General features: G+C 66.9%; 54 protein-coding genes and 1 tRNA gene (2 of these 55 only partly in view). 20 read left to right on the top strand and 35 right to left on the bottom strand.

Features of this window, described 5'->3' with window-relative positions:
- The 6 genes from flgK to ACTIF2_RS08960 form a co-directional block, all read right to left on the bottom strand.
- Positions 1-1,080, bottom strand: the 5' portion of a protein-coding gene (gene flgK / locus ACTIF2_RS08985) for a flagellar hook-associated protein FlgK (protein ID WP_439496713.1). The gene continues 780 nt to the left of window position 1, outside the view; the window shows 1,080 of its 1,860 coding nt (coding positions 1-1,080); its start codon is at positions 1,078-1,080; its stop codon lies off the left edge, out of view.
- A gap of 64 nt (positions 1,081-1,144) precedes the next feature.
- Positions 1,145-2,530 (bottom strand): flagellar hook protein FlgE, encoded by a 1,386-nt coding sequence (locus tag ACTIF2_RS08980; protein WP_439496712.1) that lies wholly within the window; start codon positions 2,528-2,530, stop codon positions 1,145-1,147.
- Positions 2,531-2,713: 183 nt separating this feature from the next.
- Complete coding sequence (locus ACTIF2_RS08975; RefSeq protein ID WP_439496711.1) at positions 2,714-3,718, bottom strand: YcjF family protein; 1,005 nt, start codon at positions 3,716-3,718, stop codon at positions 2,714-2,716.
- 16 nt (positions 3,719-3,734) lie between these two features.
- On the bottom strand, positions 3,735-5,183 hold the full coding sequence (locus ACTIF2_RS08970; RefSeq protein WP_439496710.1) for a YcjX family GTP-binding protein: 1,449 nt from the start codon (positions 5,181-5,183) through the stop codon (positions 3,735-3,737).
- A 25-nt stretch (positions 5,184-5,208) separates the two neighbouring features.
- Positions 5,209-5,736 (bottom strand): SixA phosphatase family protein, encoded by a 528-nt coding sequence (locus tag ACTIF2_RS08965; RefSeq protein WP_439496709.1) that lies wholly within the window; start codon positions 5,734-5,736, stop codon positions 5,209-5,211.
- A gap of 49 nt (positions 5,737-5,785) precedes the next feature.
- Positions 5,786-6,469, bottom strand: a complete 684-nt coding sequence (locus tag ACTIF2_RS08960) for a TetR/AcrR family transcriptional regulator (RefSeq protein WP_439496708.1) — start codon at positions 6,467-6,469, stop codon at positions 5,786-5,788.
- A 91-nt stretch (positions 6,470-6,560) separates the two neighbouring features.
- On the opposite strand from ACTIF2_RS08960, the gene ACTIF2_RS08955 reads away from it, so the two are divergent.
- A complete protein-coding gene (locus tag ACTIF2_RS08955) occupies positions 6,561-7,826 on the top strand; it encodes an ABA4-like family protein (RefSeq protein ID WP_439496707.1) in 1,266 nt (421 codons plus the stop codon).
- A 139-nt stretch (positions 7,827-7,965) separates the two neighbouring features.
- Here ACTIF2_RS08955 and ACTIF2_RS08950 read toward each other — a convergent pair whose 3' ends face one another.
- Positions 7,966-8,811 carry an AAA family ATPase gene (locus ACTIF2_RS08950; protein WP_439496922.1) on the bottom strand — a complete coding sequence of 282 codons (846 nt, stop codon included), beginning with the start codon at positions 8,809-8,811 and terminating at the stop codon, positions 7,966-7,968.
- A gap of 150 nt (positions 8,812-8,961) precedes the next feature.
- On the opposite strand from ACTIF2_RS08950, the gene ACTIF2_RS08945 reads away from it, so the two are divergent.
- Entirely contained in the window at positions 8,962-10,749 is a 1,788-nt protein-coding gene (locus ACTIF2_RS08945; RefSeq protein WP_439496706.1) for a cation:proton antiporter domain-containing protein, read from the top strand.
- On the opposite strand, the gene ACTIF2_RS08940 is transcribed toward ACTIF2_RS08945, so the two are convergent.
- Both ACTIF2_RS08940 and ACTIF2_RS08935 read right to left on the bottom strand, forming a co-directional pair.
- A complete protein-coding gene (locus ACTIF2_RS08940) occupies positions 10,688-11,770 on the bottom strand; it encodes a glycosyltransferase family 4 protein (RefSeq protein WP_439496705.1) in 1,083 nt (360 codons plus the stop codon). The two genes, ACTIF2_RS08945 and ACTIF2_RS08940, sit on opposite strands and share 62 nt — an antisense overlap.
- A complete protein-coding gene (locus ACTIF2_RS08935) occupies positions 11,770-12,582 on the bottom strand; it encodes a UDP-2,3-diacylglucosamine diphosphatase (protein ID WP_439496704.1) in 813 nt (270 codons plus the stop codon). Before ACTIF2_RS08935 ends, ACTIF2_RS08940 begins: the two co-directional genes overlap by 1 nt.
- A gap of 124 nt (positions 12,583-12,706) precedes the next feature.
- Between ACTIF2_RS08935 and ACTIF2_RS08930 the strand changes: the two genes are divergently transcribed.
- From ACTIF2_RS08930 to ACTIF2_RS08900, 7 genes are all read left to right on the top strand, one after another.
- Positions 12,707-13,486 (top strand): SDR family oxidoreductase, encoded by a 780-nt coding sequence (locus tag ACTIF2_RS08930; RefSeq protein WP_439496703.1) that lies wholly within the window; start codon positions 12,707-12,709, stop codon positions 13,484-13,486.
- Positions 13,487-13,585: 99 nt separating this feature from the next.
- Positions 13,586-13,984: a nuclear transport factor 2 family protein gene (locus ACTIF2_RS08925; protein ID WP_439496702.1), complete on the top strand. Its 399-nt coding sequence runs from the start codon at positions 13,586-13,588 to the stop codon at positions 13,982-13,984.
- Positions 13,985-14,108: 124 nt separating this feature from the next.
- Positions 14,109-15,032: a DMT family transporter gene (locus ACTIF2_RS08920; RefSeq protein ID WP_439496701.1), complete on the top strand. Its 924-nt coding sequence runs from the start codon at positions 14,109-14,111 to the stop codon at positions 15,030-15,032.
- Positions 15,033-15,128: 96 nt separating this feature from the next.
- Complete coding sequence (locus tag ACTIF2_RS08915; RefSeq protein ID WP_439496921.1) at positions 15,129-15,749, top strand: helix-turn-helix domain-containing protein; 621 nt, start codon at positions 15,129-15,131, stop codon at positions 15,747-15,749.
- A 67-nt stretch (positions 15,750-15,816) separates the two neighbouring features.
- Complete coding sequence (locus ACTIF2_RS08910; RefSeq protein ID WP_439496700.1) at positions 15,817-16,749, top strand: LysR family transcriptional regulator; 933 nt, start codon at positions 15,817-15,819, stop codon at positions 16,747-16,749.
- Positions 16,750-16,855: 106 nt separating this feature from the next.
- A complete protein-coding gene (locus tag ACTIF2_RS08905; protein ID WP_439496699.1) occupies positions 16,856-17,464 on the top strand; it encodes a class II aldolase/adducin family protein in 609 nt (202 codons plus the stop codon).
- A gap of 188 nt (positions 17,465-17,652) precedes the next feature.
- Entirely contained in the window at positions 17,653-18,636 is a 984-nt protein-coding gene (locus ACTIF2_RS08900) for a Bug family tripartite tricarboxylate transporter substrate binding protein (RefSeq protein WP_439496698.1), read from the top strand.
- 190 nt (positions 18,637-18,826) lie between these two features.
- Here the strand turns inward: ACTIF2_RS08900 and ACTIF2_RS08895 are convergent, their stop codons facing one another.
- From ACTIF2_RS08895 to lysM, 10 genes are all read right to left on the bottom strand, one after another.
- Positions 18,827-19,222 (bottom strand): (R)-mandelonitrile lyase, encoded by a 396-nt coding sequence (locus tag ACTIF2_RS08895; RefSeq protein WP_439496697.1) that lies wholly within the window; start codon positions 19,220-19,222, stop codon positions 18,827-18,829.
- 66 nt (positions 19,223-19,288) lie between these two features.
- A complete protein-coding gene (locus ACTIF2_RS08890; protein WP_439496696.1) occupies positions 19,289-20,221 on the bottom strand; it encodes a c-type cytochrome in 933 nt (310 codons plus the stop codon).
- A 145-nt stretch (positions 20,222-20,366) separates the two neighbouring features.
- Positions 20,367-20,801: a c-type cytochrome gene (locus ACTIF2_RS08885; protein ID WP_439496695.1), complete on the bottom strand. Its 435-nt coding sequence runs from the start codon at positions 20,799-20,801 to the stop codon at positions 20,367-20,369.
- Positions 20,802-20,933: 132 nt separating this feature from the next.
- A complete protein-coding gene (locus ACTIF2_RS08880) occupies positions 20,934-23,243 on the bottom strand; it encodes a xanthine dehydrogenase family protein molybdopterin-binding subunit (RefSeq protein WP_439496694.1) in 2,310 nt (769 codons plus the stop codon).
- 229 nt (positions 23,244-23,472) lie between these two features.
- Positions 23,473-24,426 carry a DUF3829 domain-containing protein gene (locus tag ACTIF2_RS08875; protein WP_439496693.1) on the bottom strand — a complete coding sequence of 318 codons (954 nt, stop codon included), beginning with the start codon at positions 24,424-24,426 and terminating at the stop codon, positions 23,473-23,475.
- A 93-nt stretch (positions 24,427-24,519) separates the two neighbouring features.
- Positions 24,520-24,843, bottom strand: coding sequence for a rhodanese-like domain-containing protein (locus ACTIF2_RS08870; protein ID WP_439496692.1), 324 nt, complete (start codon positions 24,841-24,843; stop codon positions 24,520-24,522).
- 10 nt (positions 24,844-24,853) lie between these two features.
- Positions 24,854-26,173: a TRAP transporter large permease gene (locus tag ACTIF2_RS08865; protein WP_439496691.1), complete on the bottom strand. Its 1,320-nt coding sequence runs from the start codon at positions 26,171-26,173 to the stop codon at positions 24,854-24,856.
- Positions 26,170-26,673, bottom strand: coding sequence for a TRAP transporter small permease (locus ACTIF2_RS08860; protein WP_439496690.1), 504 nt, complete (start codon positions 26,671-26,673; stop codon positions 26,170-26,172). The genes ACTIF2_RS08865 and ACTIF2_RS08860 overlap by 4 nt, the downstream gene beginning before the upstream one ends.
- 8 nt (positions 26,674-26,681) lie before the next feature.
- Positions 26,682-27,734: a TRAP transporter substrate-binding protein gene (locus ACTIF2_RS08855; RefSeq protein ID WP_439496689.1), complete on the bottom strand. Its 1,053-nt coding sequence runs from the start codon at positions 27,732-27,734 to the stop codon at positions 26,682-26,684.
- Between the two features lie 280 nt (positions 27,735-28,014).
- Positions 28,015-28,473: a peptidoglycan-binding protein LysM gene (gene lysM / locus ACTIF2_RS08850; protein ID WP_439496688.1), complete on the bottom strand. Its 459-nt coding sequence runs from the start codon at positions 28,471-28,473 to the stop codon at positions 28,015-28,017.
- A gap of 197 nt (positions 28,474-28,670) precedes the next feature.
- Here lysM and ACTIF2_RS08845 point away from each other — a divergent pair, with 197 nt between their 5' ends.
- The gene (locus tag ACTIF2_RS08845) at positions 28,671-29,099 is read left to right on the top strand and encodes a GlcG/HbpS family heme-binding protein (RefSeq protein WP_439496687.1); all 429 of its coding nucleotides are present in this window, start codon (positions 28,671-28,673) and stop codon (positions 29,097-29,099) included.
- A gap of 125 nt (positions 29,100-29,224) precedes the next feature.
- On the top strand, positions 29,225-30,295 hold the full coding sequence (locus tag ACTIF2_RS08840) for an NAD(P)/FAD-dependent oxidoreductase (protein ID WP_439496686.1): 1,071 nt from the start codon (positions 29,225-29,227) through the stop codon (positions 30,293-30,295).
- A 17-nt stretch (positions 30,296-30,312) separates the two neighbouring features.
- Here ACTIF2_RS08840 and ACTIF2_RS08835 read toward each other — a convergent pair whose 3' ends face one another.
- Both ACTIF2_RS08835 and ACTIF2_RS08830 read right to left on the bottom strand, forming a co-directional pair.
- A complete protein-coding gene (locus tag ACTIF2_RS08835) occupies positions 30,313-32,766 on the bottom strand; it encodes a hypothetical protein (RefSeq protein ID WP_439496685.1) in 2,454 nt (817 codons plus the stop codon).
- Between the two features lie 146 nt (positions 32,767-32,912).
- Positions 32,913-34,148 carry a urate hydroxylase PuuD gene (locus tag ACTIF2_RS08830; protein WP_439496684.1) on the bottom strand — a complete coding sequence of 412 codons (1,236 nt, stop codon included), beginning with the start codon at positions 34,146-34,148 and terminating at the stop codon, positions 32,913-32,915.
- A gap of 148 nt (positions 34,149-34,296) precedes the next feature.
- Between ACTIF2_RS08830 and ACTIF2_RS08825 the strand changes: the two genes are divergently transcribed.
- The 3 genes from ACTIF2_RS08825 (at position 34,297) to puuE (ending at position 36,735) form a co-directional block, all read left to right on the top strand.
- On the top strand, positions 34,297-34,881 hold the full coding sequence (locus ACTIF2_RS08825; protein WP_439496683.1) for a hypothetical protein: 585 nt from the start codon (positions 34,297-34,299) through the stop codon (positions 34,879-34,881).
- A gap of 1 nt (position 34,882) precedes the next feature.
- Positions 34,883-35,239: a hydroxyisourate hydrolase gene (uraH, locus tag ACTIF2_RS08820; protein ID WP_439496682.1), complete on the top strand. Its 357-nt coding sequence runs from the start codon at positions 34,883-34,885 to the stop codon at positions 35,237-35,239.
- A 71-nt stretch (positions 35,240-35,310) separates the two neighbouring features.
- Positions 35,311-36,735 carry an allantoinase PuuE gene (gene puuE, locus ACTIF2_RS08815; RefSeq protein ID WP_439496681.1) on the top strand — a complete coding sequence of 475 codons (1,425 nt, stop codon included), beginning with the start codon at positions 35,311-35,313 and terminating at the stop codon, positions 36,733-36,735.
- 178 nt (positions 36,736-36,913) lie between these two features.
- On the opposite strand, the gene ACTIF2_RS08810 is transcribed toward puuE, so the two are convergent.
- Both ACTIF2_RS08810 and ACTIF2_RS08805 read right to left on the bottom strand, forming a co-directional pair.
- Positions 36,914-37,312 (bottom strand): VOC family protein, encoded by a 399-nt coding sequence (locus tag ACTIF2_RS08810; protein WP_439496680.1) that lies wholly within the window; start codon positions 37,310-37,312, stop codon positions 36,914-36,916.
- 59 nt (positions 37,313-37,371) lie between these two features.
- Positions 37,372-38,133 carry an SDR family NAD(P)-dependent oxidoreductase gene (locus tag ACTIF2_RS08805; RefSeq protein ID WP_439496679.1) on the bottom strand — a complete coding sequence of 254 codons (762 nt, stop codon included), beginning with the start codon at positions 38,131-38,133 and terminating at the stop codon, positions 37,372-37,374.
- Positions 38,134-38,290: 157 nt separating this feature from the next.
- Here ACTIF2_RS08805 and ACTIF2_RS08800 point away from each other — a divergent pair, with 157 nt between their 5' ends.
- Positions 38,291-38,428, top strand: a complete 138-nt coding sequence (locus ACTIF2_RS08800; protein WP_439496678.1) for a hypothetical protein — start codon at positions 38,291-38,293, stop codon at positions 38,426-38,428.
- A gap of 27 nt (positions 38,429-38,455) precedes the next feature.
- Here ACTIF2_RS08800 and ACTIF2_RS08795 read toward each other — a convergent pair whose 3' ends face one another.
- Positions 38,456-39,886, bottom strand: a complete 1,431-nt coding sequence (locus ACTIF2_RS08795; protein WP_439496677.1) for an SNF2-related protein — start codon at positions 39,884-39,886, stop codon at positions 38,456-38,458.
- Positions 39,887-40,018: 132 nt separating this feature from the next.
- Between ACTIF2_RS08795 and ACTIF2_RS08790 the strand changes: the two genes are divergently transcribed.
- Positions 40,019-41,407: a M20 family metallopeptidase gene (locus ACTIF2_RS08790; protein ID WP_439496676.1), complete on the top strand. Its 1,389-nt coding sequence runs from the start codon at positions 40,019-40,021 to the stop codon at positions 41,405-41,407.
- A 118-nt stretch (positions 41,408-41,525) separates the two neighbouring features.
- Here the strand turns inward: ACTIF2_RS08790 and ACTIF2_RS08785 are convergent, their stop codons facing one another.
- Both ACTIF2_RS08785 and ACTIF2_RS08780 read right to left on the bottom strand, forming a co-directional pair.
- The gene (locus tag ACTIF2_RS08785) at positions 41,526-41,828 is read right to left on the bottom strand and encodes a hypothetical protein (protein ID WP_439496675.1); all 303 of its coding nucleotides are present in this window, start codon (positions 41,826-41,828) and stop codon (positions 41,526-41,528) included.
- A 10-nt stretch (positions 41,829-41,838) separates the two neighbouring features.
- A complete protein-coding gene (locus tag ACTIF2_RS08780) occupies positions 41,839-42,096 on the bottom strand; it encodes a hypothetical protein (RefSeq protein ID WP_439496674.1) in 258 nt (85 codons plus the stop codon).
- Between the two features lie 132 nt (positions 42,097-42,228).
- On the opposite strand from ACTIF2_RS08780, the gene ACTIF2_RS08775 reads away from it, so the two are divergent.
- Complete coding sequence (locus tag ACTIF2_RS08775) at positions 42,229-42,522, top strand: hypothetical protein (RefSeq protein WP_439496673.1); 294 nt, start codon at positions 42,229-42,231, stop codon at positions 42,520-42,522.
- Here ACTIF2_RS08775 and ACTIF2_RS08770 read toward each other — a convergent pair.
- The gene (locus ACTIF2_RS08770) at positions 42,453-42,968 is read right to left on the bottom strand and encodes an MgtC/SapB family protein (protein WP_439496672.1); all 516 of its coding nucleotides are present in this window, start codon (positions 42,966-42,968) and stop codon (positions 42,453-42,455) included. The genes ACTIF2_RS08775 and ACTIF2_RS08770 overlap by 70 nt on opposite strands.
- A 228-nt stretch (positions 42,969-43,196) precedes the next feature.
- Here ACTIF2_RS08770 and ACTIF2_RS08765 point away from each other — a divergent pair, with 228 nt between their 5' ends.
- Positions 43,197-43,802 carry a hypothetical protein gene (locus tag ACTIF2_RS08765; protein WP_439496671.1) on the top strand — a complete coding sequence of 202 codons (606 nt, stop codon included), beginning with the start codon at positions 43,197-43,199 and terminating at the stop codon, positions 43,800-43,802.
- 211 nt (positions 43,803-44,013) lie between these two features.
- On the opposite strand, the gene ACTIF2_RS08760 is transcribed toward ACTIF2_RS08765, so the two are convergent.
- From ACTIF2_RS08760 to phhA, 4 genes are all read right to left on the bottom strand, one after another.
- On the bottom strand, positions 44,014-45,216 hold the full coding sequence (locus ACTIF2_RS08760) for an acyltransferase family protein (RefSeq protein ID WP_439496670.1): 1,203 nt from the start codon (positions 45,214-45,216) through the stop codon (positions 44,014-44,016).
- A 777-nt stretch (positions 45,217-45,993) separates the two neighbouring features.
- Positions 45,994-46,069: transfer RNA gene (locus ACTIF2_RS08755), tRNA-Lys, on the bottom strand.
- A gap of 143 nt (positions 46,070-46,212) precedes the next feature.
- Positions 46,213-47,484 carry a solute carrier family 23 protein gene (locus ACTIF2_RS08750; protein ID WP_439496669.1) on the bottom strand — a complete coding sequence of 424 codons (1,272 nt, stop codon included), beginning with the start codon at positions 47,482-47,484 and terminating at the stop codon, positions 46,213-46,215.
- Between the two features lie 135 nt (positions 47,485-47,619).
- Positions 47,620-48,492, bottom strand: coding sequence for a phenylalanine 4-monooxygenase (gene phhA, locus ACTIF2_RS08745; RefSeq protein WP_439496668.1), 873 nt, complete (start codon positions 48,490-48,492; stop codon positions 47,620-47,622).
- A 121-nt stretch (positions 48,493-48,613) separates the two neighbouring features.
- Here phhA and ACTIF2_RS08740 point away from each other — a divergent pair, with 121 nt between their 5' ends.
- Positions 48,614-49,096 carry an Lrp/AsnC family transcriptional regulator gene (locus ACTIF2_RS08740; RefSeq protein ID WP_439496667.1) on the top strand — a complete coding sequence of 161 codons (483 nt, stop codon included), beginning with the start codon at positions 48,614-48,616 and terminating at the stop codon, positions 49,094-49,096.
- A gap of 127 nt (positions 49,097-49,223) precedes the next feature.
- Here ACTIF2_RS08740 and ACTIF2_RS08735 read toward each other — a convergent pair whose 3' ends face one another.
- Positions 49,224-50,789 carry a 2-isopropylmalate synthase gene (locus tag ACTIF2_RS08735; protein WP_439496666.1) on the bottom strand — a complete coding sequence of 522 codons (1,566 nt, stop codon included), beginning with the start codon at positions 50,787-50,789 and terminating at the stop codon, positions 49,224-49,226.
- 345 nt (positions 50,790-51,134) lie between these two features.
- Between ACTIF2_RS08735 and ACTIF2_RS08730 the strand changes: the two genes are divergently transcribed.
- Positions 51,135-51,464, top strand: a complete 330-nt coding sequence (locus tag ACTIF2_RS08730; protein ID WP_439496665.1) for a hypothetical protein — start codon at positions 51,135-51,137, stop codon at positions 51,462-51,464.
- A 205-nt stretch (positions 51,465-51,669) separates the two neighbouring features.
- On the opposite strand, the gene ACTIF2_RS08725 is transcribed toward ACTIF2_RS08730, so the two are convergent.
- The 3 genes in view from ACTIF2_RS08725 to ACTIF2_RS08715 are tightly spaced (at most 28 nt apart) and all read right to left on the bottom strand, a layout consistent with a single transcriptional unit that may run on beyond the window.
- Positions 51,670-53,760, bottom strand: a complete 2,091-nt coding sequence (locus ACTIF2_RS08725; RefSeq protein ID WP_439496664.1) for a M3 family metallopeptidase — start codon at positions 53,758-53,760, stop codon at positions 51,670-51,672.
- 28 nt (positions 53,761-53,788) lie between these two features.
- Positions 53,789-54,508, bottom strand: coding sequence for an NUDIX hydrolase (locus ACTIF2_RS08720; protein ID WP_439496663.1), 720 nt, complete (start codon positions 54,506-54,508; stop codon positions 53,789-53,791).
- Positions 54,505-55,515: the 3' portion of an endonuclease/exonuclease/phosphatase family protein gene (locus ACTIF2_RS08715; RefSeq protein ID WP_439496662.1), read on the bottom strand. It continues 135 nt past the right edge of the window; the window shows 1,011 of its 1,146 coding nt (coding positions 136-1,146); its start codon lies beyond the right edge, outside the window — the gene reads right to left on this strand; it ends in the stop codon at positions 54,505-54,507. The genes ACTIF2_RS08720 and ACTIF2_RS08715 overlap by 4 nt, the downstream gene beginning before the upstream one ends.

Raw genomic sequence — 55,515 nt, 5'->3', positions numbered from 1 at the left:
CGTCGCGCCGCCGGGCGTCACGCGATAGTCGAGCGTCACGCTGTTGCCGGATTGCAGCCCGGCGAGATCGACCTCGAACCCCGTCGCGGCCCCTGCGGTGACGGCCGTGCCGGAGATTTCCCGGTCGGAGAGCGCGCTCGACATCTGCGCCGCGATCTCGTCGAGCTGGGCCTGCGCCTGCACCAGGGTCTTGTCGCGCAGCTCGATGAAGGCGGCGATCTCGCCCGAGCGGAACACGTTGTTGGCGATCGCGTCGCGCGTGTTGCCCGAGCTGTCGGTCATCGTGATGGTGCCGACGCCGCGCTCGGACGCGACCGGGCTCCACTGCGATTCCGGGCCGAGCGCCGAATGCTCGTCGAAGCCGAAGGTCACCGATGGGCGGCCGTCGAATATCTGGGCACCCGAGCCGGTGACGATGCTGAGCGAGCCGCGCGCATCCTCGCTCGTCTTGATGTCCATATATTGCGAGAGCTCGGCGACGATGCGGTCGCGCTGGTCCTTGAGCCCCGCCGTCGCCTGGTCGTTCTGGCCGTTGACGATCCGGGAATTGACCGTGGTCAGCGCGTTCAGCAGCTCGTTGACCTGGGTGACCGCGTTGCCGATCCCGGCCTCGGCCTGGGTGCGCAGGGTCTGGACGCCGTCGGACAGGCCGTTCAGCCGGCTCGCGAGCTGGGAGGCGGCGTCGATCACCGCGGTGCGGTTGGCATAGGAGGACGGGTCGTTCTGCAGCGCCTGAAGCGAGGTGGTGAAGGCGCTGTAGACGGAATCGAGCGCCGTCGAGCTGCCCGGCGCGCCATAGAGCTTGTCGAGGCTGGACATCGCCGAGGCCCGCGTCGAGGTATAGGCAGCCCCGGCGCTTTCCTGCCAGAGCTGGTGCTGGACGATCCGGTCGAGCAGCCGCTGGACCTGGCCGGTCGAAGTGCCGACCGTATTGCCGCTGACGGTGTCGAGCGTGTTGACGACGCGCCGGACATAGCCGGCCGTGCCGGCATTGGCGACGTTCTGCGAAACGACGCCGATTCCGACCTGCGTGGCGCGCAGGCCGGAAACCGCCGTGTTCAGGGATGTGCTGAGACCCATCGTCTACTCCCGTCGTCCCCGCCCCTCCTGGGGCGCGTACCGGTTACTCGCGGCGTCCTGCGCGTCAGCGGATGATGCTGAACACGTCGCGCAGCATCTCCTGCGCCGTGGTGATGACCTTGGTGTTGGCCGAATAGGCCTGCTGGGTGACGATCATCTTCGAGAACTCGTCGGCGATGTCGGTATTGGACTGCTCGACATTGCCGCCGATCAGCTGGGAGGTGCCGAGGCCGACGATCGGCGCGCCGGACTCGATCGTCTCCTCGAAGGCGCCGCCATCGAGCCGCTTCAGCGCATTGGCGGCGTTGAACTGCGCCACCGAGAGCTGCGCCAGCGCCACGACCTGGCCGTTGCTGAATGTGCCGACCACCATGCCCTCGGCCGAGACCGAGACGCGGTCGAGCGTGCCGGCGGTATAGCCGTCCTGGCGGATGCTGCGGGCATCGACCTCGCCGCTGACATCGCCGTTCTGCGTCAGGCCGTTGCCGCCCGTGGTCAGGCTGATGCCTGTCACCGTGGTTCCGCCGATCGTCATCGTCGGCAGCGCGATGGTCGCGCCCGAGGTCAGCTGGCCGGTCGGGCCGAAGGTGATGTTCGACGGCACGCGGCGATAGGCGACGGCGCCGCCGGTCGCGCCGGTATTCTCGGCGACGAACAGGCTCCAGGTATCCTCGACGGGCGGCGGGCCGGCCGAGGCCTTCGCCGTCTTGGCCCAGCGCAGCTCGACGCTGGTCGCCTGGCCGAGCGAATCATAGACGGTGACCGAACCGCCAGCGATCGACTGGTTGAGGAAGGTGGTCATGTCGCTGCCGACGACGGTGTTGGTGGTCATCGGATTGGCGCCGGTGAAATCGGTCGGGTCGAGCAGTTCCGAACCCGTCACCGTCGGATTGTCCCGGTGGTTCTTGGTCGACGGGGTGGAAGGCAGGTTGGCGCGGTATTCGATCGAGGTCGTCGCCTTGGCCGGGAACTGCTCCTTGGTGATGCGCAGCACTTCCGGCTGGGTGCCGATCAGCTGCCCTGTCACCGAGTCGAGCTTCAGGCCCTTGAGGTAGTAGCCGGCGCCGTTCACCAGGTAGCCGTCGGCGTCGAAGTCGAAATCGCCGCGGCGGGTATAGAGGTTCTGGTTGGCGAATTGCGTGTTGGCGCCGAGCCCGCTCAGGCGCTGGTCGACGACGAAGAACCCGTCGCCGTTGATCGCGACATTGGTGCTGATACTCGTCGCCGAGAGATCGCCCTGGATGGTGTTGGTCGAGCGGCTATAGGCCGCGACCGAGCCGGCGACCTGCCGGTTGAGCGCCGAATCCGGCACCAGATCCGCAAAGCTCGTGTCGACGCGCTTGAAGCCCGCCGTCCGCGAATTGGCGATGTTTCCGGAGATGTTCTCGAGCGCATAGGACTGCGCCTGCATGCCGGAAACCGCCGTCGTCAGCGCACTGAAGACACCCATGATACCCCTCGCCTCAACCCTGGCGGCCGGATGGCCGCGCGATACGTCGAGGCCGGCTTTGCACGGGCTATGCCATGCGGGGCCGTCTTAGATTTCAGTGGGTTGGATGGTTTCCAAAGCGTATCGCGGCGAATTCGACCGGGTCGTTTCGGCCACGGGCGGCAAATCTTGCCGGGTGCGCGCTCAGTCGCTCGCGGCCCCGCCGCGCCAGGACGCGAGATCGCTGGCGACGTCCGACAGCGTCGGCGGCTGCGCCTCGACGAAGGGCAAGGGCCGGCAGACCGCGAGCGCGGCCAGCCCGATCCGCGCGGTCAGCAGGCCATTCAGCACGCCCTCGCCCAGCTTCGCCGACAGGCGCGCGGCGAGCCCCTGCCCCACCACCTGCTGGACCAGCGCATCGCCCGCCGCGATGCCACCCGTGACGACGAGATGGCCGAGCACCTGCCGCGCCAGACGCAGCAGGCCGAGCGCGCCGGGGCGCCCGGCATAGATGCCGGCGATCGCGCGCAGCAGCCTGGCGCAGGCGACCAGCACGAAGACCACGTCGATCAGCGCGCGCGGGCTCACCGCGGTGACCAGGGAGACGCGCCTGGCCGCCAGCGCGATCTGGACCTGCGCAGCGGCGTCGAGCGGCGCCATCAGGCTGCGCTCGGCGACCGTCAGGACATCGCGGGCGGCGAAGAGCTGCGGCAGGCTGTCCTCGAGCTCCGCCCTGCCCTTGGCCGTCTCCGGCCGGCTCGCATAGAGGCGCCGGAGCTCGCCGGCGATGTCCTTGGCCTGGTCGAGGCTGCCGCCCGCCAGCACCTCGGTCGCGCGCAGGCGCAGCGCCTCGACGCGGCGCTCGCGCAGGATGTCGCGCAGGACCCGGCCGAGCATCACGACCAGCGCCAGCAGCGCGACCGCGGCCGCGGCGAGCGCCGCATAGCCCAGCACCGGGCTCTCGTTCATCAGCGAGGTGATCGTCCGTTCCGCCCAGACGCCGATCGACAACGTCAGGAAGGCCGAGAGCCCGGCGACGAACAGGCTGCCCCAGCTGAAGCCACGGCGCGGCTTCACCGGCACGGCGGCGGGCTCCACCGGGTCGAACGGCTCGCTTTCGGGCAGGATCGCGATCCCGGTCTCGCGTGGCATCGGCTCAGCCTCGATAGAACTCGCGTCGAGACGCACAGCGCGCGGAGCCTTGCTCATGGATGGCCTCCTTGCATCATGCCAGCCGGTCGCCGATCAGGAATTCCAGCGCGCGGTCGAGCCGGATCTGCGGCGGCGGCTGGGTCCGGCCGCCGGCATCCGGCGTCACCAGCGGCGGCCGGAAGCGCGGGGCGCGGATCTGCCAGTGCGACGCGGCCCTGTCGAAGATGGCCTCGGGGCGTTCCGGCAGCTCGCCGGGAAAGATTGCGGCCTCGGCCACGCCGTCGAAAACCTCGTCGCCGACGGTTTCGCCCGCCTCGGGCACGCCGGCGATCGCCGGCAGATCCTGGCGCCCCTCCTTGATCCTGACCTCCCGGGTCGCGCGCACGGCGGCGAACGCCATCGCCTCGACCTTCGCGCCGGCGCCCTGCGCCCGCGAGGCGGCCCGCGCGACCAGCAGCGACATCACCGCGGCCAGCCGGTCATGGCTGGTGTGGTGGATATGGTCGGCCTTGGTCGCCGCGAACAGCACGCGCTCGATGCGCGGCGAGAACAGGCTCGACAGCCAGGAATTGCGCCCGACCTGGAAGGCGGCGAGCGCCTGGCCGAGCGCAGTCTCGAGATCGGCCAGCGCCGGCGGCCCGGCATCGAGCGCCGCCAGCGCATCGACCAGCACGATCTGCCGGTCGAGCCTGGCGAAATGGTCGCGGAAGAACGGCGTCACCACGAGCCGCTTATAGGCCTCGAAGCGTTCGGCCATCAGCCCGGCCAGAGTACCGGCCATCGCCTCGGAATCGGGCGCGATGTCGAGCGGCGCGAAGGTCAGCGCCGGAGAGCCGTCGAGGTCGCCCGGCATCAGGAAGCGCCCCGGCGGCGTCACCGCCACCGCCTCCGGATCGGCCCGCAGCCGGGCGAGATAGGCCTTGAACAGGTCGCTGGCAGCCTCGGCCGCCAGCTCGTCGGGCGCGCCGGCGGGATCGCGAAGAGCGAGATCCGCGAGCCAGGGCCCGGCCGCCTCCAGCCGGTGTGCCTTGCGCGCATCGGCGATCGCCTGCCGCGACCAGGCCTTGTAGTCGAGCCCGATCAAGGCGAGGTCGAGCAGCCATTCGCCGGGATAGTCGACGATATCCAGCGTCAGGGTCGCCGGACCCTTGAACCAGCCCTGGGCGCGCTCATAATCGATCTCGACGCGCAGCTCCGAAATCCGCCGGGTGGAATCGGGCCAGCGCCGGTCCGGCCCGGACAGGGCCGCGCGATGCGCTTCGTACGGGAAGCGCGGCACGTCGGGATCGGGCTGCGGCACCAGCCTGACCCGCGTGATCCGCCCTTCGGCCGCAGCCTTGAGCACCGGCAGGCGCGCGCCCTCGATCAGGTTCTGGATCAGCGCCGTGGTGAAGACGGTCTTGCCCGAGCGCGACAGCCCGGTGACGCCGAGCCGCAGTCGCGGACGCGCCAGCCCGAGCAGGCTGTCGCCGAAGGCCAGCGCCGCGTTGCGGGCCTCGTCGAGATAGGATGGAGAGCTCATGCGGCTTCGAGCACAGGCATCCGGCTCATTCGTCCGGCCCCTCGCCCAGCGAGGCCGGCGTCACAAAACGGTCGAGCCGCCCGCTGCGCGCCACGACGTCGCGCCAGTCCTCGACCGCGAAATCGAGCACGGCGAGCCCGCAGGTCGGGTATTTCTGCGCCATCCGCGCCGCCGCATAGCGGTCGCCATGCCCGGCCAGCTTCGCGGCAAGCTCCTCGAAACCGGGATTATGGCCGATCAGCAGGAGCGTGCGGACATTCGCCTCGGTTTCCTTGACGACCTCCAGCAGCCGTTCCGGCTTGGCCTCGTAGATGCGCGGCTCGAGATGGCTTCCCGGCCGCTCCGACAGCATCGGCCCGACAAGCTCCCAGGTCTCGGTGGTGCGCCGCGCCGGCGAGACCAGTACGAGATCGGGCAGCAGCATCTCCTCCGCCAGATAGCGCCCCATCACGGGAGCAGCTTCCCGCCCCCGCGCGGCCAGGGGGCGTTCCCGATCGGTCGACCCGGTCGACCAGTTGGATTTGGCATGGCGCAGGAGGAGAAGGCGTCGCATCCGGCAAACCTAACCATCTGCCCGCGGTTTTGCGAGGCCTCTCGCCCGCTCACGGCCGCGATGCCAGCGCGCCGAGCAGCAGCCCCACCAGCCGTTGCGAATAGAGCGCGAGCATGGCGTCCCGGCCGCCTGCCGGCGTCAGGAAATCGATCTGCCCGTCGAGCAGCAGCGTCGAGAATCCGTGCGTCACCGACCAGACGAGCAGGATCTCCGGCAGATTGGGATCGTCCGCGAAGCTCGATGGCAGGCGGGAGAAGAGATCGTCGTTGCGATCGGTCCCGAGCTCGGCCCGGGTTTCGCGCACCAGGATGCCGAAGGCCCGCGCCGAGGCCTGCAGGAACGCCTGGTCATGCTTGTTCAGGCTCCTCAGGCCGAAGACGACGCGGAAGCGTCCGGGTCGACTGAGCGCGGTCGCCAGATAGGCGTCGCAGATCGCCGCCAGGCGATTGCGTCCGGCCGCCGTCGCAGCTGCGGCCGCCGCCTCCATCGCCTCCGAGAGACCGTCGAAGCCGAGCGTCGCGATCGCGGTCAGCAGCCCGGCGAGGTTGCCGAAATGATGCGCCGGCGCCGCTGGCGACACGCCGGCGCGACGCGCACATTCGCGCAAGGTGAAGCCGGCCGCGCCCTTTTCCGCGAGGACCGCCTCGGCGGCCTCGATCATCCCCTGGCGCAGATCGCCGTGATGATAGCCGGGCCGGCCAGGTTGCGTTTCGCCGTCTTCAATGATCGTCATAATCTGAACACCGTCAAAATCAATCTTGACGCCGTCAAGATAGCGATTTATCACCACGCCGCAACTAAACAGCGTTCAAATGGAGCTTCTCATGCTGCCCGCGACGCTCGACGACGCCTTCGCCCTCGGGTCCCAGCTCGCGATGCTGGGCTGGCTCAGCCTCATCCTGCTCCCGCGCTGGCGCGGCGTTTCGGCATTGCTCGCCGGCACCGTCATCCCCACCGTGCTTTCGATCGGCTATTTCGTGCTGATCGCCGTGTTCTGGAGCGAGGCGAAGGGCGGCTTCTCCTCGCTCGACGGCGTTGCCGACCTCTTCACCTCCAGGCCGCTGCTCCTGGCCGGCTGGTTGCACTACCTCGCCTTCGACCTCTTCCTCGGCAACTGGATCCTGCGCCGCGCGCAGGAAGAGGAATTGCCGCATTGGGCGATGGTGCCGGTCCTGCTCGCCACCTTCCTGTTCGGGCCGATCGGCTATCTCGCCTTCCTGCTGCTGCGGGCGAGCGTTCGCGCCACCCGCGACGACCGGATCGCCCGGCTACAGGCCAGGCTGCCGGCCTGGCTGCGCTCGCTCGAGCTCGAGCCGCGCCTGACGGCGGCCGGCTTCGCCATGGCGGCGCTGATGGTGCCGACGCTGATCGCCTACGCCATCGACATGCGCCTGATCGAGGGCACGAATGTCTGGCTGAAGCCGTTGAAGTTCGAAGCCTCGCTCATCCTCTATTTCTTCACGCTGGCGCTGTTCCTGCCGCTGGCGAGCGAGCGCTTCCGCGCCTCCTGGCTCGGGCGCTACACGATCTGGGGTGCGCTGGTGCCGGGCTTTCTCGAGGTCGCCTATATCGGCTGGCGCGCCTCGCGCGCCGAAGCCTCGCATTACAATCGCGAAACCTTGCTCAACGAGGCGCTCTACGACGCGATGGGTGTCGGCGCCGTGATGATCACGCTCGCCTCCGGCGCATTGGCCTATGGCCTCGCCCGGCGCAACGCCGCACCACTCTCTCCGGCCCTGCGCTGGTCGCTGGTGGCCGGCCTCGCGCTGACCTGCGTTCTCGGCCTCGCCAGTGGCGCGACGCTCGGCAGCAGCGCCAGCGGGCATTTCGTCGGAACCGTACCGGCCGACAACCCGACCATCCCGGTCTTCGGCTGGTCGCTGGTCATTGGCGACCTGCGCCTCGCCCATTTCCTCGGGCTGCACGCGCTGCAACTGATCCCGGCCTTCGGCCTCGCGGTCTGGCTGCTGACCCGGCAGCCCTCTGTCGGGCGGGCCGCGGTCGGCCTGTTCTCGGCCGGTTATGCCACGGTGACCCTGATGGCCCTCGCCGCAGCGCTCAACGCCCGGCCCCTGCTCGGCCTGGGCTGAACCCCTGAGGTCGCTTGAAACTTCGCCGGGGCGAGTCGACTGGCGTGGTCGTCGAGAACCGGAGCGGAGCGGACTTTTGTCCGTGAGCACCGGAAGCGCAGAGGGCCGCATCAGGCGGCCGCAGAAGTATCAAGCGGCCTCAACGGCTCTCCCGCCGCGTCATGAAGGCCAGCTTCTCGAACAGGCTGACATCCTGTTCGTTCTTGAGGAGCGCGCCGTGCAGCGGCGGGATGAGCTTGCGCGGGTCGCGCTCGCGCAGCACCTCGGGGCCGATATCCTCGGCCACCAGGAGCTTCAGCCAGTCGAGCAGCTCGGAGGTCGAGGGCTTCTTCTTGATGCCGGGCACCTCGCGCACCTCGAAGAACAGCCGCAGCGCCTCCTCCATCAGCCGCTTCTTGATGCCCGGGAAATGCACCTCGACAATGGCCTGCATCGTGTCAGTGTCGGGGAAGCGGATATAGTGGAAGAAGCAGCGGCGCAGGAAGGCGTCGGGCAGTTCCTTCTCGTTGTTCGAGGTGATGATCATCACCGGGCGCTGCACCGCGCGGACCGTTTCGCCGGTCTCGTAGACATGGAACTCCATGCGGTCGAGCTCGAGCAGGAGGTCGTTGGGGAACTCGATATCGGCCTTGTCGATCTCGTCGATCAGCAGGACCGGCCGCTCGGCCGAGGCGAAGGCGTCCCAGAGCTTGCCGCGCTTGATGTAGTTGCCGATCTCGGAGACCCGCGGATCGCCGAGCTGGCTGTCGCGCAGCCGGCTGACCGCATCATATTCGTAGAGCCCCTGCTGGGCCTTGGTCGTCGACTTGATGTGCCAAGTGATCAGCGGCGCCTTCAGGGCCGAGGCGATCTCCTCGGCCAGCACGGTCTTGCCGGTGCCGGGCTCGCCCTTGACCAGCAAAGGCCGCTCCAGCCGGATCGCGGCATTGACGGCGACGGTGAGGTCCTCGGTGGCGACGTAGTTCTCGGTGCCGGCAAAACGCATGAAGGGCCTTTCGATCATCTGCGCGCCGGAAGCTACGGGCCGGGTCGGGCAACGGCAAGTTTTTTGCTGAGCCGCTCGGAAGTGCTTGTATCGCAACGCCTTGCACCGCAAACATGAATCACCTCCTGAATCGGCAGCGCGAGGGCTGACTTGGCTTCGACGATCGACCCTTCGGCCTACAAGGACGCCATCGTCGTTCTCGCCACGGCGGGCGTGATCGTGCCCTTCGCCAAGCGCTTCCGGGTCAACTCGATCGTGGCCTTCATGGCTTGCGGCGCAGCGCTCGGCCCCTTCGGGCTCGGTGGCCTGGTCGCCTCGGTGCCGCTCCTGCGCACGATCACCGTCTCCGATCCCAACGCGCTCGCCGGGCCGGCGGAGATCGGCGTCGCCTTCCTGCTCTTCGTCATCGGGCTCGAGCTCTCCTTCGAGCGCCTGGTGACGATGCGCCGGCTCGTCTTCGGCCTCGGGCTCGGGCAGGTCGCGCTTTCCGCCGGGCTGATCGGAGGCATCGCCTATTTTCTCGGGCAGCCGGCGGCAGCCGCGCTCATCATCGGCTTCGGCATCGCGCTCTCCTCGACGGCGATGGTGGTCGAGCTGCTGTCGGCGCGCCGGCGCATGATGACCGCGGCCGGCCGCAGCAGCTTCGCGATCCTGCTGTGCCAGGACATCGCGGTCGTGCCGCTGCTCTTCCTCATCGCCGTGCTGGGCGCGCAGAACGGCGGATCGCTGGTCGCCGGCTTCGCCCAGGCGCTGGTCCATGCCTTCGCCGCGATCGCCGCGATCGTCGTGATCGGGCGGCTGGCCCTGCGCCCGCTCTTCCGCCTCGTCGCCTCGACCGACAGCTCCGAGAGCTTCCTGGCGGCGACGCTGCTGGTCGCGCTCGGCACGGGGCTGGTCGCCGCGGCGGCCGGCCTGTCCATGGGGCTGGGCGCCTTCATCGCCGGGCTGCTGCTGGCCGAGACCGAGTATCGCCGCGCCATCGAGGTCACGATCGAGCCGTTCAAGTCCCTGCTGATCGGCGTCTTCTTCCTGACCGTCGGGATGAGCGTCGATCCGGCCCAGCTCGCGAGCGAGCCCGCCGCCATCCTGGGCATCGCCGCAGGCCTCCTGCTCGTCAAGATCGCGGTGGTCATGGGCCTGGCCCAGCTCTTCACCCTTTCGGCCTCGACCGCGATCGAGACGGCGATCATGGTCGCGCCCGGCGGCGAGTTCGCCTTCGTGCTGCTCAACGCCGCCGCCGCCGCCAAACTGGTCGAGCAGAACGCGGCGAGCCTCGTCCTGGCGGCGGTCTCGCTCACCATGGTCGCGCTGCCGCTAGCGGCGCGGATGGCGCGCAGCATGGCGGCGCGGCTCACGCCGCCGGTCATCCTGCCCGAGGAGGCGCAGGTCCTGCCGCCAGACGACCATGCCGGGCGCGCCATCGTCATCGGCTGCGGGCGCGTCGGCAGGCTTGTCGGCGCCATGCTCGAAGAGCACAGGAAGCCCTATATCGCGATCGACTCCGACCCCATGCTCGTGTCCGCCCAGCGCAAGGCCGGACGTCCGGCCTTCTTCGGGAACGCGACCAAGCCGGACTTCCTGAAGCTTTGCGGCCTCGACGACGCCACCGCGCTCATCATCACCATCGACAACCCCCGCGCGGTCGACGAGACCGTGAAAGCCGCCCGTGCCCTGCGGCCCGATCTCGTGATCGTCGCCCGCGCCCGCGACGCCGCCCATGCCCGCCATCTTTACGAGATCGGCGTCAATGACGCGGTGCCGGAAACGATCGAGGCGAGCCTGCAATTGTCGGAGGCGGCGCTGGTCGGCCTCGGCGTGCCGATGGGCCTCGTCATCGCCTCGGTTCACGAGCGGCGCGACGTCTTCCGCCGGGAGCTCAAGCCCGCTGGCGCTCCCGCGCCTGCCCTTCCGCGGCATGGACGCTCGCGAAGGTTGTGACGTTCTGCGCCGTCGCCGCGTGCCGGGCGATCCGGCGGATATGGCCGTAGAACTGGTCGGCGCTGGCTTGCCAGCTGTGACGGGCGGCAAGCTCGAGGCAGGCTTCGCGGGGAATGCGCAAGGCCGCGAGCGCGGCCCCTCTCAGGTCCTCGTCCAGTACCGCAGCCCCGCTGCCGGCGAAGACGTCGCTCGGACCCTGCACCGGAAACGCCGCGACCGGCAGGCCGCTCGCGGCCGCCTCCAGCAGGACGATGCCGAACGTGTCGGTCAGGCTCGGGAAGACGAAGACGTCGGACGAGGCATAGATCGCAGCCAGGTCCTCGCCCTCGCGCGTGCCGAGGAAGGTCGCCTCCGGAAAGGCCCGCTGCAGGTCGGCGCGCGCCGGGCCGTCGCCGACGACGACCTTGCTGCCAGGCAGCCGCAGTGAGAGAAAAGCCTCGAGGTTCTTCTCGACCGCGACTCGCCCGACGCTGAGGAAGATCGGCCGCGGCAGGTCGAGGACGCTTTCCGGCCGCGGATGGAACTGCGCGAGATCGACGCCGCGCCCCCAGCGCAGGATGCGCTCGAAGCCGTTGCGCCTGAGTTCCGCCTCCACCGTCCCGGTCGAGACCATCACGCCGGCGGCCGGGCCGTGGAAGCGACGCAGGAACGTGTAGCTCCAGCTTTCCGGGATCGGCCAGCGTGCCGCGACATATTGCGGAAAGCGGGTGTGGTAGCTCGTCGTGAAGGTCCGCTTCTGCGCCAGGCAGACCGCGCGCGTCAACCAGCCGATCGGCCCTTCGGTGGCGATATGGACATGGTCGGGCCCGAAATCGGCGATGCGCCGGGCGACGGCGCCCTGCGTTGCAAGCGCGATCCGGATATCGGGATAGGATGGCAGGCCGATCTGCCGAAAGCCTTCCGGCGTCAGCATATGCGGCGTGACGCCATGCGACGGCCCGGCCTCGAACATCCGCTCCAGCGACCGGACGACCCCGTTGATCTGGGGCCGCCAGGCATCCGTCGCGATCAATACGCGCATCAGGCGGCCTCGCCGACCAGGGCGGGCAGCGGAACGGGACGCACCGGCTCGCTCTTCAGCCGGTATTGCGGCCAACGGATGACCTCGAACCGGCCGTCATGATGCTCGACCACCGCCGTGCAGCTTTCGACCCAGTCGCCGGTATTGATATAGGTCAGCCCGTCGATCTCGCGATGGGCGGCGTGGTGGATATGCCCGCAGATGACCCCGTCGGCTTCGTGCCGGCGCGCCTCGGCGGCGAGGCAGGTCTCGAACTCGCCGATATAGTTGACCGCGTTCTTGACCTTGAGCTTGGCCCAGGCCGAGAGCGACCAATGCGGCAGGCCGAACAGGTGGCGGGCCTTGTTCACCACCGTGTTCGAGGCGAGCGCGACGGTGTAGGCCCAGTCGCCGAGCAGGGCGAGCCATTTGGCGTTGCGCACCACCAGGTCGAACAGGTCGCCATGGATCACCAGCAGGCGCTTGCCGTCGGCGGTGTCGTGCAGGGCATGGTCGGCGATGCGGATGCCGCCGAACTGGCTGCCGGTGAAGTCGCGCAGGAAATCGTCGTGGTTGCCGGTGATGTAGATCAGCCGCGAGCCCTTGCGCACCTTGCGCAGCAGCTTCTGCACGACGTCGTTGTGAGCCTGCGGGAAATACCAGCCGTTCTTCAACCGCCAGCCGTCGATGATGTCGCCGACGAGATAAATCCGCGGCGCGTCATAGCTGCGCAGGAATTCCAGCACGAGATCCGCCTGGGCTCCGCGGGTGCCCAGGTGCAGATCGGAAATGAAGATGCTGCGAACCTGCTTGGCCTCGTCGTCGTCGCTCATGCCCGCCGGCCCATCCTGTTGCGATGCTTGCGGCGTGTGTCTGATTTGCATTGCGCTTTGATGACGTAGGCCCGAATCCATGGTTTGGCTCGACAGAGCCCGCAGGATCTTCAGGAGAGACGCCATGGATTTGGGAATCGCCGGCCGCACGGCCATTATTTGCGCCTCCAGCAAAGGTCTGGGCCGTGGCTGCGCCGAAGCGCTGGCCGAAGCCGGCTGCACGGTGGTGATCAACGGCCGTGACGCGGCGTCGCTCGAAGCGACGGCCAGCCAGATTCGTGCCAGCACCGGAGCGACCGTCATCGCCGTCGTCGCCGACGTCTCGACCCAGGCCGGTCAGGACGCGCTGCTCGCCGCGGCGCCCGAGCCCGACATCCTGGTCAACAACAATGGCGGCCCGCCGCCCAAGTCCTTCCGCGAAGTCTCGCGCGAAGCCCTGCTCGAAGGCGTGGTCCAGAACATGGCGACGCCGATCCAGCTCGTGCAGCGCGTGGTCGACGGCATGATCGCCCGCCGCTTCGGGCGCATCGTCAACATCACCTCGGCGAGCGTGCTGACGCCGCTGACCGGGCTCGACGTCTCCTCGGGCGCCCGCGCCGGGCTGACCGCCTTCCTCGCCGGCGTCGCCCGCGAGATCGCCCATGCCAATGTCACGATCAACAACATCCTGCCCGGCGCCTTCGACACCGACCGCCTGAAGAGCTCGACTACGAAGATGGCGGCGATCAAGGGCGTGACGATCGAGGAGATCGCCAAGATCCGCATGGCGGAGATCCCGGCCAAGCGCTTCGGCACGGCGGACGAGTTCGGCAAGGCCTGCGCCTTCCTCGCCAGCGCCCATGCCGGCTACATCACCGGCCAGAACCTGTTGATCGACGGCGGCTCGTTCAGGGGCAGCTTCTGAGCGGCAGCTGGCCAACATCCCGTTCCGGAGGGCTGTCATGCCCGCTCTCCGGGACGGCTTCCATCGATTCCGTGCTTTCCTCCTCCAGGATGCTTCCTCATGACCCAAGCCGTGCCGCTCTCCCGCCAGGCCGCGATCGCGCTGCTGGAGCGCTATTTCCGCTGCGTCGACGACAAGGACATGGCCGGGGTCCTGGATTGCCTCACCGGCGACTGCCATTTCCGCATCGAATCCGATCAGCTCGACCATCGCGGCCGGGATAGCGGTGTCCGCATGATGTTCGAGCGCCTATTCGGGCGCTATGAGCGAATCTGGCACGGCAATTTCCGCTGGGTCTTCGACGAGCCGGAACAGATTCTCGCCTGTCAGCTCGACGTGATCAACATGGAGCCGTCCGGCGCCGAGCACCGCAAGTACAACGCCTCGTTCTATCATCTGCGCGAGGGCAGGATCGCCTATGCCGGCATCTATATGAGCGGCGTCAACGTCCTTGTCTGAGCGACGGTGCAGCTGCGCTGCGGTGGTCAGGGTTGCGTGCTTTGCGCTTGGACCCGTCGTACGAACGTGATCTAGAGGGACGAAGTCTTCTGCAAGACTCTTTCTCCTTCGGCGCCCGCGCAACTTGTCCCCGCTTCTCGGTATCACCTTCAAGCTCGTCTCGGCCTTGGCCTTCACCCTGATGTCGGCCGGCATCAAGGCGGTCGCAGCCCGGTACCCGACCGGCCAGATCGTCTTCTGCCGCTCCTTCTTCGCCTTGATCCCGCTGATCATCTGGCTCGCCTGGCGCTCGGAATTCCCGTCGGCACTGAAGACCAAGAACCTGCGCGGGCACCTGAAGCGCGGCGTCATCGGCTCGACCGGCATGTTCCTCGGCTTCGCCGCGCTCGGCTTCCTGCCTTTGCCGGACGCGGTCGCACTCGGCTATGCCGGCCCGCTGATCGTCGTCGTGCTCGCCGTGGTCATCCTGAAGGAGCGCGTGCGCATCTATCGCTGGACGGCGGTGACGATCGGCTTCCTCGGCGTGCTGCTGATGCTGGCGCCCTATCTCGGCGGCGGCTCGCTCGGCTTTTCGGGCGGGCCTGCCATCGGCGCGGCTTTGGCGCTTGGCGGCGCCTTCTGCTCGGCCTTCGCCTCGATCGAGGTGCGGCTGCTGACCAGCACCGAGCGCACCGGCGCCATCGTCTTCTATTTCATGGTCATGACCGCCCTGCTCGGCCTCTCGACCAGCGTCCTCGGCTGGAACATGCCGAACTGGCAGGACGCCGCTCTGCTCTTCACCATCGGCATCCTCGGCGGGTTCGGGCAGATCCTGATCGTGCAGGCCTATCGCTATGGCGACGCCTCGCTGATCGCGCCCTTCGAATATTCGACCATGCTCTGGGCGGTGGCGATCGGCTGGTTCATGTTCGGCGACTGGCCGGCCATGTCGGTCTTCATCGGCTCCGCCATCGTCATCGCCTCGGGCATCTATGTCATCCTGCGCGAGCAGCAGCTCGGCCTGCTCAAGCGCGAGACGCGCGAGGTCGGCTCGTCGCGCCTGACCTGAGCTCGGCTTGCTCCTGCGGCCCGGAACGGGCATTGTCCGCTTGAACAAACGATTATGTTCGCTTTCACAAACGACGCGACGGGCAGGCTGAGCCGCATGGGCATCGAGACGAAGGAACGTGGCGGGCGCGAGCTCGAATCGGGCGCCCAGGTGATCTCGGGCCAGCTCGGCAAGACGATCCAGCGTCTGCGCAAGGCCTATAATCTCTCGCTCTCAGAGCTCGCCGAACAGTCGGGCGTGGCCAAGTCGATCATCAGCCAGATCGAGCGCAACGAGACCAATCCGACGCTGGCGACGATCTGGCGGCTGTCGCAGGCCCTCGACATCTCGATCGAACGCGTGCTCTCCAGCGGCGAGGAAGAGGCCTTCATCGACAAGACCACCCGCGCCGACACGCCGATCCTGGTCTCCGAGGACGGCAAGCTCAGGCTCGCGATCATCGGCTGGATCAAGACGGTCGAGTGGCTGCAATGGTACGACGTCCAGTCGGAGCCCGGCGGCGAGCTCGACTCGGAGGGTCATCAGCGCGGCTCGATCGAATCGCTTTCGGTCACCGCCGGCGAGTTCGAGGTCGAGGTCGGCGACGTGATCCAGCGCGCCAAGGCGGGCGAGACGCTGCGCTACCGCTGCGACCGCCGCCATATCGTGCGCTGCGTCGGCAACCAGCCCGGCGCCGCCCTGATGGTCTGCATCCTCAAGGCGGCGGTGATGGAGTAGATGCCGGGTCGGATAGTCGACACGCGGCTTTCGTTGTAGCAAGGACGCGCCTACATCCGAGATCGCGATGAACCTCCGGCAGCTCAAGTATTTCGCGCAGATCATCGAGGCGGGAAATATGACGCGGGCGGCGGAGCAGCTCAACGTCGCGCAGCCAGCGCTCGGCATGCAGATCAAGCAGCTTGAAGAAGAGCTGGGTGTCACGCTGCTCGTGCGGCACTCGCGCGGCACCGGGCCGACCCAGATGGGAGCCGTGCTCTATGAGCGGGCGCTGGCGATATTGAATCTCGTCGAGGAAACCCGCCGCGAGATCATGAGCGCGAGGGCGGCATCGACCGAGCCGCTGCGCTTCGGCATCACGCCGAGCCTGATGCAGATGATCGGGTCGGAGCTGGCCTTGCAGATGTCCGACCATGCTCCAGGCATATCGCTCAGTCTCTCGGAAGAGATGAGCCATCTGCTGATCGAAACGCTCCGCCGAGGCGAGCTCGACATGATCCTTGCCTATGACGTTCCCGATGACGCGGGCTGGTGGAAGCGGGCTCTCTATCAGGAAGACCTCGTGCTGGTCAGCACCTCACCCGACCACCGCCGCATCCCGATCCCCTTCGCCGAGGCGCTCAGTGAGCCGCTGGTGTTGCCGGAGCCGCGCGACAGCGTCCGCGCGCTCGTCGATCGCACGGCGAAGGAACTGGGTCTCCAGCTCAAGGTCGCTCACGAGATCCGCTCCATCCCCGGCATCAAGACCATGATCCTTCGCGGTGTCGCAGCCGGCATATTGCCGTTCGGCACCGTGCTTGCCGAAGTGCAGGCAAAGACATTGTCGATCCGTCCGATCATGGATCCGACCTTGCGACGCACGCTGTACCTCGCCGGATCGCAGACCGCAGGCCGGCTCCGCAGCATCTCGGCCGTGCGCCAGGTCGTGCGGGCTGCAGTCGCGACGCTGACGAGCTACATGGGCCCTCTCGGGCACCCGCTGGAATCCACGGACAACTGAGCTCTCAGTTTTTCTTAGCGCTGACCCAACGGCTCCGTATTGGATTTCAGCAACGCTTCGCGCTTTCCTTTCGGGCAGGAAGACGACGCCCGCAAAGGAGCCCGACATGCCGACCGATGCGACACAGGGCATGATCGCGGAACTTGTGCTCGCCGGCCGGATACTGGCCGCGGAGGGCGTGATCGACAGCTTCGGCCATGTCTCGTTTCGGCATCCGGGGCGCCCGGAGCGCTATCTCATGCCGCGGGTCCGGGCCGCCGAGCTGGTGACCCGGGACGACATTCTCGAATTCGATTTCGATGACCGGCCCCAGCCCGCAAGCGACGCACGCGTCTTTGCCGAGCGCTGCATCCACAGCGCAATCTACCGCGCCAGGCCCGATGTCATGGCCGTCTGCCATCATCATGCGCCCGAGATCATGCCCTTCTGCGCCAGCGGGATCGCTCTCGTGCCGGTCTTCCACCTTGGCGCGACCATGGGCGCAACCGTTCCCCTCTGGGATAGCCAGGACGACTTCGGCGACACGAACCTGATCGTTTCGACCAGGGACCAGGGCGATTCGCTTGCGCGAACACTTGGTGCGAACTGGACTGTTCTGATGCGCGGCCATGGCGCGACCGTAGCGGCGCGTTCGGTCAAGGAGGCGGTGTTCCGCTCGATCTATGGCGCGCGCAATGCCGATGTCCAGTGCGGGCGACGCAGCTCGGCGGCGTGAAGCCGCTGACCGCTGCCGAGGCGGGCGCCGCCGGGGACTTCAACCTGACGTCGTTCGCCATGGATCGAGCCTGGGAACAATGGAGCAGGCGCGTCGACCAGAAGACGTGACGGCACTGACCACCGCGCGCAGCCAGCCGCACGGCATGGCCGCGCCGTCCAGGGAACACAGAACGGGAGGATCTCGCCATGCCTGCATTCTGCTCACGCCGTGAATTCATCGCCGGTTTGGCGCTCGTCGCCTCGGTGCCGCGAGCCATGGCACAGGCCGCACCAGCCTATCCGACCAGGCCGATCCAGCTGATCGTGCCTTATCCGGCCGGCGGCGCGGTGGACCTGACGGCGCGGCTCGTCGCCGAAAGCCTGCGCCAGCAGTTTGGCCAAACGGTCGTGGTGGAGAACCGGCCCGGCGCCAACGGCATGGTCGGCGCCGCCGGGGTCGCTCGCGCGGCTCCCGACGGCTACACGCTTCTGATGGCGCCAAGAGAAGTCTTCGGCATCAATCCGATCCTGCTGCCGCAGCATGCGCTCGATTGGCGCAAGGACTTCACCTATGCCGGGATCGTCGCGACAGGACCCTACGTCCTGGTCGTGAACCCAGGTCTCAATGTCAAAACCCTGGCGGAGCTCGTCGCCCTCGCCCGCACCCGCGAACTCGCTTATGCGAGCTTCGGCAAGGGCAGCATGGCGCATCTCAACATCGAAGCGCTCTGCCGCGGCTTTGGCCTCAAAATGACCCATGTTCCCTATCGCGGCGCGCCGCCGGCCGTGATGGCGGTGGCGACCGGAGAAGTGGCGCTGACGATCGCGACCCCGCCCGCCGCCCTCTCCCTCATGCAGGACGGCCGCGTCAGGGCCATTGCGGTTGGAGGCGCAAAGCGGCTGCCGCAATTGCCGGACGTTCCGACCACGACCGAGCTTGGCGTGGCGGGCGACCCGCTGATATCGAATTATTTCGGTCTTGCGGCGCCCGCCGGAACGCCGGCCGCGATCATCGACAAGCTCGCGGCGGAAACGGCCCGTGCGCTCGCGTCGCCCGACGCGAGCGCAAAACTCCAGGCCAATGGCCTGATCCCGGCCTCGGGATCGCCAAAAGCCATGACCGACAGCGTCGCTGGAGATATCGAGCATTTCGGCCGGCTGATCCGGGAGCTCGACATCAAGATCGAATGAGCTGCGCCGGCGCTCCGCCCTGATGGTTTGCATCCTCGAGGCGGCGGTGATGGAGTAGGCCGGCGAATTGCTGCGCTCAGAGCACGCGCCGATCAGATTGCGCAGCAATCCGATCGGATCACGCGTTCTCTATCTAGAGTTTAGAGGCGGATTCACCGATCAGGTTGTTCCAACCTGATCGGATCCGGCTCTAGCGCCGGTAATCCGCCTCCGCGACCTTCTCCAGCCAGTCCACGGCCCGTCCGTCGAGCAGCTCGGCAATGGCGATATGCGTCATGCCGGTCGTTGCGGTCGCGCCGTGCCAGTGCTTTTCCCCGGGCGCGAACCAGACGATGTCGCCGGGCCTGATCTCCTCCACCGGGCCGCCTTCGCGCTGGGCCCAGCCGCTTCCGGCGGTGACGATCAGGGTCTGCCCCAGCGGGTGGGTGTGCCAGGCCGTGCGCGCGCCGGGCTCGAAGGTCACCGTGGCCCCGCCGATGCGGGCGGGCGCCTCGCGCTGGAACGGCGCGTCGATCCGGACCGTCCCGGAAAAATAATCGGCCGACCCGGGTTTCGAGGGCAGCGATCCGTTGCGCGTGATGTCCATGATGGTCTCCTCATCCGGCCGCTCGCGGGGGGCCGCGGCAGGGTCAGCCATAGCAGACCGGTGCCGTCAGCTTCCTGTCTTAGCCGGTCGCGGCGGCCCCTGCACCGCCGGCAGCGACTTCAGATATTCGGCGATCGCCAGCCGATCCGCATCGGAAAGCTGCGCGGTATTGCGCACCACCGCCGCCATCTTGCCGCCGACGCTGTCGAAATCCGGCGTGAAGCCGCTCTTCAGCAATTCGGCGATCTCCTGCTTCGACCATTTGCCGAGGCCCTCCTCATGCTGGGTGATGTTCGGCACGAAACCCTTGCCTTCCGGATCGGGCCCGCCGGCGAAGCGCGTCGCCTGGATGATCGCGCCGAGCTTGTTGCGGTTCGAATGGCATTCGGCGCAATGGCCCGGCCCCTGCACCAGGTAGGCGCCGCGATTCCACTCCTCGCTCTTGCCTGGGTCGGGCCTGAACGGCGCTCCGTCGAAATAGAGCAGCTTCCAGCCACCGACCACGCGGCGGATATTGAACGGGAAGGCGAGATCGTGACCGGGCGCCCGGCCCTCGACCGGCTGCAAGGTGCGGATATAGGCGAAGAGGTCGGCCAGCGCCTTGGGCGGCATCAGCCGGTAGGACGTGTAGGGGAAGGACGGGTAATAGTGCTGGCCGGAGGGCGAGACGCCCGTCGCCATCGCGTCGACGAAATCCTTGACGCCCCAGTTGCCGATGCCGTCGCGCGTATGCGGCGAGATGTTGGGCACATGGAAGGTGCCGAAGCCCGAGGCCAGCGCCAGCCCTCCGCCCAGGCGCAGCTTGTCGTCCTGACCGGGCGTCGCATGGCAGGAGGCGCAGCCCCCCGCCGCAAAGAGCAATTTGCCGTTCTCGACATTCGGCGCCGGCAAGGTGCCGATCTCGGGCGCGGGCGAGACCAGGCGCGGATCGGTCAGCGCGAAGAAGCCGGCGAGGCCCAACAGGATGAAGACGGCCAGCGTGATGAAGAGGCGGCGCATGGAGGTTTTTCCGGTTTGCAGCAACCTTAACGCGCAAAAGCGCCGAAGGGTCCGGCACGCGTCTGAGACGAGAACGGGCGAACTCCATCGCATGGAGTCCGCCCATCAGGTCATGATCGACCAGGCGGCGCAACCGCCAGCCGGCTTACTTCTTGATGCGGTAGGCCTCGTGGCAGCCGCCGCAATTCTTGGTTGCAGCCCCGAAGGCGCTGCGGAAACCGTCGAGATCCTTGGCCGCCGAACCGGCCGCCGCAGATTCGGTTTCGAACTTGGCGAAAGCCGCCTTGAAGCCGACCTGGTCCTCCCAGATCTTCGGCGCCGCGGTGCTCTCGCCGCCGGTCCTGGCATTGTCGGGAAAAAGCCCGGGCATCTTCTTGGCTGCATCGGCATAGACCTTGAAGATGGTCTGAGCCTTGGCCGCATCAAAGGCGACCTCGCCCTTGGCCATGGCGGCGCCGTCGCGCGTGGCGGCGCCGACGCCCTTCATCGTGTTGCGGCGTTCGGCAATCGGGTCCGATTGCGCAAGGACGGCCGAGAGGCCGAGCACGAGGCCGGCGGCGACAAGAGCGGTGCGGATCATCCAGGCATATCCTCCGAGGCAGCGGCGCCGGGGCGGCGCAGCTTAGAACCTCTCCAGATCAGCCTATCGCCATGACAGCGCCAAGTCGCATTGTCGTGATCCGCCTTGCGCTTGCACAAGGCGGATCTTGCATCACAGCCGATAGCCGGCTGCCTTCAACACTCCAAAGACCTTGTTCGGCGTCGCCGGCATGTCGATCGCCTTGATGCCGGCGGCGCGGTCGAGCGCATCGACCATCGCGTTCATCACCGCAGGACAAGCCCCGATCGCGCCCGCCTCGCCCGCGCCCTTCACGCCGAGCGCATTGGTGACGCAGCGCACGTTGCGGGTCTCGAAATGGAAATTGGGAATATCGGCCGCGCGCGGCAGCGCATAGTCCATGAAGGTCGCCGTCAGCATCTGGCCGGAACCGTCGAAGCGGATCTCCTCCATCAGCGCCTGGCCGATGCCCTGCGCCGCGCCGCCATGGACCTGGCCCTCGAGCATCAGCGGGTTCAGCGTCACGCCGAAATCGTCGACCACGATATAGTTCGTGATCTCGGTGCCGCCGGTTCCGGGATCGATCTCGAGCTCGCAGATATGGGTGCCGTTCGGATAGGTCGCTTCCGGCGGCTCCCAGCTCTGATGCACCCTGAGCTTGTCCTGGGTCGCGCCGGGCAGCGCCGCGATCGCCTTGAGGTCGAGCGCCTTGTCGGTGCCGACGATCCGGACCGCGCCGTCGACGACCTCGAGATCGCCGATGCCGGCCTCGAGCTTCTCGGAGGCGAGCTGCTTGAGATTGTCGGTCAGGATCGAGGAGGCCTTGTCGAGCGCCGCGCCCCCGACCGGGATCGAGCGCGAGCCGCCGGTGCCCGAACCGGTCTCGACCTTGTCCGTGTCGCCCTGGATCACCTTGATCCGGTCCATCGGGATGTCGAGATGCTGCGCGACGAGCTGTGAATAGGCGGTCTCGTGGCCCTGCCCGTTCGACTGGGTGCCGATCAGCACGGTCACCATGCCATCCTTCTCCAGGATCACGGTCGAGCTCTCGGGGCCGCCGCCGCCGCAGGCCTCGATATAGCAGGCCATGCCGATGCCGCGGATCTTGCCGGCCTTGGTCGAGCTCTTCAGCCGCGCCTTGAAGCCCTTCCAGTCCGCGACGTCCATAGCGCGTCGCATATGGCCCTCGAACTCGCCGGAATCATAGACCGGCCCGGTCTGGGTCGAATGCGGCATCTCGTTCGGCTTGACGAAGTTCTGCGCCCTGACGGCGTCCGGCGTCCTGCCGGTCTCGCGCGCGATCGCATCGACCAGCCGCTCGATCAGATAGGCCGCCTCGGGCCGGCCCGCGCCGCGATAGGCATCGACCGGCGTGGTGTTGGTGAAGACGCCGCGGAAGCGCACATGCACCGCCGGGATGTTGTAGCAGCCCGGCGTCATGGTGGTGCCGACCCAGGGAATGAAGGGCCCATACTGCGAGAGATAGGCCCCCATGTCGGCCGCGAGATCGACCTTGAGGCCGATGAACTTGCTCTTCTTGTCGAGCGCCATCGTCGCGGTCGTCAGGTTGGCGCGGCCATGGGTGTCGGCGAGGAAGTGCTCGGTGCGGTCGGCGACCCAGCGCACCGGCCGCTTCAGCTTCTCGGCTGCGACCAGGGTCAGCGGGTATTCGCGATACATGAAGATCTTGGTGCCGAAGCCGCCGCCGACATCCGGCGTTATCACGCGGATGCGCGCGGGATCGACCTTGAGGATGTTCTTGGCGAGGATGTCGCGCGTGCCGTGGCTGCCCTGGCTGCCGAGCGTCAGCGTCCAGCGCTTCGCGCCCTTGTCGTACTCGCCGATGCAGGCGCGCGTCTCCATGTAGTTCGAGGCGAGCCGGTTGTTGACGATGGTGACCGAGACGGTGCGGTCGGCCTTGGCAAAGGCCTTCTCCGTCTTCCCGGCATTGCCCTGCTCGGCCTCGAAGGCGACGTTGCCCTTGCGGCCCGGCCAGACCTGCGCCGCCTTCGGAGCGAGCGCCTCACCGATGCCGGTGACGGAGGGCAGCGTCTCCCAGGCGATGTCGATCGCCTCGGCCGCGTCGCGCGCCTGGTTCAGCGTCTCGGCGACGATGAAGGCCACCGCCTCGCCGACATGCCTGACCGTGTCGGTCGGCAGCACCGGCACGGGATTGGGCTCGACGTTCTCGCCGGAGATGGTCTTGATCAGCCCCTTGCACGGGATGTCGCCGAGATGGGCGACGTCCTCGCCGGTCAGGATCAGCTTCACGCCCTTCATCTTGCGGGCGCTGTCCTTGTCGCGGATCTTGAATGTCGCATGCGCATATTGCGAGCGCAGCACGAAGGCGTGGAGCGCGCCCTCGATCGCCGTGTCATCGGTATAGCGCCCTGTCCCCGTGGTCAGGCGCTGATCCTCGACCCGCCGAACCGGCTGGCCCATTCCGAACTTCATCGGACGCATCGGCAAACTTCCTTCGTATCGCTCGAATGAGAAAGACTGGCGCAGGATGGCCGCGTCGTCATCCCGGTCCATGCTGGGTCCGGGATGCGCCGGGCGCAGGCGGACAGGGCTTGAACAAGAGCCGGATCTGATCAGGTTGAAACAACCTGATCAGTGAATCCGTCTCTAAACTTATTGATAGAGACCGTTTTTCCAATCAGCTTGCAGTGCAAGCTGATTGGAACGGGCTCTAGCGGATCATGCGCGCGGCGCTGTCGGACATGCTCACCATCATGTTGTAGCTGGAAACGAGGCGGTTGGCGTCGTTGGCTGCGCTTCTGCGCACATCCCCTTTGGACTTTGCGAGCTTCTCGCGGAAATCACGCAGCGAGCCGAGCCAGGAGCCGGCAGAGCTCTCGATCATCGGCACGCCGGACTGGTTCTTGTCCTTGAATGCGTCCATCTCCTTGATCGCCGCGGCATAGCTCGCCAGCGCCGCGTCGAAAGCCTTGAGATCGACGATCGGGCTGTCGTTGCTCGGCATCGCGTCCATGACGCCGCGCGCATTGAACATGATGTTGCGCAGCTGCCAGCGCGCCGAACGGCCCTCAGCGGCCTCGATCGCAGCCAGTTCCCGCGTGTCGATGCCCTTCTTGAAGGCGTTGAGCTGCGTATCGAACACAGCCCGCTCGCGCAGGAAGGCTTCTGCCGCAGGCACCATCTTCACATGCAGCTCGCGGCCTTCCGCGGCACCGTCGCCGGTATAGTCCTTGCGATCATAGTAGCGGTACGCGCGGGTGATCAGCGGCGCCAGCTCCTCATAGGCGGCGATGAAACGCTTCACGATCTCGTCGAGCTCGGGCTGCGCCGGCGGCTGGGCGGTCGCCGCTTGCGCCTTCTCGATCTCGCTCTTCACGTCATAGAGGCTGTAGAGCCCATACGAGATGTAGCGCTCCTTGCCGGTCGGGCCACGCTTCAGGTCGACCCAGCTCTTGTAGCGACCCCAGGATTCGTTGGCGCGCAGCGTGCGGTTGGCCAGCGCGGTATAGGCATTCGACTTGGCGATGGCCGCCTGCAGGTCCGGATCCTGAGCCGACCGCTTCGCCGCGCTCTGCGGCGATGCCTGCGCAAACGCAACCGGCGCTGCGGACGCGGTACAGAGCAGGGCTGCGAGGGACAGGCGGAGCAAGCGGGAAGCCGTCATCGAACACCTTTTTCGGCCGCGGCCGGATCGAGGCCACGCCCCGTTATCGACGCTGGCGTTGGCCGCTGCAACCGAAACACAGCCATGAGGCTGTCAGCGCTCGACGGGCTCGCCCCGCATCGCCCAGTCCTTGAAGCCGCCGAGATAATGGCTGTCGACGTCGAGCCCGGCCGACTGGGCGAATTCGAGCGCACGCAGCGAGCGTATGCCGGCGGCGCAGGACAGCACGATGCGCTTGCCCGGAACATCGGGAAGATCGGCCGGATCGAATTGCGAGAGCGGTCGCGACACCGAGCCGGGAATGCGGCCTGCCGCGAATTCATGCGGCTCGCGCACATCGACCAGCAGGATGGAGCCGGCGGCCAGCCCGGCCTTGATGTCGTCGATGTCGAGGTCGTTCACGGTCACGTCGGCCATCCAGAACAAACTAGTCCAGCAATCTCACCAGATAGAGAGTGAGGACCGGAAATGCCACCACGATGCCGAGGCGGATGATGTCCGAGAGCACGAAGGGCAGTACGCCGCGATAGATCCGCGTCACCGGCACGTCGCGCGCCAGCGACGCGACGACGAAGACGTTGAGCCCGATCGGCGGGCAGGTCATGCCGATGCCGACGACGATCAGCACGAGGATGCCGAACCAGATCGCGATATCGTCGACCGGCATGCCGAAATCGAGCGCGGTCACGATCGGGAAGAACACCGGCAGCGTCAGCAGGATCATCGCGAGCTCGTCCATCACGCCGCCGAGCACGATGTAGAACATCAGGAGCCCGATCAGGATCGTATAGGGCTGCCAGCCCGACGCCGCGATCATCTCCGCCGCCGCCGTCGGCACCTGGGTCAGCGCCAGGAAGGCGTTGAAGACCTCGGCGCCGAGCAGGATGGCGAAGATCATCGCCGAGGTCTCGGCCGTCTGCAGGATCGCCTCGCCGATCTCCCTGAAGCCCAGCGTCCGCCGGACGAGGCCGATCAGCAACATGATGAAGGCGCCGACCGAGGCGCCCTCGGTCGGCGTGAAGATGCCGCCATAGATGCCGCCGACGACGATCACCGCCACCAGCATGGCCGGGATCACGCCCAGCAGCGGCCCCAGCCGGTCCCGCCAGGCCACCCGCTCATGCGCCGGCCCGAGCGAGGGCCCGAGCCGCGTCATGATGGCGATGGTGATGCAGTACATCGCCGCCGCCATCAGCCCCGGGATCAGCGCCGCCTTGAACAGCTTCGCGATGTTCTGCTCGGTCGAGATCGCATAGACGACGAGAATCACCGAAGGCGGGATCAGGATGCCGAGCGTGCCGCCGACCGCCGTCACCCCGCAGGCGAAGCCGGGGTCATAGCGGTATCCGCGCAGATGCGGCAGCGCCGCGCGCGCGAAGGTCGCGGTCGTCGCCACCGACGAGCCGCAAATCGCGCCGAAGCCGGTGCATGCGCCGATCATCGCCATGCCGAGCCCGCCGCGACGATGGCCGACGAAGGCGGACGCCGCCTTGAACAGGTCGGAGGCCAGCCCCGAACGCTCGGCGAAGGCGCCCATCAGCACGAAGAGCGGGATCACCGACAGGGTGTAATTGGCGAAGATCTGGTAGGGCGTGGTCTTGATATAGGCCAGGAAGGGCTCGAGCCCGTTGAGCTGGATATAGCCCAGGCTGCCGACGAGCATCATCGCGAGCCCGATCGGCAGCCTCACCGCCATCAGGACCAGGAGCGCCGCGAAACCGGCAACGGCGAGGCTGAAGCCGCTCACCGGCGCGACCTCACGAGCCGCGCGGCGCTGACCACGGAGGTCACCGAGACGAGCGCAGCCAGCGCGGCGCAGAGCGCGATCGGCAGGTAGCTCGGCAGTTGCAGGACCATGGTGTTCTCGCCGCTGGCGAAGGCGGAGGCCGCCCCGGCCGCGAGCCGCCAGGCGATCAGCGCCATCGCGAGCGCGTAGACGATGTCCCAGGCCGCATCGATCGCGCGCTGCCAGCGCAGCGGCAGCTTGAGCGTGAAGGTGTCGACGAAGATATTGCCGCGCCTGAGCTGGCAATAGGGCAGGAAGCAGAAGGCGGCGACCGCCGTCGCCATCTGCACGAGCTCGAAATCGCCCGGCACGCCGGCGGCCCCGACGAGATCGCTGCGCAAGGTGACGCTGACGACGACCATCGTCGCGAGCGCGACCAGCAGGACGCCGCCGATGATGGCGATCGCCCGCACCGCGGCGTCGAAGCCCGACGCCGGCACCTGCCCGCTTCCCTCGACCATGATCGCCGTCAGGCCGCCTTTTCGTGCTTGGCCAGCGCCGCCCTGGCGCTTTCCAGCAGCTTCGTGCCGTCGAGCCCCTTGTCCTTGGCCGTCTTGACCCAGCCCTCGATCACCGGCTCGGTCGTCTTGCGCCAGCGCGCCGCCTCGGCTTCGTCGAGCAGCGTGATCGTGTTGCCGCGCTTCTTGACCATCTCCGAGACCACCACGGCCTGCTCGTCCCAGACCTTGCCGGCCATGGCGGCCGCGGCCGCGCCGGAATTCTTGTCGATGACCGCCTTCAGGTCGGGCGCCAGCGCGTCGTATTTCGCCCGGTTCATCGCGAGGACGAAGGTCGCCACGTAGAAGGTCGGCGAGCCGGGGATCTCGGTGTGGTACTTCACGAGTTCCTGCACCTTGATCGACGGCACCACCTCCCAGGGCACGACGCAGCCGTCGATGACGCGCTGCGCCAGCGATTCCGGCACCTGCGGGATCGGCATGCCGATCGCGTTGGCGCCGAGCGTGCGCAGCGCCTCGCCGGCCAGCCGTGTCGGGAAGCGCAGTTTCAGACCCTTGAGGTCCTCCATCGTCTTCACCTGCTTGTTGGCATGGATCAGCCCGTGATCATGCGCCCAGAAGCAGATCGGCTTGACCTCCTTGAACTCGTCCTTGAGGTGCTGCTCGGCATAGTCGGTCAGCGCCAGCGAGTTCACCAGCGCGCGCTTGTTGGGCACGAACGGCAACTCGAACGCCTCGATGCCGGTGAAGCGGCCCGGCGTGTTGCCCGGCAGCGTCCAGACGATGTCGGCGACGCCGTCGCGCGCCTGGTCGTAAAGCTGCGGCGGGGTGCCGCCGAGCTGCATCGAAGGGAAGATGTCGATCTTGATCCGGCCGTTCGATTCGGCGCCAACCTTGTCGGCCCAGGGCTTCAGGAACTTGGCGTGGCCATTGGCGACGGGCGGCAGGAAATGGTGCATCCTGAGCGTCACCTCCTGCGCATTGGCGCGGGTGGCGCGCAGGACCGCCGGCGCGGCGACGGCAGAGCCGGCCAAAGTCAGGAATCTGCGGCGATCAAAGGTCATCTGGTCCCCTCCCCAGGAGTCCGGCACGAGCAATCGCCCGGCTTATCCACAGCACGACAGGCCATTCCTAGCGGGAATGGCCTGTCTGCCTTGTTGGTATGACAGATGAGCGCCAAAGCGCGGCTGACGCAAGAGCAGCCCGCGCGAAAAACTCGGCCGAGCACGTTTTCCGTTCGGCCGGAATCAGTCGAACGGAAAGAACTCGCGCCGGATGTCCATCTTGAGCTTGTTCTGTCGCAAAAGCGGGTTCCCCTTTTTGCCGAACATGCTCAGGCGGATGTCAGGCCTTGGCGGCGTCGGCCTGCGGCGGAATGCGCAGCACCCAGCCCGGCAGGATCAGGTCGGGGTTCTTAACCGGGGGCGTGTTGGCCTTGACGATCTCGGTGTATTTCGCGCCCTGGCCCTTGCCGTAATGGGCCTCGGCGATCTTCCAGAGCGTGTCGCCCTTCACGACCGTGTAGAACACCGCCGCGGCGGCTTCCTTGTTCACGGCGAGATCGGACTCGACCTGCGCCACGCCGGTGGTGTTGCCGAGCGCGAGAATGATCTTCTCCGCTTCTTCGGTCGATACGGCCTTGCCGGAGACCTTCACCTTGTCGCCGTCGATCTGGATACTGACGTCGGAAGGAAGTCCGTGACCGGCGAGCTCCTTCTGCAGCGCCTCGGGCGTCGCGGCCTGAGCCGGGCTCGCGCCGAAGAGTTTTGCACCGGCGTCCTTGATGAAACTGAAGAGACCCATAGCGTATCCTCCAATGTCGGGAGGGCCATGAAGCCCGCTCGGATTTGCAAGTTCAAGTTGAATTCGACGACACCGTTGAAAAAGAATGCACGCGGCGATGCGTTCTTCGCGGCAAAACAGCTTGCTCGGCACGACGACTTCCCTCAGCGAGAACCTGCTGGCAAGAAGCTCTTCCGACAACGGAAGGCTCGATTTTCATGCTCACGCTCACCCAGGCCCAGACCATTCTTTCCGGTGCCCTCGCCTATGCCGACAAGGCCGGCCTCAAGCCGCTCGCCATCGCGGTCCTCGATGCGCGCGGCGCGCAGAAGGCTTTCGCCGCGCAGGACGGCACCAGCCTGAAGCGCGGCGAGATCGCCCTCGGCAAGGCCCATGGCGCCGTCGCGCTCGGCATCGGCACGCGCGCCCTGCACAAGATGGCCCTGGAACGCCCCTATTTCGTCGAGGCGGCGACGCATGCGGTCGGCGGCTCGCTCGTGCCCGTTCCCGGCGGCGTGCTCATTCGCGATGCTGGCGGCGCCCTGCTTGGCGCGATTGGCATTTCGGGCGATACCTCCGACAATGACGAGGCAGCGGCGACGGCCGGCATCGCCGCCGTAGGGCTTGCTGCTGACACCGGGGCCTGAGACGGGAGAATCTTCTCTTTTTTAGCCGGCGCCCGGGTCAAGGCGGTCATTTTCATTGCGTCGCAGCAGAATTTACTGCATCGGCTGCCGCGCATGACCGCAGGGACATCCCAAGGGATTTCATGATGAACGCCGAGACCGCCAACCAGAACGTCACCGCCAGCGAGATCGTCGAGACCGACGTGGTCATCGTCGGGGCGGGTCCTTGCGGGTTGTTCGCGGTCTTCGAACTCGGCCTGCTCGATATCCGCGCCCATCTCGTCGACATCCTGCCGAAGGTCGGCGGCCAATGCGCCGAGCTCTATCCCGAGAAGCCGATCTACGACATCCCCGGCTTCCCGCTCGTCACCGGGCAGGGACTGGTCGACAACCTGGTCGAGCAGATCAAGCCGTTCGGCGCGACCTTCCATCTCAACCAGATGATCGAGTCGCTCCAGCCGACCGGCACGGCGGAGGCGCCGCGCTTCCTGGTCCGCACCGATGCCGGCACGGTCTTCGACACCAAGACGGTGATCGTCGCCGCCGGCGGCGGCTCATTCCTGCCGAAGAAGCCGCCGATCCCGGGCATCGAGGCCTATGAAGGCAGCAGCGTCTTCTACGCCGTGCGCAAGATGGAGGCCTTCCGCGGCCGCGACATCCTGATCGTCGGCGGCGGCGATTCGGCGCTCGACTGGACCCTGAACCTGCAGCCGATCGCCAACCGCGTGACGTTGATGCACCGCCGCGACGATTTTCGCGCCGCGCCGCATTCGGTCGAGCAGATGCGGGCGCTGGTCGCCGGCGGCAAGATGGACCTCGCGATCGGCCAGGTCACGGGGCTGCGCGGCGAGGGCGCCAAGCTCGAAGCCGCGATCTGCCGCGACACTGCCGGCGGAACCTTCGAGGTCGCCTGCAACACGCTGCTGCCCTTCTTCGGGCTGACCATGAAGCTCGGCCCGATCGCCGACTGGGGCCTGAACCTGCACGAGAACCTGATCCCGGCCGATACCGAGAAGTTCGAGACCAATGTGCCCGGCATCTTCGCCATCGGCGACATCAACACCTATCCCGGCAAGCTCAAGCTGATCCTCTCGGGCTTCCACGAGGCCGCGCTCGCGGCCCAGAAGGTGCACCGCTACGTCTATCCGGAGAAGCGGCTGACCTTCCAGTACACCACCTCCTCGACGAGCCTGCAGAAGAAGCTCGGCGTCGCCTGAGCCGGAAAGGCCGGCTTCTACTGGACCAGCGTCGAGGGCGGCGCGGGCTCGTGCCCGCGGCTCTCGTGCCAGCTGCCATCCGCTGGAGCGCTCGGCCGTGACACCGCCCCCGGCGTCGAGGCGACGCGCGGCTCGACCAGCAACGGCGGCTCCTCGGCCTCGGGCGGCTCGACGCGATCGCGCAGCTCGGCGAGCGCCCCTTCGACCGGCCTGAAGTTGAAGCTCACCTTGTGCCGGCCCGCCGGCACCTGCACGGCGCGGAACAGCACGTTCGCCTTCAGGATATCGACCTCGACACCGTCGAGCTCGGCGCGCCACCACGGATGCCAGATGTCGTTCAGGACGATGAAGCCGGGCTTGTCGGTGCTGACCGAGATCTCGACATTGGTGTTGCCGTAGCGCGTCAGCTTGACCTCGGCCTGCGTCACCACGGGCCCCTCCGGCACCGCGTCGGGCGGCACGGTGTCGAGCAGGACGACCTGCTGGGGATCGGTGTCGGGCCATTGCCCGGCCGTCTTCATGCCGTCGAAATCGGCGAGCTGCCAGCCGCCGACGAACTGCACGCGCGGCAGGGCGCGCGGGTTCTCGTAGATGTAGCCGTCCTTGGTGAAGGCGACGAGCTTGAGGTCGTCGGGCTTCAGCGCATGGTCGACCTGGCCGATCGGCACGCGCGTGGCGATGTAGCGCAGCCCGAGCAGATCGGCCATCCGGCAGCGATAGGACGGGAAAAGCGGCGTGAACTTGCGCTGGTCCGGCCCGGCGATCGAATCGCGGGTGCCGACGGCGTCGGAGAAATCGGCCAGCCGCAGCGGGTTGTAGCCCAGCGTGTGGTCGAAGCCATGGACCATGCCGGCATTGGGCCATTCGAAGCCCATGCCGAGCAGCTCGACCCGGTCGCGCCTTGGCGAGCCCGGAGGCTGCGCGAGCAGGCTCTTGAGGGCGGCGACCGTCTCGTTCTTGGTCTCGGGCCGCAGGATGTCGTAGAGCTGCGGCGGCAGGGCCGTAGACTCGTTGGGGCCGTTATTCACGCCGAGATCGGCGCCGACCACGCCCGTGACCAGGAGAATGCTCGCCAGCGGCGCCACCGTCCGGCGCCGGTGGGTCAGCACCAGCACGACCAGCGCCGCCGCCAGGAACCACAGCACCGCGCTCAGGCTCGGCCACCAGGCGTCGATCAGGTGCCCTTCCCGGTTCGAGACCACGAGCGCCACGCCGACCAGCCCCGCGACAGCCGCCGCGGCGAAGCCGAGGTCGCGCCGCAGCGAACCGGCCTCCGTCTCGCTCAGGATGCGGTGCAGCAGGTAGCCGGAGAGGACCGCGCCGAGCGCCCCGATCAGGAAGGTCGCATCGGCCGGGCGGCGGAACGCCTTCACACCGGGCAGATACTCATAGGCGAGGTGGAAGAACGGCGTGTAGCGCCCGAGCGCGAACAGCACCATCAGGGCGAACAGCACCGTCAGCGGCCGGATGGCCCTGTCCCAGAGCCAGCCGCGGCTGAGGCCGGGCGCGATCAGCAGCAGGAGCGGCAGCGCCCCGACATAGACCTGCCCCATGTTCTGCGAGAGGAAGAGCTCGCTGGCATTCCATCCGGGGCTGTAGGGTCCCCAGAAATCGACCGCCGGATCGCGGGCACCGAAGAGATCGGCGACGAAGGCGGTGAGCAGCGAGGCCGGATGCAGCGAGCCGCGCCCCGCCTCCACGAGGTCGACCGCCGGACGCGTCGTCGCCTCGGCGAAGAGCCAGGTCCAGACCAGCGGCAGCAGGATGACGGCGAGACCGGCGAGGCTCGCCACGGTGGCGGGCGCAAGGCTGGCGCGAACCGCCGGCCAGCCGCCCGACAGCCAATGCGCGACGACCATGCCGACCAGGATATAGGCGCCGAGCAGCGCGACCTGGTCCGGCTCGAGCACCATCAAGCCGGCGGCGAGCCCGGCAAGCGCGCCCGAAAGCATCGAGGAACGCTGCAGCATCCGCGCCGTCAGCCAGAAGGCGATGGCGAAGAAGGCGAGGCTGGCGATCTGGCCGACATGCTGCACGCGCCAGGCAGCCGAAGCGCCGAAGGCGAAGACCAGCGCCGCCAAGAGGCCGCCGGCCGGATGCCAGTTGCGATCCCGGAAGAACATCAGGAAGGCGAGGCCGCCGGCGAGCAGATGCGCCAGCACATAGGCATCGACCATCCGGAAGCTCGGCGACGGGCTGAGCAGGGCCAGGATGATGGCGGGCGAGAAGATCAGCGATTGCGGGTCCGCGACCTGCGGCGAGCCGCCGAAGACGTTATGCGTCCAGAACGGCGACTGGCCGCTGTGCAGGGCCTGCGCCAGGAACTGGATCTGGGCCTGGAAATGCGCCTTGGCGTCGAACGGGATCGTCACCGCTCCCGACAGCCAGGGCCAGCACAGGATGGTCCACGCACAAACGAAACCCGCAGCCGCCAGCCAGTAGCCGGCAGCCTGTCCTTGAAACCGCTTCACTGGACCCCCAAGGTCCCCCCGGCACGGACGGTCCCGGTATCGGAACCTTGATCCAGCCCAGTCAGTGAGCCGGACAATGCCCCTCGCGATGTGAACCGAAACTGAATGAATTCACGGTTTCGTGTGCGGAGCGTGAACGGGCCCGCCTAGCGCGATCCCGTCAGCCAGCTCGCCAGCACGCGGCGCTCCGCCTCGGTCATGCCGGTCAGGTTGTTCGGCGGCATGGCATGCGTCATCACGGCTTGCGTCCGGATCGCGCGCGCCTGGATGGCGATCCGTTCCGGCTCGTGCAGCCAGATGCCCTTGGGCGCGATCTGGAGGCCCGGCCAGGACGGCTCCGGTGCATGGCACATGGCGCAGCGGCCCGTCACGATATTGGCGACCTCCGCCGGTGGCAGGCTCATGCCCGCCAGCAGCACCGCCTTGGCCGGCTCGGCCGGCGTCAGCCCGAGCCCCTCGCGTCCGCCCGGCGAGGAGGCCATCGCCAGCCAGAAGGCGAGCCAGAGCGCGAGCAGCGCCACTGCCCAGGTCCACCACGGCGATTTCGCGTGGTCGGCGTGCCGGAGATTGTAGAAATGCCGGATCAGCGCGCCGGCGACGATGATCAGCGCCACCAGCGCCGGAATCACCGCCGGATTGGCATAAGTGACCGGGTAGTGGTTCGACAGCATAAGGAACAGCACCGGCAGGGTGATGTAGTTGTTATGCGTCGAGCGCTGCTTGGCCTGCTTGCCGAGCTTCGGATCGGGCGTCTCGCCCGCCGTCAGCGCCGCGATGACCTTGCGCTGGCCGGGCATGATGATGAAGAAGACATTGGCGGTCATGATCGTCGCCATCAGCGCGCCGGTATGGATCAGCGCGCCGCGGCCCGAGAATACCTGGGCGAAGGCCCAGCTCGCCGCGACGACATAACCGAAGCCGAGCAGCCCGAGCACGACCTCGTTGCGGCCGAGTGGCGACTTGCAAAGGAAATCGTAGAACAGCCAGCCGAGCGCCAGCGCGACGATGCCGATCGCCCCCGCCGCCAGCGGCGAGAGCTGCATCACCGCCGGATCGATCAGATAGAGCTCCGACTGCGCGTAATAGACCCAGACCAGCAGGAAGAAGCCCGAGATCCAGGTCCAGTAGCTCTGCCATTTGTGCCAGGTCAGCTCCTCTGGCATGCGCGGCGGCGCGACCAGATATTTCCGCATCTCGTAGAAGCCGCCGCCATGGACCTGCCAGGCGCGCCCACCTTCCCCCGGCGGAATGTCGGCGGCCGGACGCAGACTGGCGTCTAGATGGATGAAGAAGAAGGACGAGCCGATCCAGGCGATCCCCGTGATCACATGCAGCCAGCGCAGCAGCATGCCGCCCCATTCGAGGAGATAGGCGTCAAGCATTCCGCAGCCCCTTCCCCACGGGCCGCGCGAACGATTGACAGGGGCGAATCCGGGATGGGACTGTCATGACGCGTCCAGACTAGGGTTGGCCTTTTTGCGAAGGCAAGCTTCGTTCCGGCGCGGTCAACATCCTGGACGGGGGGTTGTGGTGGGATTCGGTACAATCCCCTGGCGGCTTGGCAGCGTAATGATAGCTTTGCCCATTGGCAGCTTGGCTTTGGCAGCTCGTGACTTTGATCGGACAGCATACCTCAAAAGGCAATTTGGCGGCTGGACTGGCATTAGCTTTCATTGCCGCGCGAACCCTGAAAGCAGTGACAACAAGCAGCTATGCGAATGGTCTCGAGCACGTTTCGAGAGCCTCGCTTCAGCCAAGAAACTCAGAATCGTTCTCGATGATGCGGATATTTTTTCGCGGGCAGACGAAAGGCTGGCCAGGAGAGCATCAGGAACTGGATTACTGACAGTTGAACTTGAATTATTTTCAACGCGGGGCGAATCGTATGGGAAGTATATGGCTGTAAGAGCCTCTCCATATTATATTGAAGCCATTGAAACATTTAATCCCAATGAAATAGAAAAGCGCCCGCGGTCAGGAGCGCTTATATTGTGGGAACAAACAAGAATATCATCTTCCGCAACTCAGCATGAAGGTTCGATATTGCTTGCGCAATATGACATAGAGCAAATGCTTGAAGAGCTAATCTCCGATTTTTCAGCAGGACAGCAATAAGATGCCTCGTCTCTCGACGCATGTGCTCGACACGGTCAACGGCCGGCCGGCCGCGGGCGTGCGCATCACGCTCGACCGCATTGCCGCCGACGGCTCGCGCCAGCGCCTCGTGGAGACGGCGACCAATGCCGATGGCCGCACCGACCAACCGCTGCTCGCGGGCGACGCGCTCGAGCCCGGCACCTACGAGTTGTCCTTCGCCATCGGCGCCTATTTTCGCGGGCTCGGCACCACCCTGCCCGAGCCCGCCTTCCTCGATATCGTGCCGATCCGTTTCGGCATCGCCGATCCCGGCGGGCACTATCACGTGCCATTGCTGGCCTCGCCCTGGAGCTACTCGACCTATCGCGGCAGCTAGAACCGCAATTCGAATCGAACCCCAACGGCTTGCAGCCGGAACCTGACTCAATTTCGCAGGCAGTTATCTCGATGGTCGAACGTCCCTACCCACGCGACATGGCCGGTTACGGCCGCACTCCTCCACACCCGCACTGGCCGGGCGAGGCCCGGATCGCGTTGCAATTCGTGATCAATTACGAGGAGGGCGGCGAGAACTGCATCCTGCATGGCGACGCCGCCTCCGAGGCTTTTCTCTCCGAGATCGTCGGCGCCGCGCCCTGGCCCGGCCAGCGCCACATGAACATGGAGTCGATCTACGAATACGGCTCGCGCGCCGGCTATTGGCGGCTCTGGCGCATGTTCACCGAACGCCAGCTGCCGGTCACCGTCTTCGCCGTGGCGAGCGCGCTCGCGCGCTATCCTGGGATCGCGGCCTCGATGCAGGAGGCGGGCTGGGAGATCGCCACGCATGGCCTGAAATGGATCGATTACCGCGACACCCCGCCCGAGCAGGAGTGCGCCGACATCGTGGAAGCCATCCGCATCCAGCGCGAGATCACCGGCGAGCGCCCGCTCGGCTTCTACCAGGGCCGCTCCTCGCAGAACACGACGCCGCTGATGATGGAGGAAGGCGGCTTCCTCTACACCGCCGACGCCTATGCCGACGACCTGCCCTACTGGGTCGCCGGGCCGAAAGGGCCGCAGCTCACGGTGCCCTACACGCTCGACACCAACGACATGCGCTTCGCGACGCCGCAGGGCTTCAATTCCGGCGACCAGTTCTTCGCCTATCTGAAGGATTCCTTCGACACGCTCTATGCCGAGGGCGAGACGGCGCCGAAAATGCTCTCGATCGGCCTGCATTGCCGCCTGGTCGGGCGCCCGGGCCGCGCCGCGGCGCTCGCGCGCTTCCTCGATTATGTGCGCAGCCACGAGCGCGTCTGGGTCGCGACCAGGCTCGACATCGCCCGCCACTGGATCAGGCTTCACCCGCCCGCCGGCGGTTACCAGCCCGCGGCCCTTCCGAAGGCGCTGTTCACCGAGGTTTTTGGCCGCGTCTGGGAGCATTCGCCCTGGGTGGCGGAAGCCACCCATGACGCGGGCCTGAGCACCGGGCAGGACAGCGCCGAGGGGCTGCACGCGGCGATGGTAGGGGCGATGCGCGCCGGCACGCCGGAGCAGAAACGCGCCCTCCTCCTCGCCCATCCCGATCTCGCCGGAAAGCTCGCGGCCGCGAAGGAGCTGACGCCTGAATCCACGCTCGAACAGGCCTCGGCCGGGCTCGACCGGCTGAGCAGCGACGAGCGCGCACGCTTCACCGCGCTGAACGAGGCCTACAAGGCCAGGTTCGGCATCCCCTTCATCATCGCCGTGAAGGGGCTTCGCAAGGACGAGATCCTCGCAGCCTTCGAGCAGCGCCTGAAAAGCACGCCGGAACGGGAGTTCGAGACGGCGCTCGAACAGGTCGAGAAGATCGCGCTGCTGCGGCTGAAGGAGCTGCTGCCGGGCGGCTGAGAGGGAACACGGCCGTCATTCGGAGCGGCCGGCTGCCTGATCGGATTCGGGGACCGCGGAGCCCACCGTCATTGCGAGCGTCAGCGAAGCAATCCAGGATGGGTCGCGCGACGGCCCCTCCTGGATTGCTTCGTCGCTCCGCTCCTCGCAATGACGGCGCGCCGTGAAGTCCGCAGACCTATGGCCGGTTCGTCCGTTCGCGCGCGGCCGAATCGACGCATTGCGCCAGCCACCAGGTCGTGCCGGTCGGATCCTTGAGCCCGCCGCGCCGGTCGCCGTCGCCCTTCGCCATCAGCTCCTGCACCACGGTCGCGCCGGCCGCCCTGGCGCGCGCGAACACGGCGTCGGGGTCGGCGACATAGACATGGACATGGCTTTCCGGCCCGCCTTCCATCTCGCCGATCATCACGACGGAATCGTCGATCCGGATCTCGCAATGCGTGATCCGCCCGTCATCGCGCCGGGCGACGAAGATCGGCTCGACCCCAAACGCCGCCTTGGCGAAGGCGAGCGCCTTCTCGGCATCGGGCACGATCAGATAGGGCGAGACGGCATTGTGGCCTTCGGGCTTGTACATCGGAATCTCCCTGTTCATGACCGCAACGTCGGAATTCGGACGCTGTTCCTGACCGGCGACTACAACCCGCTCACCAGATGGCCACCATCGGCGGCGAGCACCGAGCCGGTCATGAAGCCCGACGCATTTGAGCAGAGCAGCAGGAAGGGCCCGTCCAGGTCCGCCAATTCGCCGGCGCGGCGCATCGGGATGCGCTTGATCAGGGCCTTGCCGTCGTCGCCCTCGAAGAAGGCGCGGTTGATGTCGGTGACGACATAGCCCGGCGCCAGCGCGTTGACCCTGACCTTGTGGCGCGCCCATTCCAGCGCCAGCGCCTTGGTCATCTGGATCAGCCCGGCCTTCGAGATCGCATAGGGCGCGACGCTGAGCGCGACGCGCTCGCCCAGGATCGAGGCTATATTGACGATGGCGCCGCCGTTTGCCTGTTCCGCCATGATCCGCGCCGCCGCCTGCGCCGCGAAGAAGCAGCCCTTCAGGTTGACGTCGAGATGGGCGTCCCATTGCGCCTCGCTCAGGTCGAGCGCGCGTTCCGGATCGGCGATACCGGCATTGTTGACCAGCACATCGAGCCCGCCGAGAGCCGCCCTCGCTTCTGCGACGCCGGCATCGATCGCGGGAACCGACCCGACATCGAGGGCAAGCGGCATGACCTTGCCGGGCAGGCCCTCGCAGCTCCGCGCCAGCTCCTCCAGCCGGTCGAGCCGGCGCGCGGCGGCCGCGACCAGGGCGCCGCGCCCGGCCAGAAGCCGCGCGAAATGCGCGCCGAGCCCCGAGGACGCCCCAGTCACCAGCACGCGCTTGCCGGTCAGATCCTCGAACATGCCGCTTCTCCGATGCGCTCGCGAGCGGCGAAGGGACACTGCCGATATGCCGAGGTCAACATGCCGAAGCGCTCATTCTCGCAAGCTGCGGAATGCTGCGCTGCGGAACAGAATGCGGCGATCGGCGTTGATCAAGGCTTCGGCAAGGAGGGATCATATGTTCCGCATTCTTCTGATCATCGTCGTCATCGCCGTGGGCTATGACGCGATCGTGCATCAGGGCGCCTATACCCGCGGCATCTGGTCGAACATCGTCGGGCTGACCAATTCGGCGGTGGAGAGCACGAAGCCGTAGCTCCCGCCCCCTGCTTCCACGACAGCCTCAGGCCGCCGCGCGCTCCTCGACCAGCGTCGCGATCGCGTCCAGCATCTGCGTGTCGTCGCCGGCGAGCCCGTCCATCGCCGACATGCGGATGATCACGGTCGCCGCGACGGTCTCCTCCACCGTGTCCTCGGCATAGGCATAGAAGATCGTCGCGTGCTGACCGTCGCGATGGCAGCGTCCCTCGATCTGCTGAAGCTGGATCGCGCTGTGGCGCATGTCGTGGATGACGAGCGAGCGCTCGCGTTCTCCGCCCGGCATCTCGCCGCGATGCAGCGAGATCGACTCGGTCACGGTGAAGACGACCACGTCGAGCTCGCCGGTCTGGAAGGCAAGCCGTGTCTCCTCGTTGACCGCGCCGGAACGCTCGCCATTGATCTCGCCGACCCTCCAGCCCCGGCCGCGCACCATCTCGGCCAGCATGGCACTGGTCTCGAGGAAGGCGACCGAGATCGCGACCTGCTGGTCGTTGCCGAGCAGGTCCTCGACGAAATCGGCCGTTCCCGCAATGCGCAGCAGGCTCGCTTTCTGGCGGAAGCGCAGATCGGCGGCCCAGCCTGCCGGCTTGCGGGTCGAGCCTCCGGCCAGGCCGAGCTCGCGCCGGAACTCGCGCCAGGTCGCGTCATAGAGCCGGCGCGCCGGAGCATCGAGCGCGATCGGCGCAAGCTCGCGCTGCACCTCCGGCCAACCCGCGATCTCCTCCGGCCGGCGGCGCAGGCCGATGGCATTCCGGCCCTTGTAGAGCAGCTCCGACATCAGCTTGCGGTCGGCCTCGTTCGGCTCCCAGCTCCAGTTCTTCCAGCGCCCCTTGGCGCGGCCGATCCTGAGCCGCTTCATCAACGCCCGGAACCCGTCGAGATCGGCGCTCGGCATGCCGGCGGCGCCCGCCAGAAGCGGCCCGAGATAGGAGAGCTCGTGCGGCGACTGCCCCGCCGTCGCGCTCATATAGATGGCGAAGCGCGCGGCGGCCGCCATCTGCCGGCAGACCAGCCCCTGCTGCGAGTTCGGGTTGCGGATGCGGTGCGCCTCGTCGATCACGACGATCGGCCAGACCCGCTTCGGCGTTCCGTGCTTGGCGATCTCATTGTTCTTCGCCCGCGTCGAGCGCTTCTTGCTTTCGGCCGGCGGGGCGAGCAGCGACTTCGTCCGCTCGAAATTCATCAGCGTCACGCGCTTTTGCGCCACGCCGGCATGCGCGATGGTGCGCCGCCATTGCGGGATCGCGCCCTTCGGGCAGATCACCAGCACCTCGTCCTCGGGCATCGCGGCGACGGCGAGCCAGGCGGACAGCGTCTTGCCGAGCCCGGTCAGGTCGCCGAGCAGGAATCCCGTCTTGCCGGCCGCGCGTGCCGCAAGGATGGCGTCGCGCGCGGTGAGCTGGTGCGGATGAGGCACCATGGTTCCGCCGCTGTGCCAAGCTTGGCCTGTCATTCCCAGTCCGCATCCTCTGCCGAATGGCCGTTATGCGCGATTGAGCCGTCTTACGGCAAACATCTCCTTGGGTGGCCCCGGGCTCCATGCGAAGACGGCCCTGCTGAATGCCTCTATTCACGGAGACGCACCATGACCCGCGCCCAGGCCATCGCGAACGCGCAAGATTATTTCGACTCGGGCGCCTTCAAGAGCGACCTCGCCCGCCTCGTCGCGATGCCGACCGAGAGCCAGAACCCCGAGCGCACCCCGGTGCTGAGCGCCTATCTCGAGACCGAGATGCGGCCGTTGCTTGAAAAGCTCGGCTTCACCTGCACGATGCTGACCCATCCCAAGGCGCGCGGCCCCTTCCTCTTCGCCGAACGCATCGAGGATCCGGGCCTGTCGACGATCTTCGGCTACGGCCATGGCGACGTCATTCGCGGCCTCGACGCGCAATGGGCCGAAGGTCTTTCGCCCTGGACGCTGACCGAGCGCGGTGACCGCTGGTACGGCCGCGGCGTCGTCGACAACAAGGGCCAGCACGTCATCAATATCAACGCCTTGCGTGCCGTTCTTGAATCGCGCGGAAAGCTCGGCTTCAATGCCAAATACCTGATCGAGATGGGCGAGGAATGCGGCTCGCCCGGTCTGCGCGAGCTCTGCACCGAGCAGAAGGAGCTGTTCAAGTCGGATGTGCTGATCGCCTCCGACGGGCCGCGCCTCAACGCCGAGCGTCCGACCATCTTCCTCGGCGCCCGCGGCGGCGTCACCTTCGATCTCACCATCAATGCCCGCGAGGGCGGCCATCATTCCGGCAACTGGGGCGGCATCCTCTCCGACCCGGCGATCCAGATCGCCCACGCCATCGCCTCGATCACCTCGCCGACCGGCCAGATCCGCATCCATGAATGGGTGCCGAAGGAACTGCCGGCCGCCGTGCGCAAGGCGCTGGCCGATTGCGAGATCGATGGCGGCCCCGATGGCCCGACCATTGATCCCGAATGGGGCGAGCCCGGCCTGTCGCCGGCCGAGCAGGTCTTCGGCTGGTGTTCGTTCGACGTGCTGGCGATGAAGTCCGGCGTGCCGGAGACCCCGGTCAACGCCGTGCCGCCCAGCGCCTGGGCGCGCTGCGCCCTGCGCTTCGTGGTCGGCATCGACCCCGACGACGTCATCCCGGCGCTGCAGCGGCATCTGAAGCGCCATGGCTTCGACATGATCGAGGTCACCAAGGCGCGCGACGCGGTCTTCAACGCCACCCGGCTCGATCCCGACGATCCGTGGGTGGAATGGGCGCTGGCCTCCCTCGCCCGGAGCACCGGCAAGAAGCCGGCTCTGCTGCCCAATCTCGGCGGCGGCCTGCCAAACGACATCTTCGCGGACATCGTCGGCATGCGCACGATCTGGGTGCCGCATTCCTATCCCGGCTGCTCGCAGCATGCACCGGACGAGCATCTGCCTGTCGCCATCGCCCGCGAGGGGCTGGGCATGATGGCCGGCCTCTACTGGGATCTTGGCGAAGGCAACACGCCTCCGGTCTGAGCCCCCCGTCATGCTCGCCCTTGTGGCGAGCATCCACGTCTTGCGACGCGGATGAAGGGAAGACGTGGATGGTCGGGACAAGCCCGACCATGACGGACAGGTCGCGGGGCCCAATCCGTCAACTTGACGACCGCTCCGGGTACTCCCCCTCGAAAGCCGGCGCGTCCGGCCGCTGCCGGTCGAGGCTCTCGCGATAGCGCAAGCAGCCGCGCAGGAATTTCGGCCAGGGCGGCACCGCGATTGCCTGGTCGACTGGCTCCGGCAGCAGGCCCCAGAGCTGCGGGTGGTGCCAGCACAGGTCATGACCGGTGGCATCGCGATGCTCGCGGATGCCGGCGCGCAGACGGCGAATCTCGACGATCAACCGGTCGCGCGACATGGCTTCGAGGTCGCCGTCGACTTCCGATGAGCGCTCCGGCATGGCGTCATGCCTACTCGTTCGGCTCGCGCGGCGACCGGTCCGGCGGCAGGTCGAACGGGCTTGCCGGAGGCGTTTCCGGCGGTGCGTTCGGAGGCAATTCCGGCGGCGGATCGCGCGGAACCCCGATCGGCTCCTCCTCCGGCGGCGTTTCGACCGGTGGCGCAGGCGGAACCTCGCCCGGCGTCAAAGGCGGCGCCTCCGGCGGCGGCTTGGGCGGCTGGGGCACGCCGCCTGTTGCAACGGCTTGTGGCTTGATCGACGCGATCATTCAGAACTCCTTGTCCCGGAGATCAACGCATCGGAGGGGCGAAGGTTCGCGGCCCGCGTGACATCGCGGGAGCGGAACAATGGCCGCCCTGAGGGCTTGGTCCGGGAGACCCTCGATTGGAGGAGAGCCGCCATGAACCAACGCGACAAGCCCCGCGAGAACCCCGCCCGCCTCGATGACGACAGGCTCAAGGGGCCGGTCTCGCGCCCCGACGTGGAGGATGTCGTCACCGAAGGCGCGCCGCCCGATCCCCGCAGCAAGCGTCACGATGCCGGGAGCGACGCCAACGACACGGCCGACGGGCTGACGGAATCCGAGGAGGCCGTCCGCCATGCCGCCGAGGACATTCCGACGGGTCAGGATCCGGAAGGACCGCCTGATTCGGTACCGGTCTTCGAGCGCGGCTCGCTGCCGCCCAAGGTCTGATCGGTCGGAGCATCCCCTCCGGTCGAGCGACGGCGTCCGGCCCAGCGCTCGATCGAATGGTCGATCGCCAGGAGGACCAGCGCGAGCGCCGTCGCGGTGAGCACGATGCGCCAATGCCCCAGCCCCGCCGCACAGCCGAGCGCGGCCGTCACCCAGATCGCCGCAGCCGTGGTCAGCCCGCGCGGCGCCGTCTCGTTGTTGCGAAGGATGATGACACCGGCGCCGAGGAAGCCGATGCCCGTGAGCACGCCCTGCACGACGCGGCTGGCGGCGTCGGCATGTTCCGGCTCGGTGAAGATGCCGGCTGCTGCCGCCGTCCCCAGGCCGACCAGGCCGAACGTGCGGATGCCGGCGCTCTTCTGCTTGAGCGTGCGCTCCCAGCCGACAGCGACGCCCGCCAGCATGCCGGCGATCAGTTTCAGGATCAGGTCGAATTCGGCAAGCATTCGGATGTCCCGGCTGGCGTGACACCAAGCCTATTTCCCGATCCGGGCAGAGCGTCAACCGATACCGCCGCCTCTGCACTTTCTGGCTGCGCGCGGGCGCCGGGACCGCAGGGGCTACTCAGGGCTGTCGCCATGGGCTTGCCATGACGGGCCAGCTCCGGCACGAAATCGAGGATATGGATGTTCACACCGCCGCGCATGCGGGCGGCCCTGAGCGGAGATGCGCCCGTGAGCGAGACACCGGAACGTTCCGACCAGCCGCGCACGCGCAAGCGCGAAGCGATCAAGACCTTCCTGGTCGCCGACAGGACGCCGATGTGGTTCACGCTGTTCGCGCTGCTGCTCGGCGGCAGCGGAACCTATTTCCTCGCGCCGCGGGTGAACGCTGAATTCGAGGCGCAGAAGTTCAAATCCGACTTCGTCATCCGGAACTACGGCGACCTTCGGACGAAGATGGAGGATTTCCAGGGACTTTATGTCGTAACCGCTCAGAAGCTCGTCACCGGCGAGGATGTCCGCGCCGATGTTTTCAAGCTGCAGGAATTGACCGCCCGCGTCGGCGCCCAGAACCTGTCCTTGCTTCCCATGTTCACGACCGAGTCCGGCCCCAAGGCGACGGCCGAGGTCAACACCGCGATGCTCGGCATGATGGCCGTGCTGTTCGCGAATGCCGGAAAGACCATCGAGAGCGAAGCGGAGACAAAGGCCTATCAGGCACAGGTCAACGAGGCGAACCAGAAACTGGTCAGGCCCCTGCTCGAGCTCTATGTCAGGATCGGCGATGTCGCCCGCCTGAGGCCGACCGAGAAGAACACCGAGCTTCCCAAGAACTGACCACTAGAGCACGCGCCGATCAGATTGCGAAGCAATCCGATCGGATCACGCGTTCTCTAATACTAGTTTAGAGGCGGCTTCACTGATCAGGTTGATTCAACCTGATCAGATCCGGCTCTAGCGCGGCACGAAGCCGGCACGTTGTTTGCTCGGATCTGGGATGCGAGCAGGTGGCCTGGCGGCGATCCGGACCTCGCGCGGAGCATCAGGTTTAGCGTTTTGTTAGCGCCCTCTGTCGGATCGGCGACGCGCGCCAACGGTTGATATACAACAGAGCCGGCTTTTCAAATAAGAGATGGTACAAAATACCGCACCCTAATCCTATGGCGGCACTCAAGGTCATAGTCGCAAGCCAGGACAGCGCAAAGCTGACAAGGACGCCCGATGCGATTGAGATGACCGGACCGTGAATTAAATAGATCGCGTAGGATGCATTACCAAGAAAGAACAGCCAACGGGGCGCTGAAATAGCCCCGGCCATTTCCATGCGGACCAGCCCAACGATTACGATCGCCATGGCTACTCCAAACCATACTCTTGAAATTCCCTCGATTGCAAAGAATCCGGCAAGTCCGGTTATACCGGCCACCAGCACAACACGCGCCCACACTAACGAAAGAGATCTGACCGTGACCGCCGCAATCATGCCGGCAACGAACTCGATATTTAGCGGGGACAGAAACACCTTAAGGCTCGCTTGCAGCACGGGCGGCAAGTTGAGCCCCGCTATGTCGATAGGCAGATAATTGGTCACCCCGATCAGGACCACCCAAGTCGCTATCAGCCATCGGAATCCCGGCGCCCAATACGAGAGCAAGAAGATCGCGTAGAACATTAATTCATGAATGAGGCTCCAAGCGGCCGAAAGGGCCGGCGCTGGCGGCCGTTCGGCCGCGATCAACGTGAGGGATGTGAAAAGACTCCAGTTTTTCTCGGCTCCAAGGCTTGGGACCGCGATGTAGAGAGCAATGATTGCCAAGACCAGCGGCAGGTATGGCACGTAGATTCGAGTGATTCGCCGCCATGCATATGACGAGGCTGCCGCCAGCCCTCGGCGATCGTTCGCGTGGACATGCAGGATTATGAAGCCGCTTAGAACGAAGAAGAAATCGACCCCGAGATGGCCGTGCTCCAGAATGGACGTGAGCCATCCGGGACCACGTGCTCCCTCGCGCTTGTCCGCGGCTTGGACCGCGTGCAGCTGCAATACTGCGAGCGCCGCGATCGCGCGGCCGCCTTGCAAAACGGTGAGTGTCATGACGACCTTGGAGCCGGCAAGGATCGACGCCCGAAGGCGCGCTTCCGAAAGCGCAATGCGGCGAAGCCGTGCGGCTTGAAGAGAAAATGTGAGCGGAGGTGGCCCGATGATCCGCGCTTCGGCGCGTTTCGTATCCGGCCGCACCGGCCGGCACATGCGGGACCTTGTCAGGTGCTCGAAACTAGGGCGGCGTCGGCCGATAACGGACTGCAGCGATCATGGTCTTTCGTACGGGCCATATCGGCCAGAAAGCGAAAAACTCGATTTGTCGCGACGGTGCAAATGAGGACCTGAAAAGCTCAACGGTCCGCGGCTTTCCCCACCGGGAATTGAACGTCCAGCTTCGTTCAATTGAGCGGGAGGCACGCGCACCGGATTCGAACCAAACCCTGCGAGGCTTGTCTCGACCTCTCAGCATGAGTCCAACCCGGTTCATATTACTCATAACACTCAACTCACGAGCAAAAGATCCTTGCGGCGCGTATACACCGATAAGCAAACTGGAAGCCGCCGGTGGGCTTCTTGACCGGCGTCAAATTTCACGTCGAAAGATTACGCTCCTGAAAAAAGTCGAGCCGAAATACCCACGAGGTGGCGGGCCCTCCTGCCCTGGCAACCGGACTATTTTCGGCGCCGAGGTGCGGAGCTTCGAAAGGCTGCCGGACTCCCGGATGACGCGAAGTTCATGGGCTGGCGCCACGGCGGTAACGTCGAAGGTGCAAAGACCGATCTGACGGATGCTCAGCTCCGTGCGCTGAGCGGCCGCAAGACCACTGCCGCCCTGCTCCGGCACGCTCAAACGTCGGAGAAGCAGGGGCAAGCGAGGGCGCGAAAGCGCTTGGACGCGAGAACGAAAGCGGGGGGTTTGTCAGAATAGAGCCAGTGACCATTTGTCAGAACGGTCGTCTTGCTGTCTCTAAGTCATTGAGATCGTGGTGGGTGATGTAGGGCTCGAACCTACGACCCGCTGATTAAGAGTCAGCTGCTCTACCAACTGAGCTAATCACCCATACGCCACGAAGCGTCGCCGGCGCGGCTCAAGACCGCGTCAGGCAGGCCGGCGATGTAGCAAACGCCCCCTGCCCTGTCCACCCCGTTTGCGACAGAAATATGCAGCCGGACGAAAAGCTTGCGTCCGGCCGCGTTCTCCGCTCACGCCGCCTTGCGGTTCAGCAGATGATAGAGCGCGATCGCCCCGAAGGTCGCCGTGCCGATGCCGCCGAGCTCGAAGCCGAAGATCGGCAGCTTGAGGTCGCCCGCGCCGAGGATCAGCGCCGTCGCCACCGTCAGCAGATTCTTCGGCTCGGAGAAATCGACCTTGTTCTCGACCCAGATCCGGCCGGCCGTCGCGGCGATCAGGCCGAAGACGACGATGGCGAGGCCACCCAGCACCGCGACGGGGATCGTGCCGATCACCGCGCCGAATTTCGGCGAGAAGCCGAGGATCAGCGCGATCACGCCGGCAGCGACGAAGACCAGCGTCGAATAAACCCGCGTCACCGCCATCACGCCCATGTTCTCGGCATAGGTGGTGACGCCGGTGCCGCCGCCCGAGCCTGCGATCATGGTGGCAAGCCCGTCGGCCATGAAGCCACGCCCGATCAGTGGATCGAGATTGCGCCCGGTCATCACCGCGATGCCCTTGATATGCCCGAGATTCTCCGCGACCAGGATGATCGCGACCGGCGCGATCAGCGCCATCGCCCGCGCATCGAAAACCGGCGCCACGAAGTTCGGCAGCCCGAACCAGGACGCGGCCGCGATCTTGCCGAAATCGATGGTCGGCGCACCGAAGGACGAGGCCGTCGCCGCATAGATCACATAGGCCGCGAGCCCGCCGATCAGCACCGGCAGGCGCTGCGCCAGCCCGCGCCCATAAACGGCGACGAGCGCGACCGCGACGACGGTCAGCAGCGCGATCCATTTGGTGTAGGGGCTGGCCGCGATCATGTTCATCGCGACCGCCGTCAGGTTGAGACCGATCGCCGCGACGACGGCGCCGGTGACCACTGGCGGCAGCAGCTTCTCGATCCAGCTGGTGCCGACCGCCTGGACGACCAGGCCGATGAGGAAATACAGCGCGCCGCAGGCGATGATGCCGCCGAGCGCCACGCCGATATTGGGGTTGGGGCCGGAGCCGGCATAGCCGGTCGCGGCAATGACCACGCCGATGAAGGCGAAGGACGAGCCGAGATAGCTCGGCAATTGCCCGCGCGTGACGACGAAGAAGAGCAGCGTCGCGATACCCGAGAAGAAGATCGCGACATTGGGGTCGAAGCCCATCAGGACCGGCGCCAGCACGGTGGCGCCGAACATGGCGACGACATGCTGCAGGCCGGCGATGACCGTCTGCCCGCTCGGCAGTCTCTCGTCCGGCATCACCGCGCCGGAGGTCTTCAGGGTCCAGTTCGGAAAATAGCCCATGTCTCGCGCTCCCCAGCCCGGCGGCGGCCAAGCTCGCGCCGCGCCTCGCGATGAAAGGCGAGAGCCGGCCCGCCGCCAAGACGATCAGTCCGGCGACGGGTCGATTTCAGGGGAAAACCAGGCCCAGAGGCGGGTTCAGGAGGCGATCTTGGTACTGTCGTGGTGGCTGCCGTCGCCGCGCTGGAACACGCGGTCGCGCGGCAGCACGATTTCGGGGTCGATATCGGCCCGGTCGCGCGCCTGCGCCATGGCCGCCTCGACCGAGGCCTCGTCCAGCGCCGGCATCGCCCTGAAGCCCGGCATCACGAAATAGCTCTGCTGGTAATCGTCGATCCGGTAGCGCGTCCGCATCACCCGCACCGTGTCGAAGCCGATCCGGTTGGGCGAGGCGCTCTCCAGCGCGAAGATCGTCTCGCCCGGCGACGAGGCGATGCCGGCGCCGAAGATGCGCAGTCCCGCCTCGGTCTCGATCAGCCCGAACTCGACGCTGTACCAGTAGAGTCGCGCCAGCCGGGCGAGGTCCTCGGGCGTCTGCGCTCGCAGCCCCGCCGCGCCATAGGCCGCGACGAAATCGGCATAGGCCGGGTTCATCAGGAGCGGCACATGGCCGAAGACGTCGTGGAAGATGTCGGGCTCCTCGATATAGTCGAACTCTTCCGGTCGCCTGATCCAGAAGCCGGCCGGAAAGCGCCGCTCCGCCAGATGGGTGAAGAAGACCCGGTCCGGCACGAGGCCGGGCACGGCGACGATCTCCCAGCCCGTCGCCGGCTTGAGCACCCGGTTCATGGCGCGGAAATCGGGAATGCCGTCCGCCGCGATGCCGAGCGCGGTCAACCCCTCGAAGAACTCGTCGCAGACGCGGCCGCGCAGAAGCTCGGCCTGGCGCCTGTGCAGCTTCGACCAGGTTTCGTGATCGGCGGCGGAATAGGCCTCGAAGCGCTGATCCACGACAAAATCGGCCGGAATCTCCTCCGGCTTCAGGCCGGAGCGGATGAAAGGATCGGACATGGCGCACCTCCCTTGCTGAAGGGATGATCGCGCCGCCGGGCGGTCAGGTCCTGACTATTTCTTGTCTCACTCGAGCGCTATTGGCAGAATGTGACCCATAGCAAGAACTGCGGGTCCGAACATGCCACACACCGCCAGCAAGCCGTCACGTTTCGACGAAACCGATCGGCGCATCCTGCGCACCATTCAGCGCAATGGCCGCATCACCAACGCCGCCCTGGCCGATGAGATCGGCATGGCAGCCTCGCCATGCCTGCGCCGGTTGAAGGCGCTGGAGGAGGCCGGAATCGTCGCGGGCTACCGCGCGGTGCTGGACCGTCGCGCGCTCGGCCATGGCGTCGAGGCCTATGCCTTCGTCAAGCTCTCGCAATCGGACCCCGACTGGCGCACCCGGCTGGTCGAGAAGCTGAAGGCCTTCGAGGAGGTGATTTCCTGCCAGGCCATGACCGGCGAATGCGACCTGCTGGTCCATATCGTCGCCGACGACATCGAGGCCTATGGCGAGTTCGCGATGCAGCGCCTGCTGACCCTGCCCGGCATCGCCGACATGCGCTCGTCCTTCGTGCTCGCGACGATCAAGCCGGACAAGGGCTGGCCGGTATAGCGCGGCGTCATGCTCGGGCTCGACCCGAGCATCTCTTTCAGGAGATTCTCGGGTCTGCGCGGAGTTTATCCTTGGGCCGGCCAAAGGCCGGACCCGAGGGCTTCGCCCGAGAATGACGGGTGGACGCCTATTCCGCCGCGGCCTGCGGATGCACGCGCACGCCGCGCGCGATCAGCTTGTTGAGCGCGGTGAGATAGGCCTTGGCCGAGGATACCAGCGTATCGGGATCGGCGCCGCGGCCGGTCACCGACGAGCCGCCCTGCGAGAGCCGGACCGAGACCTCGGCCTGCGCGTCGGTCCCCTCGGTCACGGCATGAACCTGGTAGAGCTCCAGTCCGGCCTCATGCGGCACGATCGCCTTGATCGCGTTGAACACGGCATCGACCGGCCCGTTGCCTTCGGCCTCTTCGGTGACGACGCGACCATCGACATCGAGCTTCATCGTCGCGCGCTGCGGGCCGCGCGTGCCGGCGATCACGGTCAGCGAAACCAGTTTCACACGGTCATGGGCGGAGGCGATGTTCTCGTCGACCAGCGCCTCGATATCCTCGTCATAGACGTGCTTCTTGCGGTCGGCCAAGGCCTTGAACCGGGTGAAGGCGTCCTCCAGCTGGTTGTCGCCGAGATCGTAGCCCATCTCCTTCAGCTTCGAGCGGAAGGCGGCGCGGCCCGAATGCTTGCCCATCACCAGCGAGGTCTTGGAGACGCCGACCGATTCCGGGGTCATGATCTCGTAGGTCTGCTGGTGCTTCAGCATGCCGTCCTGGTGGATGCCGCTCTCATGCGCGAAGGCGTTCCGGCCGACGATCGCCTTGTTGTACTGCACCGGGAAGGAGCAGGCCGTCGCCACCGCCTTGGAGGCGCGTGTCAGCAGCGCCGCCTCGATGCCGGTGTCATAGGGCAGGACATCGCCGCGCACGCGCAGCGCCATCACGATCTCTTCCAGCGCGGCGTTGCCGGCGCGCTCGCCGATGCCGTTGATGGTGCATTCGACCTGGCGCGCGCCACCTTCGATACCGGCCAGCGAGTTGGCCACCGCCAGCCCGAGATCGTTATGGCAATGCACCGAGAAGATCGCCTTGTCGGCGTTGGGCACGCGCGCGCGGACGGCGCGGAACATCTCGCGATACTCGTCCGGCGTGGCGTAGCCCACCGTGTCGGGCAGGTTGATCGTGGTCGCGCCGGCCTTGATCGCGGCCTCGACCGTTCGGCAGAGATAATCGATCGGGGTGCGCGTGGCGTCCATCGCCGACCATTCCACGTCCTCGACGAGGTTGCGCGCCTGGGTCACGGTCTTGGTGATGATCTCCAGCACGTCCTCCTCGGTCTTGCGCATCTGATGCTGCAGATGGATCGGCGAGGTCGAGACGAAGGTGTGGATGCGCGGCTTCACAGCGTGACGCACCGCCTCGCCTGCGCGGGCGATGTCGGCGCTGATCGCCCGGGCCAGGCCCGCGACGGTCGCGCGCTTGATGCGCTTGGCGATGGCGGCAACGGCCTCGAAATCGCCGTCGGAGGCGATCGGGAACCCGGCCTCGATGATGTCGACGCCCATCGCGTCCAGGACATCGGCGACCTCGAGCTTCTCCTCGAAGGTCATGGTGGCGCCGGGGCATTGCTCGCCGTCGCGCAAGGTCGTGTCGAAGATCAGCACCCGGTCCTTGGACGAGGCGGTCTGCGGGGCGTTGGTCATGGTCGTCATCCTGATAGGGGTGGCGCCGCTATCGTCGAGGCAGGCGCGCTTAGGTCTGGAAGGCGGTTCTCGTCACTCCCCTGAGCGCCCAGGCATGCATGCCCGGCCGGCCCTCAGGGGCGGCTAAGGAGAAGAAGCTGACCAAGGCCGAGAGGAGCGCGCATGCCGGCCGGCCGCGCAACGGCGCGGTTCAGGATCAGGGCATGGGTGGCGGATGCGGCCACAGGCGTTCCTCGTTCGGTTGCGAACTGTGTAGCCGATTGCCGTGGGATTATGCAAGGCGGCGTTCACGCGGCCTTTGGAATCAGCCATTGTCGCATCGTCATCCAGTCTCCGGAGTGCTCCATGCGCATCCATGCTCTCCTTGCCGGCCTCGGTCTGGTGCTGGCCGCCTGCCAGACGTCGGGCCCGCCGCCCGCCCCTGCGCCGGGGCAGGCGCCTCCCGGCGTGACGCCGAGCACCTTCCGCATGCCGACGGGGACGGGCTGCGCCGGCGAGGTCGAGCGCTTCCAGGCGATCATGGACAACGACCTGGCGAGCGGCCACACCACCAAGGGCGTCCACGGCCGCGTCAGCGCCGAGATCGCGACCGCGCGCTCGAGCTGCGCCGCCGGCAACGAAGGCGGTGCGATCGCCCAGGTGCGCGCGACCAGAACGAAGTTCGGCTATCCGTAGGGCGAGAGTCGACGCCCGTTCCGTCATGGTCCGGCTTGTCCCGAGCATGACGGATGAGCCCCAAGAGACCGTTTGAGAATTCGCTGGCGTGAGTCGGCTGGCGTGGTTGTCGAGAACCGGAGCGCAGCGGACTTTCTGTCCGTGAGCACCGGAAGCGCAGACAGCCGCGTCAGACGGCCTCGCCAGTAGAATTCGCAAGCGGTCTCTACGCCGCCAGCCCCCGCTTCTCCAGGAGCGCGTCCGGCGTCGGCAGCCTGCCCCGGAACAGCGTATAGGCCTCGGCCGGGTCGCGGGTGTCGCCGGCGGAATAGATGAAGCGCTTCAGCCGGCCGGCGATCTCGGGCGAGAACACGTCGCCGGCCTCCAGGAAGGCGTTGAACGCGTCGGCATCCATCACCTCCGACCAGAGATAGCTGTAATAGCCGGCCGAATAGCCGTCGCCCGAGAAGACATGGGTGAAATGCGGCGTGCGGTGACGCATCGTGATCTCCGGCGGCATGCCGATGCGCGCGAGCTCGGCCGCCTCGAAGGCGAGCGGATCGACCTGCGCCGGCTGCTTCAGCGAATGGAAGGCGAGATCGACCAGCGCCGAGGAGGTGTATTCCACCGTCGCGAAACCCTGGTTGAAGGTCTGCGCCCGCTTGATCTTCTCGATCAGCGCCTCCGGAATCGGCTCGCCGGTCTCGGCATGCAGACAATAGCGCTGCATCACCTCGCGGGTCAGGAACCAGTGCTCGTAGAGCTGCGACGGCAGCTCCACGAAATCGCGCGAGACCGAGGTGCCGGCGAGCGAGCCATAGGTCACGTCCGAGAGCAGCCCATGCAAGGCATGGCCGAATTCGTGGAACAGCGTGCGCGCATCGTCGATCGAGAGCAGCGCCGGCTTGCCGGCCTCGGGCTTGGCGAAATTGCAGACATTGACGATGATCGGCCGAACCTCGCCGCCGAGCTTGCGCTGGCCGCGATAGGCGCTCATCCAGGCGCCGGAGCGCTTCGAGGGCCGGGCGAAATAGTCGCCGAGGAAGAGGCCGATATGGCGACCGCTTTCAGCCTCCTTGACCTCCCAGATCCGGACATCGGGATGATAGCCGGCGAGCTCCGGCTTCGCCTCGAATGACAGTCCGAAGAGCTTGCCCGCCGTGTCGAAGGCCGCAGCGATGATGCGGTCGAGCTGGAGATAGGGCTTCAGCACGGCCTCGTCGAGCGCATAGGCCTGCTGGCGCACCTTCTCGGCATAATGGCGCCAGTCCCATGGCCGGATCGGGCCGTTCTCGCCCTCGCCCTGCGCCAGCGCCGCAAGATCGGCCGCCTCCTGCGCGGCGCGCGCCTTGGCCGGCTTCCAGACCAGCTCGAGCAGCTCGCGCACGGTCTCCGGCGTCTTCGCCATGCAATCGTCGAGCTTGAAATGCGCGAAGGTGGCGAAGCCGAGCAGCGTCGCCTTCTCGGCCCGCAGCGCCACCATCTCGGCGACGATGGCGCGATTGTCGCTCTCCCCGCCATTCTCCCCGCGCTTGCTCCAGGCAGCGAAGGCCCCCTCGCGCAGGTCGCGCCGGGTCGAGAAGGTCAGGAAGGGCTCGATGATCGAGCGCGACAGCGTCACCGCGTGCTTGCCGGCATGGCCGCGATCGGCGGCGGCGCGCGCCATCGCCGCCTTCAGGAAGGGCGGCAGGCCTGCGAGCGCCGCCTCGTCGTCGAGCACCAGCGCATAGGAGGATTCGTCCTTGAGCACGTTCTGACCGAACTGGGTGCCGAGCCCGGCCAGCCGCTCGTTGATCGCGGCGAGCCGCGTCTTGTCCTCGGGGCCGAGCTGCGCGCCCGAGCGGACGAAGCCGCGATGCGTGCGCTCCAGCAGCCGCATCTGCTCGGCGTCGAGGCCGAGCTCGTCGCGCCGCGCGAAGACGGCGTCGACCCGCGCGAAGAGGCCGGGATCCATCATGATCGCCGACCAGTGCCGCGAGGTGACCGGCGACATCTCGCGCTCGATCGCCTGCAGGGCCTCGTTGGTGTCGGCGCCGGTGAGGTTGTAGAACACGCCGCCGACGCGCGAGAGCGCCCGGCCCGCCCGCTCCAGCGCTTCGATGGCATTGGCGAAACCGGGCTCTGCCGCATCCGTGACGATCGCCGCGATCTCGGCCTTGTGCTTGCCCAGCGCCGCCTCGAAAGCGGGCCCGATATGCTCTGGCCTGATTGCCGCGAAGGGCGGCAGGCCAAAGGGCGTCTCCCATTTTGCGGCGAAAGGATTGGCGGCGGGCAGCGGCAAGGCTTCTGGCGCGGTCATGGCTTCTGGCGCGGTCATCTCGGCACTTTCCGGGGAACGGGAGGCTTCAGCTTTGCCCATAGATATGGGCGAGATAGCGTCGCATGAAAGGCGGCATGTCGAGACCGTCGCAATCGTCGGCGCTGCGGATGATGACGATGTCGGAGAGCTCCGGCTCGGCCTGCCTGGCGATGCGCGATAGCATGAGCGCGCGCGCCTCGGCAGCCGGCCAGGCCAGCGCGACCGGGCGCATGAAGGCGATCCGGCCGGGCAGGATCACGGCCGTCCAGCCGGCCCCGACGGCGATCTCGTCGAGGCTCAGGCCGGTCTCCTCGCAAAGCTCCCGGGTGACGCTGCCGGCGAGGTCCAGCCTGCCATCGGCCCGGAGATCCTCGCGGTCCGGGGTGCCGGCGGCGAAATAGATCTTGCCGGGATTGGCCGTGTGCTCGCCCATGCGCCCGCACAGGAAGGCGCCGTCGGTGGCCCGCAGCGCCGCCATGGCGAACCCGTTGCGGATCGTCGCGCCGGGGTGCCCGGCATCGCGCCAGGTCATGAAGGCGGCATAGTCGGTCTCGAAATAGCCGGCGCGGAAGACGCCGCCCTCGATCGCCGCGCGATGCTGCAGCATGATCCGGCCGTTGAACATCGCCGGCTTGCCGGCGCTGATCGCCGCCCAATGCGCCGCGATGGCGGCCTCGTTCTGCCGTGCGAAAGCCCAGTCATAGGGCTCGACCACGGCCTCTATCCGCTCGAGCGCGACGATGCCTCCATCGACCACGCCGCTCATCGGCCGCGCCCGGCCGCCGGCATGTCGGTCTTCGGCAGCACGAGGTCGATGGTCAGCGGACAATGGTCCGACGCCTTGGGCCTGTCCCAGCCGACGCGCGGATAGCGGTCGCAGCTGGTCGCGAGCCGCGCCATCGAGCGGTCGGGCGCGCGCGGGTCGAGCGGTACGCGATAGGGCAAGCCGCGGCGGATCATCTGCATGGCGGGCCGGGGATTGGCGGCGGCCAGCGCCGGCGAGAGCAGGATATGGTCGAGCGGCATATGGCTCTCGACGAGTTGCTGGCGCTCCTCCGACCAGTAGCGCCGGAAATGCGTCCAGCGCTCATGCGCCGGCAGGCTCTCCATCGGATCGACGGCGAAATCCTCGAGCAGCGGCTCGATGCCGCTATCGCCCTCGTCGACGGCCTCGCCGCCCGGCCCGAGCCCGGTGCGATAGCCGTTGAGATCGCCCAGCACGATCCAGTTCGCCTCGCGCCAGCCCGACCCGAACCGGGTCTTGACGATGTGCCTGATCGCGATCGCCTCGGCGCGGCGGATCGGCAAGGTCGCCTGCCGCCCGTCCTCGCGGCCGTTGTTCATCGATTTGAGATGACAGCCGAACAGCGTCAGCGAATGGTCGCCGAAGCTCAGTTCCACCGCCAGGCAATCGCGGGCGAAGACCCGGTCGCTGGCGCGGATGCCGAACGGCGACAAGGCGGCGGCGTCATAGGCCCCGGCTGCCGCAAAACTCATCTCCTTGTGCGAGACGACGCGGACCGCCTGCGGCGTCACGAGATCGCGCCGTGCCGCAAAGCCGATATCGATATCGCGCCGGTCATTGCCATCCAGCAGCGTGAAATGGCCGTAACGGTGATCGGCGATGCGATGGACGTAATTGGCGAAGAAGGCCTGCAGGCTGGCGAGCGAATCGACCTCCTGCAGCATCCAGAGATCGGCCTGCGCCTCGGCGATGGCGAGCGCCGTCATCTGGCGCTTGTCGTCCTCGAGCGCCACCGCGAGCGAGCGCTC

Source organism: Allobosea sp. (genome assembly GCF_051860145.1).
Lineage (GTDB): Bacteria > Pseudomonadota > Alphaproteobacteria > Rhizobiales > Beijerinckiaceae > Allobosea.
This window is presented reverse-complemented; position numbering and strand designations above follow the sequence as displayed.

Coding starts and splice junctions, on each gene's coding strand:
- ACTIF2_RS08980 (WP_439496712.1), bottom strand. CDS start 2,530: ATGGGTGTCTTCAGTGCGCTGACGACGGCGGTTTCCGGCATGCAGGCG.
- ACTIF2_RS08975 (WP_439496711.1), bottom strand. CDS start 3,718: ATGAGCAAGGCTCCGCGCGCTGTGCGTCTCGACGCGAGTTCTATCGAG.
- ACTIF2_RS08970 (WP_439496710.1), bottom strand. CDS start 5,183: ATGAGCTCTCCATCCTATCTCGACGAGGCCCGCAACGCGGCGCTGGCC.
- ACTIF2_RS08965 (WP_439496709.1), bottom strand. CDS start 5,736: ATGCGACGCCTTCTCCTCCTGCGCCATGCCAAATCCAACTGGTCGACC.
- ACTIF2_RS08960 (WP_439496708.1), bottom strand. CDS start 6,469: ATGACGATCATTGAAGACGGCGAAACGCAACCTGGCCGGCCCGGCTAT.
- ACTIF2_RS08955 (WP_439496707.1), top strand. CDS start 6,561: ATGCTGCCCGCGACGCTCGACGACGCCTTCGCCCTCGGGTCCCAGCTC.
- ACTIF2_RS08950 (WP_439496922.1), bottom strand. CDS start 8,811: ATGCGTTTTGCCGGCACCGAGAACTACGTCGCCACCGAGGACCTCACC.
- ACTIF2_RS08940 (WP_439496705.1), bottom strand. CDS start 11,770: ATGCGCGTATTGATCGCGACGGATGCCTGGCGGCCCCAGATCAACGGG.
- ACTIF2_RS08935 (WP_439496704.1), bottom strand. CDS start 12,582: ATGAGCGACGACGACGAGGCCAAGCAGGTTCGCAGCATCTTCATTTCC.
- ACTIF2_RS08930 (WP_439496703.1), top strand. CDS start 12,707: ATGGATTTGGGAATCGCCGGCCGCACGGCCATTATTTGCGCCTCCAGC.
- ACTIF2_RS08925 (WP_439496702.1), top strand. CDS start 13,586: ATGACCCAAGCCGTGCCGCTCTCCCGCCAGGCCGCGATCGCGCTGCTG.
- ACTIF2_RS08915 (WP_439496921.1), top strand. CDS start 15,129: ATGGGCATCGAGACGAAGGAACGTGGCGGGCGCGAGCTCGAATCGGGC.
- ACTIF2_RS08910 (WP_439496700.1), top strand. CDS start 15,817: ATGAACCTCCGGCAGCTCAAGTATTTCGCGCAGATCATCGAGGCGGGA.
- ACTIF2_RS08905 (WP_439496699.1), top strand. CDS start 16,856: ATGCCGACCGATGCGACACAGGGCATGATCGCGGAACTTGTGCTCGCC.
- ACTIF2_RS08900 (WP_439496698.1), top strand. CDS start 17,653: ATGCCTGCATTCTGCTCACGCCGTGAATTCATCGCCGGTTTGGCGCTC.
- ACTIF2_RS08895 (WP_439496697.1), bottom strand. CDS start 19,222: ATGGACATCACGCGCAACGGATCGCTGCCCTCGAAACCCGGGTCGGCC.
- ACTIF2_RS08890 (WP_439496696.1), bottom strand. CDS start 20,221: ATGCGCCGCCTCTTCATCACGCTGGCCGTCTTCATCCTGTTGGGCCTC.
- ACTIF2_RS08885 (WP_439496695.1), bottom strand. CDS start 20,801: ATGATCCGCACCGCTCTTGTCGCCGCCGGCCTCGTGCTCGGCCTCTCG.
- ACTIF2_RS08880 (WP_439496694.1), bottom strand. CDS start 23,243: ATGCGTCCGATGAAGTTCGGAATGGGCCAGCCGGTTCGGCGGGTCGAG.
- ACTIF2_RS08875 (WP_439496693.1), bottom strand. CDS start 24,426: ATGACGGCTTCCCGCTTGCTCCGCCTGTCCCTCGCAGCCCTGCTCTGT.
- ACTIF2_RS08870 (WP_439496692.1), bottom strand. CDS start 24,843: ATGGCCGACGTGACCGTGAACGACCTCGACATCGACGACATCAAGGCC.
- ACTIF2_RS08860 (WP_439496690.1), bottom strand. CDS start 26,673: ATGGTCGAGGGAAGCGGGCAGGTGCCGGCGTCGGGCTTCGACGCCGCG.
- ACTIF2_RS08855 (WP_439496689.1), bottom strand. CDS start 27,734: ATGACCTTTGATCGCCGCAGATTCCTGACTTTGGCCGGCTCTGCCGTC.
- lysM (WP_439496688.1), bottom strand. CDS start 28,473: ATGGGTCTCTTCAGTTTCATCAAGGACGCCGGTGCAAAACTCTTCGGC.
- ACTIF2_RS08845 (WP_439496687.1), top strand. CDS start 28,671: ATGCTCACGCTCACCCAGGCCCAGACCATTCTTTCCGGTGCCCTCGCC.
- ACTIF2_RS08840 (WP_439496686.1), top strand. CDS start 29,225: ATGAACGCCGAGACCGCCAACCAGAACGTCACCGCCAGCGAGATCGTC.
- ACTIF2_RS08830 (WP_439496684.1), bottom strand. CDS start 34,148: ATGCTTGACGCCTATCTCCTCGAATGGGGCGGCATGCTGCTGCGCTGG.
- uraH (WP_439496682.1), top strand. CDS start 34,883: ATGCCTCGTCTCTCGACGCATGTGCTCGACACGGTCAACGGCCGGCCG.
- puuE (WP_439496681.1), top strand. CDS start 35,311: ATGGTCGAACGTCCCTACCCACGCGACATGGCCGGTTACGGCCGCACT.
- ACTIF2_RS08810 (WP_439496680.1), bottom strand. CDS start 37,312: ATGTACAAGCCCGAAGGCCACAATGCCGTCTCGCCCTATCTGATCGTG.
- ACTIF2_RS08805 (WP_439496679.1), bottom strand. CDS start 38,133: ATGTTCGAGGATCTGACCGGCAAGCGCGTGCTGGTGACTGGGGCGTCC.
- ACTIF2_RS08800 (WP_439496678.1), top strand. CDS start 38,291: ATGTTCCGCATTCTTCTGATCATCGTCGTCATCGCCGTGGGCTATGAC.
- ACTIF2_RS08795 (WP_439496677.1), bottom strand. CDS start 39,886: ATGACAGGCCAAGCTTGGCACAGCGGCGGAACCATGGTGCCTCATCCG.
- ACTIF2_RS08790 (WP_439496676.1), top strand. CDS start 40,019: ATGACCCGCGCCCAGGCCATCGCGAACGCGCAAGATTATTTCGACTCG.
- ACTIF2_RS08785 (WP_439496675.1), bottom strand. CDS start 41,828: ATGCCGGAGCGCTCATCGGAAGTCGACGGCGACCTCGAAGCCATGTCG.
- ACTIF2_RS08780 (WP_439496674.1), bottom strand. CDS start 42,096: ATGATCGCGTCGATCAAGCCACAAGCCGTTGCAACAGGCGGCGTGCCC.
- ACTIF2_RS08775 (WP_439496673.1), top strand. CDS start 42,229: ATGAACCAACGCGACAAGCCCCGCGAGAACCCCGCCCGCCTCGATGAC.
- ACTIF2_RS08770 (WP_439496672.1), bottom strand. CDS start 42,968: ATGCTTGCCGAATTCGACCTGATCCTGAAACTGATCGCCGGCATGCTG.
- ACTIF2_RS08760 (WP_439496670.1), bottom strand. CDS start 45,216: ATGTGCCGGCCGGTGCGGCCGGATACGAAACGCGCCGAAGCGCGGATC.
- ACTIF2_RS08750 (WP_439496669.1), bottom strand. CDS start 47,484: ATGGGCTATTTTCCGAACTGGACCCTGAAGACCTCCGGCGCGGTGATG.
- phhA (WP_439496668.1), bottom strand. CDS start 48,492: ATGTCCGATCCTTTCATCCGCTCCGGCCTGAAGCCGGAGGAGATTCCG.
- ACTIF2_RS08740 (WP_439496667.1), top strand. CDS start 48,614: ATGCCACACACCGCCAGCAAGCCGTCACGTTTCGACGAAACCGATCGG.
- ACTIF2_RS08735 (WP_439496666.1), bottom strand. CDS start 50,789: ATGACCAACGCCCCGCAGACCGCCTCGTCCAAGGACCGGGTGCTGATC.
- ACTIF2_RS08730 (WP_439496665.1), top strand. CDS start 51,135: ATGCGCATCCATGCTCTCCTTGCCGGCCTCGGTCTGGTGCTGGCCGCC.
- ACTIF2_RS08725 (WP_439496664.1), bottom strand. CDS start 53,760: ATGACCGCGCCAGAAGCCATGACCGCGCCAGAAGCCTTGCCGCTGCCC.
- ACTIF2_RS08720 (WP_439496663.1), bottom strand. CDS start 54,508: ATGAGCGGCGTGGTCGATGGAGGCATCGTCGCGCTCGAGCGGATAGAG.